Genomic DNA, 57,671 nt, shown 5'->3' with positions numbered 1-57,671 from the left:
CCAGTCAATATACAATAGCCTCATTTGCGACCCCTGCAGAATTTATTAAGGCGGTGCTGGCTGAGCGCCGGATAGAATTTTTGGGGGAAGGTAAAAGATGGGGCGATATTCACCGGTTGTCGCTTGACCCGCAGTTTAATAATGCGGTATTATCCGGCACTTCAGGCGCCACTACCGCTGGCATACCCGCCAAGGTATTGGCGTCGGGCATCACTGCTGCCAATTTCAAAACATTGTATAGTGGCAGCGCTGCCTATTCCAGTATTCCCAAAGCGCAAGCCGCTATAGGGAATACAGATTACCGCTTCTTATGGCCGTTGCCGGCTACGGAAATAACCAATTCATTAAACGGCATCGTTACACAAAATCCATCGTACTGATATTGATTACGAAATTTAAACACCATTCGATTATGAAATACTGGAGTACATTAGTGATCATCTGGTTGCTTTCAATAGCAAGCCAGGCGCAAACAACTACACTCAACCTGAGTGGGGAAGTGCTGAACGCGCAACCTGCCATGGTATACCTGCAAAAGTTCGATAACAAGATCTTTCATACAGTAGATTCGGCGCGTGTTAAAAAAGGGAAGTTCGAATTTCATACAGCTTTGCTGCTCCCTGAATTGTATGGGGTAAGCATTGACACCAACCGCGTTCCTCTTTATATATTTTTAGATAAGGAAAAAATTTCGGTACAACTTGATTCAGCAAAAGGCTACAGTACCTCATTGGTAAAGGGGTCGGTGCTGCAGGACCAGTTCAATGACTTTAAAAAGGAACCTGCTATAAATATAAGCGACTATATCAAAGCGCACCCTGCTTCTCTGGTTACGGCTTATATTTTATATCGCAACTATTCGTACAGGTTAACGCCTGCGCAAATTGAGGAAAACATCGCATTGCTCGACCCTTCTTTGCATAATACAGCATATGTAAATACACTGAAAGAACTGGTTCGTACATTAAACGGACTGGCGGTAGGAAAAAAAGCCCCCGATATTATTGGCAATAGCCCTGAGGGAACGCCGGTAAAGCTGTCGGCGCATTATCAGAAATATACCCTCATCGATTTCTGGGCATCCTGGTGTGCGCCCTGCCGGAAAGAAAATCCAAACGTGGTGGCTGCCTTTCAAAAGTATAAGGATAAAGGATTTAATGTATTTGGCGTATCGCTCGATAAAAGCAGGGACAGTTGGATAAAGGCCATTGAAAACGATCACCTCAATTGGTTACAGGTGTCTGAATTGAATTATTGGAACAGTGAGATCGCAAAAACTTTTGGTGTTCGCGCCATTCCATCGAATTTCCTGATCGATGAACATGGTATCATTGTGGCCAGGAACCTGCGGGGCGAGGAATTGCAAAAGAAGCTGGACGAATTGTTGAACCATTAATGATCGCTACTATTTTTTAGAAGATCGTATGAATTGTAATCGAATTGTTTTTTTTATCTGTATAACCATTGCCGGAAAAATAATGGCACAGGCTCCCAGGCAATTTCAGGGACAGGGGCCAATAAAAGGCGTATCAACAGAAGACCGCCCTGTGCAAAAGCAATGGAAGGGCCTGTTTTCATTTCCGGGAAGTGAGGTGTTTTTTGATAATGATTTTGAAGGCGGGCGGCTCAACGGCGTGGCCCGTATAAATGATTCTACTTTCTCGGCATTGATCACATCAGAGAATACACCGGTAAATGAAAGTCCGTGGTACGCATTTAAAGTATGGTCAAAGCGGCCACAGGCTATTACTATCGTACTCACCTATCAACAGGGCATTCGCCACCGGTATGCGCCCAGGCTCAGTAAGAATGGCCACGACTGGCTTTCTATTGAAGGGCCGGATGCAAAAAAGATCTTCGAAACTGATTCTTTGCCTGTCGAGTACCGGTTTCATTTAACCGTTAGCAGGGACACCACCTGGGTGGCGGCGCAGGAATTGTATACCTCCCGCCGGGTGAAGGAGTGGGTAAAAGTGATCAGCCGTAAACCCGGGGTTACGGTTACCGATATTGGCAGAACGCATGCCGGAAGGCCGGTCACTTTGTTGAAAATAGGAAACCCGGCTTCTAAAAACCGCATGCTGATCATAGGAAGACAGCACCCGCCTGAAGTGACCGGGCAACTGGCCATGCAGGCCTTTATAGAGAACCTGAACGGTGATGAGCCCCTGGCTAAAAAGTTCCGCGAACAATTCCTGATCTACCTGGTACCAATGATGAACCCCGATGGGGTCGACGAAGGCTTTTGGCGGCACAATGCCGGTGGGGTTGACCTTAACCGCGACTGGGCTGCTTTTAATCAACCGGAAACAAGAGCGGTGCGTGACTTCCTGCAGAAAGAACTGGGTGATAAAAATAATAAGTTATGGTTTGGGCTCGATTTTCATTCCACCTATGATGATATTTTTTACCTGGTCGATCCTAAATTAAATGGCGTATTGCCTGGTTTTATTCCGGCCTGGCTCGATCAGTTGCGTGAGCGTATACCTGGTTATACACCTAATGTTAAACCGCTTTACAGTGAAGGGCCAACCTATACTTCGTTCAGTTATTTGTTTAAGACCTACGGAACGGAAGCACTGGTGTATGAAATAGGTGATAAAACTTCCCGTGATTTTATTCAGCAAAAAAGCAAAGTGGCTGCCACTGCCTTAATGGAAATGTTACTACAGAAAGTTAATTGATAATATGAGAAACCGCCTATTCAGATTTGTATTGCTCCTGTTACTGGTTGGCAATATTGCCCATGCACAATCAATAAAAGCACCGGTTGCAGTAACCGATATGGTAAAGATCCGGAAGGCCGGCGATGTTGAAATAAGGCCTGATGCACAACAGGCAGTGTTTACAGTAAGCAGTATTGAGCCCGATTCAAACAGTACACTGGATTATAATTATCAAACGCATATCTGGCTGGTTAATTTGACCGGTAAAGGGGAGCCCCGTTTGATGGATTCGTCAAAAGAAAATGCAACAAGGCCTGCTTATAGCCCTTCGGGTGAACAAATTGCCTATACCAAAACTGTGAAGGGGCAGTCCCAGATATTTATATATACCCTGGCTACCGGTATAATACATCAATTGACGCATTTCAGGTATGGAGCTACCAATCCAAAGTGGAGCCCCGATGGCCGGCGGATTGTATTCACCAGTTCTATTCCGTTGCTGAGCTATATTAAGGATACGGTATTGAATCCACAAAAGCTGGTGCCAACCTGGAGCGGGGGCAAACCCGGTTTTACCGGTAACGGGTATATGCTGCCTCAAAAAGCCAAAGGCGATCCCGATGGAGAACTTGCAGAAATAAGAGCATATTTATTCAGGAACGAAACTGATAAAAAGGCGAAGGTTATTGACCATGTACAGTTTCAGGGCGAAACAGCAACTTCCAGCGAGATCAGGTTGTCGCATATCTTTATAGTCGACACAACAGCCGAAGCAATGCCAACAGCTGTATCCAAAGGATGCTATTCATTCTCGAATCCTTTTTTTGCCGGCAATGAAACGCTGATCGTGAACGCCAAAGTAAATGAGCGGCTGCATCCCGCTGAAACATTGGAGGAACAGGTGTATGTGCTGTCAACGGATGGTTCGCGTTCAACCCCGTTGTTGGCAAAACCGGCAATGGCATTTTCAGTTGCAGCGGTATCGCCTTCCGGCAAATGGCTGGTTTATCAGCAAAGTTTTCCCGGCACAGTGAATCAACCATCGTTACATATTATCGACTGGCAGCAACCCGCAGCAAAGGACAGGTTGGTAAACCTGGATCGGCCAACAGGCAATGTGCGGTTCGCGCCTGATGAACAATATATTTATTTTGTATCTGGCAACAATGGCGGGGCCAGTTTATATAAAGTAAGCACTGTAAAGGGAGAACCCTTAAAATTAACATCGGAAGAAGAAGGCATAACGGATTACGACATTTGTGCCAATCACCTTGTATATGCTAAAACAAGTGCAGTAAATCCCTCGGAGCTTTTTATTGCCGATACGATTGCAAAGAACGAAATTGCTGCCACCTCTTTAAATACCGCCTGGCTTGCCGGTAAGCTCATCAGCGTTCCGCAGAAAGTAATTTTTAAAAACAGCCAGGGAATGGAGGTAGAATGCTGGGTTATGAAACCGGTAAACTTCGAGCGGGGAAAGAAATTTCCGTTGCTGCTGGAAATGCATGGGGGGCCTGCTTCTATGTGGGGGCCCGGTGAGGAATCGATGTGGCACGAGTTCCAGTTTTTTTGCGGTAAAGGTATTGGGGTGGTGTATTGTAACCCGAGAGGGTCTACCGGTTATGGGGAGCGTTTTTTAAAAGCAAATATTAATGACTGGGGCCCCGGGCCGGCCAGTGATGTACTGATGGCGTTGAAAATGGCCGTGGCGCAGGGATGGGCAGATACATCAAATTTGTTAATCAGCGGCGGATCGTACGCAGGTTATTTAACTACCTGGATCATCAGTCATGACCATCGTTTCCGGGCTGCCAGCAGCCAACGGGGTGTGTATGATTTCAGCACCTTTTTCGGTGAAGCAAACGTTTGGAGAATGGTGCCCCGTTATTTTGGGGGATATCCATGGCAGGAGAAAGTGCAGCGGGTGCTGAGAGAACAATCGCCGGTTAACTATGTGACAAACATTCACACGCCATTACTTATTTTTCATGGCGAAAATGATCTTCGTACCGGCTTAACCCAGAGCGAAATGTTATACAAGAGCCTGAAGGTACTGGGCCGGCCAGTTGAATATGTGCAACAGCCCGGAGCCAGTCATGAGTTGGTACGCAGTGGCGATGTGCGCCAGCGTATTGATCAAATGCTGCGTACTTATGAATTTTTTAGGAGGTATATTGGCAATTGACAGGCTGCTATTACCGCAACCACCCTTGCCCTTTTAGGAAATTAAGCAAACGTTGATCATCGGCTGATAAAGGCGGCAACCAAAGGCTGGGTTGCTCCCGCGTCCACCAGGCGCCTTGCGCATTACCCGGTTTGGCAAAGCGGTAGCGGTACAGTACAGCCCGGATATACCGGGGTGGCTTGCCGGGAAATGGATTTTGGGCAAACAAACCGGTTGCCAGTGGATCGTTGTGCAGCAATTTGTACACGAGGTGTACCGTCCATGGATAATCATCTACAGTAGACATAGCCGCGAACCACATTTGCCAGTCGAGCCGTAACTGATAAGGCGCAATTTGCGGCGGACGCCGGTTAAGTAATACCGGGAGTCCTTTATAGATGTATGGCTCCCAATGTGCCTTATCGGTTGAATCGTTATCCATCGTTCCTTCAAATACAACATTAAAGCGTTCTGTTCCCACACTGCCGAAAGCGCCATAGGTATTCACCAGGTCAAATGGATCGAAGGAGGTGTTCATGATCTGTTTTGAAGACAACAGGTTAATGGCCGGCTGAATGCTGAGCAGGCCAATGATCACCGTTATTACAAGGGCGGTCGTGCGCATGGGCTTTGAATATTCAACGGTTTTGTCTGCAGCTTCGGCTTTACGTACAAGCCATTTGGGAAGCAGTTTTGCCCAGAAACCGTCATCGAAACAGGCGAGTGCCGGAACGATGGTTAGCCAGTTCAGAAAAGAAAGATTGCCACTGATAATAAGCGTTAACTGAAACAGGATGATCACCACACCGGCTATATGCCTTGCCAGGCGCGGCCAGAAGACGAACAGCGGGGCTACCAGTTCGGCCAGCCAGTTGAACCATACGCCGGTCCTCAATACGGAATGCGGCAGAAAATGGAACCAGCGGCTGAGCGGACCGGGAATGGGTTGGGTTTCGAAGTGATAATACAGTGCCGTACTGTTGCGCCAGATGGCATCACCCCGAAGCTTGATCAATCCGGCCCCCAGCATAAGCCGGCAGATCAGCCAGCGAAATAAAACTATAATGAGAAAAGGAGGCGCCCGGCGGGGAAAGGGGCGCATGTCGAGGAGCGGACAAAGAAAGATGGCCAGAAAACCGGTTTCACAAAGTTGTATTTCCCAGCCATAGCCATACCATTCCTGTCCTATATGAACCAGCGATAAATACAGCGCCCACAACAGCGCCATGATGATGGCATTGGCAAAGCCAGCCGCCACGAGGCACGATAAAATGAAACCGGTCCATGCGACTGTAAGCAAGGCGGTGTCGGAATGCCAGAACCAGAAAAGGGAGGGTAGTTTAATAAAGCTGGCGCCGGTTGAACCAAGCCATTGGTTCACTTTTTTTATGAATACCTCCATGGGAAGCAAGCCATGAGCGCCAATGAGGGGAAGCACCTGGTTGATGGCCACCAGGAAGGCGATGGCGTAAATGACACCCAGCAAACGAAGGATCATAAAACGGGTGAGCCAGTAACGGGGGGCCGCGCGTTCCTCAACGGGTGGTTGCCATGCAATGTCTGTTTCGTTGTTCATATACTATGGCTTACGGTGAACAAGGTACTTACTTTGCTGCAAACCGGGTGCCATAGGGGCTTATAAACGAACACCTGCCCCTGCAAGCACATAATCGTATACGGGGCTGGCTATTTTTAAATGTTCATAGCCCAGGTGGATGTTATATCTTTTTAAATGAAGCTTTCCGGTAACTTCAAATTGATTGACGGGTTTAGTATTAATAGCACCCCATTGTTTTGATATATATACACTAACCGGTTTTATCAAAAATGCTTCTCCATCTAACCCAAAAGAAAACCCACCTCTGTTAATATTATCAGCGATGTAACATAGGCCGGCTTTCCAGCCCACGTTGAATCTTTCAAATCTTAACCGGTCGTAACAAAAATAAGCGTTGAACAGGGAAAGGTTAGAATACGTGTGGTCAGTATTATGTTCTGTCAACCGATGGTATTGTCCCTGCAGGTAAAAATATTGAAAGGGGCGAATGTTACATTTGAAATAATTACCGATCAGGTTTTTGTTAGAATAAAGAAAATGATAATCCAGGTCGAAACGGAAATGGAGTTTTGAATTATAGACCGAATCGGTGCTTTCATAATTGCCCGACTGGTTGTTGTAATAGGGGTATTTTGTAAGGTTGCTGTGTAAGTGATCTTCCAGTTTATAAACGCCTATGGTTGAATACCAGGTAAGGTAGGCAAGGCCTGTGGCGACGCCCTGGAACATTATTTCACCAAATGATTTTTGTTCATCGCTTTTATATGAGTGAACTGATTGGTCTGATTGGCTACCCTTTACGGTTTTATTTCTTTTATTCAGCTCTTCTTTTGACTGGTCAATTTTTCCCTGGGCAGCGCTTTGGAGGGAGAATACAATCAGAAAAGTGATGGTTGTAAATAATCTCAGGAGGTGCATGAGACAAACATAAGATGAATTTTGCGGGGAAAAAAGGGTAGGGGCCAGTGATGAATGTTAAAGAAATTCGAATCATTGATAATTAATTTATGAAGCGGCAGCACCAGACGCTTCGATTGCATTCAATAATGTAAAAAGGCTCACTGAATCACTAAACGAAGGAGCTGTATGTGTATTATTTCTTATATCATAGGCGATGGCTTTATATAAGTTTGCCACATTGCGGGCCAGCAAACCTTCCGGTAAACCCGCCATCAATTCCCGGGGCGGATCCAGTTTTGTCATTGTTTTTTCATCGTGCCTGGCGCCCATAATAGTTAGTTGGGCAAATTGACCATGACCAAGGTTGCCGGTTACCTGGATATCGCCTTCTGTACCGTTTATTTCCCAAAGGAAGTTGGTGCCTTTTGACATGCCTGCCCGGTAATGGATGCTAAAAGCAGCGCCACTTTTTAGATCTCCAATTATCATTATTTGATCTTCGGCAGTTTTAGGTTTCACTTCACCTGTATCTTTAATTTTAACGGTGCTGAAATTGCTTATCATTTTTGCTTTAAGTGTATTGATGGGGCCCAGCACTTTCTGGAAGCCGGTAAGCGTATGCGCCAGAGGAATGTTGAGCATTGTTGCGCCTGCCGCTTTATCGTACATATAATAGAGGCTGGCCATTGTTTCATTTGACCAGAAGATACCAGAACCAATAAGCGAAGTAGAAAGTACCCTGCCGGGATAATTCTCTTTAATAAGCCGTTCGAGGTAAATTACCTCGGGCGCAAAAGGCATTTGTGTGCCCACAGCAGCTACGACATTGCATTTGGAAGCCAGTTCTGCCAACTCCATAGTTTCTTTTAAATTAACACCCAGTGGATGTTCACAATAAATGTGCTTTCCGGCATATAGCGCTTCTTTTACTAAATTAAGATGAGAAGATACTTTCACCGTTATAGTTACCAGATCAATTTCATTGGAATGAATCAATTCAACTGCACTTTTGAATGCTATTGGAATATTTAATGCATTCGCTGTTTTCAGGGCGCTTTCATAAGTAGAATTGGCTACACCTACGAGTTCAAAATCATCGGATAAATGTTTTAAGGCAGGAAAGTGAGATTTGGAAGCCCATTGGCTGTCGGGGTTCAGTCCAATAATTCCAACACGGATCTTTTTGTTAGTCATAATTGAGGTACGTTGTGTTTATTGAATTGCAAAGATTCGCATTCTGTACCAGGGCCTGTTTCGCTAATGGCTCAATTTACTTGTGTGTATGGCTCAGGACCGTGCTATCTGCCACCTGTGTGTTACGGGGTTGAGTGGTTTGTGGAAGTTGATCAGTCCATCCTGGTGGAAGATGAGGTGATGCGTGGGGGAAACGTGGGGGATTTTATAATTCTTCAGACTTCATTTACTGAAATCTGCAATTTTTTCTTCAATTGTCATGCTTATCTTTTGCGGGTTTTGTTATAATAATAATAATGTAATTAAAAGTAAAATTTTGAAGTGTCTACCTAATCCCCCTCTAATAAAATCAAGAGAATTATAATATGCCCCAATCGAGGCTTTTAAATCAAGAATTAAAGGAATAAGGGAACGATCGATTTCCAGATTTTTGTGACATCTAACTAGATCGTACTTTTCAGAGTTAATAATTTCAACTGCTTGCTCATGGATTCGATGATTTTTTTGCAATAATCCTCCTGAACCTCTATACATACCCCAACTTGCCAAATAGGAAGCCAAAGAAAGAGCAAGACTATCTTTATTAGTCTCTCTTGATTCAGAAAAAGAATTGAAGCAAAAGTCCCATGACCAATATCTATGAAATGGATCATCTACCATTAAGTTTAAATATCTGTGGATGACGTTTGGATCAAACTTAAAACTCATTATGGAGGTTTTACAACTTTCAACGTTTATTCATGCCTTTTAAATGGGCCAGCAATTTCTTTTCTCTTTTTTTAATAAAATCTATAAACTGTACGACTATCTGATCTTCCAGACTTTCTTTAAATTCAGATGAATTTTGAATATTTAATATTAATGTGTGATTGCCGAAATTAATAGGGGCGCCTTCGAGTTTAAGAAATTCTACCTCATACCAATGTTTGGGAGCTTCTCCAAATTCGGCAGTATAACTATTGGAAGTGGGGCCAGGATTGAATACCCCCATAAATAAATTTCCACTATAATTGCCAGTACCATTGAAGGATTCAATTCCGAAGCATAGCTGGTCGTTTGAGAAGGCTTTATGCCATACCCATATTTGGGCATATCTTTCATCAATTCGATCACCTACTTCTGCAGTTAAACCAGGAGGCAGATTGGCCTTTAGTTTTTCAAGAACAGCGTGCCTTACAGCGTCTGATATACTTTGTCTGGCTTTAATTATTGTACTACATACCAATGCGGCGGCTTCATAGTTGTTTTTTATCAATTCGATTAGCTCGTTTTCATGCTGATTGTCTGGAGAACTAGTCATTTTCCTTATTAGTATTATGTATTGTTTAATGGATTCTCTTAACATAGGGGCGTCTGCAGCTTCTTTTAGACAAAGCGCTAACCAATTTTTTATTTCGTTATTATAAGAAATTGGATAAAAGTCATGTCCTAACTGCAGATTACCCTTGCTTTCTATAGAAGGTTCTTTTCCATCGAGGCTTAAATAAAAGACTTTATTGTTTCCCTTGTTGTAATTACAGTAACGTTCTATTTGACCTGGCTGATCGCCGGCATAGATCTTGTTCTCGATCGTAATAGTCTTATTATTTTTGTCCTTAATAAGGATGTCCAACCGTCCGCCGCTTTTTTCAATATCATTTCTTTCTCCTATATAGTGTTCGGTAATTACTTTGGCTTCTCCTACGGATAAATGATTTGGGCAGTTGACTATTTCAAGGAATAATTTAAGAAATATGTCACCTTTTAAATGGGTACCAGATGGGTTGAGTAATTCTGCTAAGAAAGTTGAATGTGTGCTATTTTCACTTCGTTCAATACGTAAAACTGAAAAAATATTGAATTGCTCTCCTTTTAGGCGCTCTAGCTCCTTTTGATGAGCAATTATTCGTTTTACAAATGAGAATAAGTTTGAAATTTCTAAAGGTTTAACCATAAGGAAACGATAAAAATATATCTTAAGTGATGGATAGATGCTAGTTTACTTTACAGCCATTGCACTAACTACCCGCATCTCAAAGTTTTTTGTGTTTTCAGGAGGGTATACCTTCAACTCAAAAGATGTTGCTTCATTGGGTGGAAAGTATTTATATACTCTGGAATCTGTTGTTGCCAGCTCTGTATTGGTCTCTGTTAAGAAGGTTATCTGTACAACAGCATCTTTAAGAGTAGCTACTGATGCCTTACTTCTGATAAGGCCTTTGATAATATAGCCGTCAGTGGCATATTGGGAGTGATGGAAGAAATCAGGCTTTTGTGTTTGTATTTTATTCTCCTGCATATTGCCTGTTATCGACAACATACCTGCCGGGTCAGCGGCTTCTGATTCCAACAACTCATGCCTTAATTCTGCCGCCGTTTTGATGGGAGGCCCTGCGACTGTATCTGCAACAGTTTGTACCTGGGCTGTATTAGCAGTTGAAGCAGATGGAATATTGTTACAGGAAATGAATAGAATGCAACCAGTAAGAGCTGGTAAAATTGTTGATAAGGGGTTCATGGGTTGGTTTTAGGTGAATTAGTATACGATTGATATTTACCTTTTATTATAATTTTCGGGTCGATAAATTTAGTTATAAGTAAAAACCCTGATTAGCTAACTGGTTGTTCTTGTTAAAACAATAAAAACTTTACCGATGGCCATCACCCAGAATTCTTAATCTACATCAAGCCTATTTCTTGACGCAAGTCATTGGTGCACATTCTTCTTTGTCGGAGTTTTACATTCTCAAACCAGTTATGTAATCGAATAGCACTGGATCAAAAAACAATTTACATTATTAAACTACCATCAAATGAAACAGATACGCGTACAATCAATGCTGATTGCCCTGGGGCTAATTCTTTCTCTAGGTATTTTTCAAAGTTGTCAGCAATCCACTCCTTCAACAGCAGGTTCGTCAGAGAATATTGACAGCTTGAAAAAAATAGCGATGCAATTGGTCGCATCGAACGACACTATTGCAAGTCACCTCAAAACCTTTGATGAGCTGGATTTTGATGTGTTCAGTAATCAAAAATGGGACAGGCTGAAGGAAAGTCATGCGCAGAATATAAAGGTGTTCTGGCCCGATGGTCGCATGGTAGAAGGTATAGCTCAACACATTGAAGACCTGAAAAAACTTTTTGTACATGCGCCAGACACCCGCATTAAAGAGCATCCTATCAAATTTGGTTCTGGTAAGTATACGCTTGTTACCGGTGTGTTTGAAGGTACATTCACTAAACCAATGCCAATTGGAAATGGAAAGTACATTCAACCGACTGGCAAGGCTTTCAAAATGCCAATGGCAACAGTTGGTATTTGGGAAAATGGCGTTATGATAGAAGAACATCTTTTCTGGGATAACCAAACTTATGCAAAGCAAATTGGTTTGCAATAAATAAATGCGGTGAAGGTGGTAATATAGGTCGATGTAGGAACGGAAGGCTTTTTCTCTGATTTGAAAATTTTCAAAGAATAAAAACAACCAGCTCCCTGCAGAAGAGCCGGTTGTTTTTCTATACAGCTTCCCGAACCTGCTGCGCCTTCGCGTAGCTTCAGTCGCTTGCGCTAAAGCTTCAGCGACGGAGCACGAAGCAAGGTCGGTGTTAACTGCCTTTCGTAGTGATCCTTCCTACTGAATCACTTTCGAAACAAGCACTGAATGTACTGTTTGCTTGCCCTTGCCGATGGCAATCACACGGAACCAGTATTTGGCGATAGACTTCAGGTTAGTGAAAGTGTTTTCGCTTTCAACAATGGTTTCGCTCGTCCATTCGCTATCAGAAGTGATGGGGTCGGGCGTACACTGGTGAATGTATGCCTTCGCCCCGGCCACTTTTTTGATGCGGGTAATGGCTTGTCCGGGCGGACCGATCTCAACTTCCAGTTTTTCGATTTGACCAAGATTTTGTGATGCAGCCTTGATCCCGGCGATATCGAACCCGCTGCTCAACAGCATGGTTCTATCACCGTTACTGGTCGTTGTAATGTAGCCGGCCAGGTCGTCCAATATCCCGATCAATTCAGCTTTTCTGTCGTTCTTGGCTGATGACAGGGTCATGTCGTTACGGCCGGATACGGATTTCGCCGCCTGGAAGTCAAGAAAAGCCTTCTCCAAAACTGATAACTCAGGTGTTGGCTTAGGGAAATAGGCATTCTCCTTAAGGCTTTCCTTTATCCGGTTAGTTAATACAAGCAAATAGGTATCACTACCTTTTCTATACGAACTTTTGATTTTGAGTTTCATATAAAAGCGTTTTAAAAATTAAAAAATAAAGATTCCAATTAAGCTACTCATCAGGCTTAATCACTTCATTGGCCAATGAAAGTGCAGTACAAATGAAGGCTGAGCTTCACCTGAAGTTGTTGGATCCATCGTACTTATTACAAAAGGAAGTCACCTTGCGTCCATCGCATCCCTGTTTCCCCGACTGGGGTGAGCAGATGCAATGGTTGCCGATTGCAAGCTGCTAGCTGTTTTGTGGAGCGATAACGAAAATGAACTTTGTCAATTGCAAGTACACATCTGTTCGGTTATACATCTTGTTCATTTGTTCAATACAAATATACATACCCCTGAAATCTGTTTTTAAAAAATGGGGCGGGCTTCGGGAAAACATGGGACGGGCTTCGGGAAAACCTGGGACGAATGAACTTCGTTAAGAAATTTTGCTTTTACTTTCGCTCAAAAAACTGACCATGGTCATGGCATTTACTACGCTTATCCGTCCCTGATTGGTTGATAAGTCAAATATAATTTAGAAAACAGATTGAAAAACCTAGTAACCCTAGTACTAGCCCTGCTACCACATTGATTCTCAGGGAGAAGAATTTTTAAAATAGGGTTTTTAAGCATGTTAAATTGGTATCCAATTTAACACACTTGATTAAGATCAATTTCGGTTGTAAATTCCTGTTTCATATATCAATAAGGGAGCTGGAATATGATACAAAACATGGCCTTTCCATTCTGTATATAAGTATCGCCAATTGATAAAAGACCTCCGGCAATTCGTATCTTGAAATCCCCGCGTAGTTTTTGATTCCTCCAATTCGATTTTTTGATAATTCCTGTCGGTGGCACCTTCTACCAAATCGGAATTTGATCTCTCCAACTGGGAATTTCAAATTTCCAGTCAAATTAAAGTCTTCGCAAGTTGGGATTGGGTAATCCCCAACGGGAAATAGCGATCACCCGATGGAATTAAGTCATCACCCGATGGGAAAGGTGGTGCCCCCTGTTGGGAGAAGGCTATCACCTGATGGGTGGAGGGTACCTTCTGATGGGTGAAGGCTAGTTCCAAGTTGGTGGAAGCTGTTACCTGACAGGAGGAAGCTATTTCCTAATTGGTGTAGGCTAATTCCAAATTGGTGGAGGCTGTTACCTAAAGGGAGGAAGCTAATTCCTAATTGGTGTAGGCTAATTCCAAATTGGTGGAAGCTGTTACCTAACGGCAGGAAGTTAATTCCGAATGGAACGTAGTTAATTCCCAACGGGAGGAAGCTAATTCCGAATGAGTGAAGGCTAATTCCAACGTGGTGGAAACTTTTACCTAACAGGAGGAAGCTAATTTCTAGTGGGAGAAGGGCTATTGCCCGATGGGGGAGGCAATCTGCCATTAGGAAGAGGCTATTTCGTGATAAGAGAAAGCGTACTGCCGAATGCGCGATAAAACTATTGAAAAATCAAAATGGTTCCCAGTATTCAAGATTGTACTTAATACGCTATCAATTCCACCCGCTTGTCCGTCAATTTATCAGGATAATACTGGGAACCAGATTTATTAGATTGCCTGTTATTACAGGCTTTTCAATTTACATCTTAACGAATTTTAAATATACAGCCTCCCCATTCTTTTTACGTAAAACTGCCACATATATTCCTTTGCTTAACTGTGCAGCCCAAACAACTATTTTCGTTTGATTTTGTATATTCTGAACAAACGTCTGTACCCCCTCAACATTTCGAATTTCCAGCGTTTGCCATTGGTCACTTAATGAAAGCGTATCTATCGTCAACGAAGTCGTTACGGGGTTTGGGTACAAATGAATGCCATAATTAGCAGCCGGTACCGGATTAATGGCTGTTGGCATATTTACCGTAAATGTAATCGGCGTACTGATTATCATTGCCGGACTGGCACAGGAAGCATTGCTTGTTACTTTAACACGTACTTTATTGCCTGTTGCAGTCGGCGTATAAGTCAATGTACTTGTGGTTGCACCTGAAATATCCAACCAGGTATGAGCGGTCGTACTATCCTGCCATTGATATACTGGCGAAGTGCCCCCATTAGTAACATTGGCGAGTATACTAACGGCTTGTCCAGAGTTTACATTATTGTTTCCGCTGGTGGTTACTGATGGTATTGAAGAATTATTGACAACAATATTAAATGCGGTACCAGGAATGGCATCTGTCAAACATCTGAATTGGTAACCGGTCCAGGTAGCAGGTACATTACTTAATTGTAATACAAAAGCATGTGTTCCATTCAGATTACTATTATCATTGACATTGGCAAACCCTGAACCAGAATCCATTTGCCATTGGTAAACAGTACCGGCAGTTGTTGCCGCCAAGGAAATGCCATTATTGTTGCAGAATTGAATCAAACTGCTTCCGGAACTACCTGTATTACCTAAAATGACAACCATTTTGTCGGTCACATCATTTGTTGAGGTAATTTCCGGGTTTTGATCTCCATTTAAATCACATACTATTGCGTTGTAAAACCAGCTTCCAACCGGGTAATTTGACTTTTGTACAAATGATATGTTTCCGGGTGTAGACAGGTTTTTGAATATAGAGATTGAATCTCCTTTGGCAACAATAATATCAGGCTTGCCATCTCCATCAATATCGCCTACAGCAGGAGAAACCCTATAACTATTTAGAAAATCAGTTCTTTGAAAAGAGAAGTTTGTGTCTATGGAAATGTTTCTTAACACTGACCATCCGTTTGTTGTTGATATGATCACATCTGTCTTGCCATCCCCATCCATATCGCCTGTCGAAAGGAGATTTCGAAAATTTCCGCTTATTATATCCTTTAATGGCGCAAAAGCTATGGTACTATTATTACTTATATTTCTCAACACAGCAAGAGAAGGAGGTTTACCATTAAACACATCATACTCCATAATAATCTCAGGTTTGTCATCACCATTAAGATCACAGGATACAGGTATGGGCATAGCATGGAGAGAACGAATAGACGGTCCACCTCTGAAAGAAATGCTTCCTCCCTGGGTTGTATTTTTTAAAAAATCGATACTGGCGTTTGCGGAGTTCATTGAATAAATGTCGGGCTTGCCATCCTTATTCATATCACAAATATTTATATGATACAGATTTGAGCCAATTCCAATACTTGTAGTGGTATCAAACGCTATATTCCCGGCAGAACTATTGTTTCTTAATATTCTCAACGAATTTAAAACATCCTGAACAACCGCTATCTCAGGCCGTCCATCCCCATCAAGATCACCTACGGTAGCTATACTGCAAAAATCAAGAAAGGCATAATTGATCTTTTTAGAAAAAGAAATATTGCCATTGGTAGTGGTATTTCTTAATATAACTATGCCTTTAGAAGTCGTTCTCACAATATCAGGTTTTCCATCCCCATCCAGGTCTTTGATAAAGACAGAATTTGAACCCTTTGAGGATGTTATCAAAGAATCAGGTATTTTGGTAAATGAACCAGGCGTAATATCACTTAACGTTGGTGGTGTAACGGAAAATTGCTGACTCGTAGCAGCCGTCAGATTATAGGTGGTTACCGTAATATAATCGTAAGTAGCGCCAACTGGCACTATTACCTCCAGGTTGGTTGTTGTTGCTTTTGTAACAACTGCTTTTACTGCACCAAAATAAACGATATTACCGTTGACGTCAGGTTTAAAATTAGTGCCTGTAATGCTGACGATTGCGCCTGCAGGCGCCGCAACAGGTGTAAATGAGGTAATCGTGGGGGCAGGCGAAGGAATAAAGGTAAAGTTGTTTCCACTACCAGTTCCGCCAGGAGTGGTGACAGATACTGTCCCTGAATTACCCTCTCCAATAATTGCTTTAATTATCGTACTGGAAATTACTTTAAATGAAGTAGCCAGGGCTCCGCCAAACTTTACCGCCTGTACACTATCAAAATTCATTCCGGTAATAGTAACTTCTGTTCCTGCTGTACCTGTAGCAGGGCTGACTGACGAAACAACAGGCAACGGATAAAATATAAACGTTCCTTTAGTTACTGTTCCATATGGTGTAGTAACCACTATATCGCCCGTAGCACCTGCCCCAACAGTAACTGTTATTTTTGAGTGGAGATTATTAGCAAATATCGACTGAATAGGTACTCCCCCAATAGTTATGGAAGTGGCATACTCAACAGAGGTACCATTTATAGTTACCCTGGTCCCTGTGCCGCCTATTGTGGGGGAAAATGAATCAAACGCTAATGGCGCTACATATGTAAAAACTCCTATTGATCTTCCGGTACCAAATGGGGAGGTAACGGTAATTACACCCGAGACGCCTATAAATAGCGTAGCTGTTATGCTGGTATCTCCATTGACTATAAATGAAGCTGCGGGAACCCCGCCAAAATTAACGGCTGTTGCACCCGCAAAATAATTTCCTTTAATAGTCACCACGGTGCCGGTAGGCCCCACTGTTGGGGTAAAATCTGTAATGGCAGGGGGATAACCAAAAATAAACCCAGGCAGGGAAGCTGTACCTCCGGGTGCTATTACCGATATACTTCCTGAGCCGCCTGTAGCCAGCACAGCGGTAATGGTACCGTCTGAAACAACTGTAAAAGACGCCGCCGGTATTCCACCGAAGCTTACTGCTGTAGCCCCGGTAAAATTTGAGCCAGTAATGGTGACCGTGGCGCCGGTACTTCCTAAAGCAGGAGTGAAAGCACTGATTACTGGTGCTGGAATAAAAGTAAAGCCGCTGGTATCAACCGTTCCATAAGGGGTAGTAACCGAGACCTTACCAGTGGCGCCATTACCAACTACTGCATTTATATTTGTTGAAGAAATAACTGTAAAGGAACTCGCAGGCATACCCCCAAAACTGACACTGGTTGCACCCGTGAGGTTTGTCCCTGTAATGGTTACCGTTTTTCCTTTTGGTGCTATAGCCGGTTTAAATGAAGTGATAGTGGGTATAGGTGGTGGAGGGGGAACATTAAAATATATTGTTGATATAGCAGTATCGCTGTGCGAGCCGTCCGTTACCACCAGTTTAATACTGTCATAGCTTTTATTGATTTTATGGTTATAGCTTGCATGATAACTTGTGCTTATTAACGTATCATTCTTATACCATAAATACTGGTGATTTGGCTTTGAGTAGTTAACCAGTTTCACAATGCCAGTTAGGGAGAGGTTGGTGGTATCAATGCTGAAAAATGCCTTAGGTAAAGGAATGCCCCCTCCATTGGTGGTTATCTCGAGAAAACCATGGCCGCCACCTGCCCAAAACTGGTTATTATTCCAAAAATGCAGATCATTATGACCATAACCCAGGTATTCATAACTATTATCCCGCGGTAAAGGCTCCCACACCTTACCTGAATCTGTTGTTTTATAAATACGAAATGACTCACCCGTGGCATAACCGGTGCTATCGTTGATAAACTTCATTTTCAATGCATAAACAGAAGTATTGCCATTTTTCAATTGCCAACTTGTTCCTCCATTGGATGTATAATATATACTTCCATAATTCATATTCAGCCAGCCTTTACCAGAGGAGATAAAATGAGCATAAGTAATGGTGCCTGCCGGTACCGTTAACTGCTGCCAGGTTGTTCCACCATTGGTGGTTTTCATGAATTTATTGGTGAAATATGTGCTGAAGGCGAAAACAGTATTGTCATCAACCGCTTCCACCACATCATAAAAACTGTTGGGACTATTCAATGTGACAAACCAGTTTTTTCCCCTGTCTACAGTTTTAATGATCCGGTCAGCTTCAACCGCATAACCAACGTCTCTGTTAGTAGGAAAAATCATATCCTTAACACTTCCCTCCAGGCTCTTTTGCGTGTTTAGCTGGGATTGATAAATTAGCCTGAAGGAATTACCCTGATCCGTGGAATATAGAATAGCTGGTACAGCTCCATAGTCTCCGAAAACTATAAGTGTATCTTTATTAAATGCTTTAACGCCGCTAACCCCAAACCCGAAAGTGAGGTTAACACTATAGCTGCCAAAGTCAACATTACTGTATGTAATATACTTTCTTGTAAAAGTCCTTCCACTATCTGTCGTGAAGCCAATCCATGAGGTAAACCCAACATAACCTTCAGCCGGAGAATAAAAACTGATCTTTTTCACTTCATTATCATCACGGACATCTACATATAACTGCCGCATTTGGGCGTACCCATTAGTTTTAAAAAACTGCAGCAGTAATAAAATGACTATAACAGCCAAAAACCGAAGAAAACGTAATGATTTATTAAACCAGCAATGGACTGTTGGTATAGATACCACCATGATCTTGAAAGTTTTATTGAGTAAAAAGTGGTATTTCTATTGGAGAGTGGATAACTTTTGGGGTGACGCTTAAACGTTGATTACCGTATTCCTTAAAGCGGCTACGTAATTGCGTCGCAAATATATATAAGTCAGTTTTTATGTTTGCTAAATCTTTTTTTAAATTATAGATTTTGCTCATTTTTTTTCCGCCTGCCACCACTGAACCTCGTATGAGCATGGCATTGGTGATTAGCTGATTAATGCCCTGTAATCCTTCTCCCCATCCCCCAAATTCCCTATTTTCACCTCTTAAATCGTTTCCTTATGTACCCACTCACCAGGTGTATAGCTTTTATCGCCCTCCTGATCACTGTGCCCGTTACCTGCCTGTTCGCTCAGCAAAAAGCAGCCGATGCTGACATTGAAGCCATCCGCTCCGCATATAAAGAAATAAATAGCCAATCACTCACAAAAGAGCATTACACGAATGAAGCTGCAGGCTGCGCCGAAGATGGGGTAGTGGACTATTTCCTCGATAAACAACAGATCGTGAAAATAAAAGAATCGGGTAGCATAGGTGATGGTAGCTGGACTACCGAATATTATTACCGCAATGGCGATCTTATTTTTATATACGAAACATTGACCGGCGGCCCCGCAAATGGAAAAGTTGAAAAGTCGGAGTATAGGGTATATGTAAAAAGCAGTAGGGTGATCCGGTTTATGAACAACCAACAGATCATCCCCGCCGATAGCAAAGCCGGTGAGTTAACGGAGACGGCGCTCAAATTGTTTAAAGCGCACACTACAAAAAAGTTTGCAGAAGTACTGTGTAATTGATGTTCCTCGTACCTTGCACCTGTTTATGACCCAACGAAAGATCATTCATATCGATATGGATGCATTCTATGCTTCGGTTGAACAACGCGATAACCCCGAACTAAAGGGAAAACCCATCGCCGTTGGCGGCCTGCCCGATAGCCGCGGCGTAGTGGCCACAGCCAGTTACGAAGCCCGCAAATTCGGCGTTCGTTCGGCTATGCCTTCCAAACGGGCCATTCAGCTTTGTCCTGACCTCATCTTTATTTTTCCGCGCTTTGCCGTGTATAAATCCGTTTCGCAACAGGTACGGGAAATTTTTCACCGCCACACCGATCTCATTGAACCTTTATCATTAGATGAAGCTTATCTTGATGTTACGGAAAATAAACAACAGATCGGCTCTGCAATCGGTATCGCCATGCAAATAAAAGCAGCCATCCGCGATGAGCTGCAATTGACCGCCTCCGCCGGTGTATCAATCAATAAATTCGTGGCCAAGATCGCCAGCGATATGAACAAACCCGACGGTCTTACCTTTATTGCGCCCGACAAAGTGGAAGCGTTTATGGAAAGCCTGCCGGTCAATAAATTTCACGGCGTTGGTAAAGTAACCGCCGAAAAAATGAACATGCTGAAGCTATTCACCGGCGCCGATCTCAAACGCCTTTCTGAAGTGGAACTGGTGCGGTTGTTTGGCAAAAATGGTAGCTTCTATTATAAAATTGTTCGTGGTATCGACGACCGCCCCGTTGAACCCAACCGCGAAACAAAATCGATCAGCGCTGAAGATACTTTCCTGAACGACCTCAGCAACCCGACAGAAATGAAAGAACAGCTCGATCGCCTGGCTGCCATTGTTGCCAACCGCCTGCAGCAATACGATCTCAAAGGAAAAACCATTACCCTCAAAATAAGATACAGCGATTTCAAACAACTTACCCGCAGCCAAACCCTGCCTGCTGCTTTTTGCGACCCCGAAACCATTGCCGCCACCGCCCTGCAACTCCTGTTAAAAACCGATATCCTGGAAGCAAAAGTGCGGTTGCTGGGAATTGGCGTCTCTAATTTTGTTGATGAGAACAACCCTGCCGGCGATGCGCAGCTGAAATTGTTCTAACCAACGCATCCAATACGCTTTTGATGTAATTTACACTTCCATGAACCGCCTTTTACACATTCAACCAGTCACACTCAACGACGTTCCCGCCATCACCCAGGTGGTAAACAGCGCCTACCAGGGTGAACCGGGTAGCAAAAGCTGGACCTCAGAAAGCCACCTGGTGGCCGGTCAACGCACTACCGAAGACCTTGTTCGCAACTTACTGCAACAGCCCGCCAATACTATGTTCAAATGCATGGATGAACAGCAAAACATTGTTGGCTGTATGCTGCTCGAGAAAAAGCCGCACACTTTATACCTCGGTATGTTGTCGGTTAATCCGAACGAGCAGGCTTCGGGTATTGGTAAGCTGTTGTTAGAACATGCAGAAAATACTGCCCGCGAACTTCACTATACTTCCCTCACCATAACCGTTATCGACCGCCGGCATGAACTAATTGACTGGTACAAACGGAAAGGGTTTGTGCCTACCGGAAAAGTGGAACCCTTCTCCAATGCATCTTCCAAAGCCCTGGCCGATTTTTCGTTTGTGGAGTTGCAGAAAGTATTGCGACCCCTATAGCCAGGATGACGGATCAAAAATCCAACTAAGAAGTGATGGAAATGGTAAGCGGCATACAAATAGAAACGCTTATTCCCGGCCATTACTTTATTGCAGCATCCCTTCTTCATATAGTAAAAGCGTCCCGAAGCGTCGGGACGCTTTTCTTTTCTATTGTACAGCCACCCGCATGGCTGTTACTGGAACTAAAATGGTTTCTGGGGATGTCGGCGCCAGGTCGCGAATGATCTGGCTGTCGTTTTCAAACAATTGCAGCACCCAGTTGGGCGGCGTTTTAATTGTGCTCGAAAAACCGGCCGATCGTACAATTTCTTCCAGCGTCTCCGGTTTGTCTTTTCGCCAGAACAGGCTCTTGGTTACGCCAATAGCTTTTATTTCATTTTGCTGTATAAACGTATGCACATGATAAAACCAACGGTTATCCCAACCTGCAATTTCCACCTGCATGGTAACCCTGGTACCGCGTTTGATGGGTTTGCGGTGGATCATTTTTTGGGAACCGAGGGAGGGCGCCAGCTTCCTGCTTAATACGGCTTTAAACAAACCGGTGCGGGCAAACTGTTCCCACCGGCTATAATCCATATACAAAAAATATTTATAAGCAGCCATTACCCGCAGTGCATCACAGTCAAAAGTTTTTACCCTGAATTCTTTAATTAGCGGCTTGTTAACATCCAACCTCTTTTTAAGATAGCGCATCAGCACTACTCTAATTACGTTGTACCAGTAAAATAGCATAAGATAATAGTTTATAGGATGATCCAATAGGGAATAATAAAAGGCGGGGTTAAATAACGCAAAGAAGGCGGTACTGTAAATTTGAACTATTACCTGCAACTATTCCCTAGTAAAAGTTGGATTTTTTGATGCCTTTGATTGGCGGAGAGGTACTGGCGCGAAGAACTATTTTTAAATTCCTTTCAATACTATTAATTCATTTTCTTTTGTAGGAAAGGAGAACCGGATGCCTGAAAGCTGCCCGGATTTTTTCCCATTGCGGATGAGCTGTACCGCTTTACCCGGCCAGGGGTTTTCCATAACGCAGGCGCGGCCTTTTTCGCTCAGAATGGTTACAAATTCAATGCGTTTATTTTGCAGGCGGCTGCTGATCAAAAAAGCGCCATAAGCCCGCAGTTTACTGAAGCTGGCATTTTTTGAATGGTTCCAGTTGGGGAAAATGCGCACCACGCCTTCATAACTTTGCAGCAGCATTTCATTAATGGTCATGGGTACAGCCGATAAGGTTTCAATACCGCCGCCACCTTGCGTGATCCATCCATTGGGGAATGATTGTACGGCAATGCGGTCTTTGAGTTGCTGCAGAATTTCATCCGCATCGTAACCCACCCGTACAGCGCCGGGAAAACAGGTTTCAATGCCATTGTTCAATGTATTACCCCATTCGCCTATGTGTTGCATCTTGTCTTTCCAATGCGCTACATCACTTAGCAGTATATTATTGAATGCACTATCTGTTATAGGTCCGCAAACGCCGCCGGGGAGTAGCAGCCCGTGTATAGATACTCTTGCCAGGCCCATTGGTTTGTTTAACCACTCAGCCGGGCTTCGCTCTACCGGCCGCAGGCTCTGTCTGCCCCCGGTTTCTCCAACGGGGAAAGGGCTCAGGCGCGTAACAATATCCTGCCATTTTTCCTGCCTGGAAATATCCTGTTTCAAAAAGGTGCTTACTTCAATGATGCCTTTGAATAACATTTTTACCAATCCTAGCGAAAGGGTGGAATTAAAATCGCCCAGCAGTTGCCGCCATTGGCCATTATTGCGCAGGTTGGGCATTACTTCGCCATAATGGTCCATATAAATAACATACCGGCCGTTCTCCAGCTTGAGGTAATCTTCCCAAAAATCGGCGCAGGCTACCAGGTAGGGATAAATGCGCCAGGCATATACAGCATCGTACGTGCTGTAAAAACGCATCAACATATTGCCGGCTCCAAACACCGCGTTAATTTTCTGCCCAAGGAATTTGTAACCGCTGTCGATCGTATTGTCCCTGGTTCCGTACCGCTGTAACATTTCCTCCGGCGTAAGCGGCCAGCGCGTGGTGCACAAACCTTTGGGGCCAATACCCACCGGATAATAAATGCCTTTTACCTGCAACAGTTCCATTGCATGTACTTTCCCTTTCTCCATATAATCGAGTAACGGTTGGTCGTAATTGTCGGTAAGATCAAGATGGTTAGAAGAATATGCTGCCCAGTACGGCGCCTGGTAATTGTAATTAAGATGATAATCGCCTCCCCAGGCTGTAGAATCTTTTGTAATAAACGGGCCCCAGATGCCGGGCGCCAATTTATTGCCGCGCGATGCGCAGGCAAATAAATACTGCGAGGTATAATAGTATTTTTCTATGACGGAATCGTTTACCTGCACGCTTGATCGGTCCCAAAAATTCCGCCACCATTGCTGATGCGCCGCATACATTTTTTCTATAACTGCGGGTGTTAATGCTTTTGCTTCTGTAATGGCGGCTTCCTTCCAGTTGGTACGGTCGTTACTGGTATAAATGGTAACAGCGATGATCGTTTTTTTGCCGGGCGCCAGGGTTATTGTTTTATTGGTTGAACCGTTGTTTCCCAATACCCGCATGGCCAATGCCACATGACATGGCCATTCGAGCAACGGCGTATTTTCAAATGAACGGGTAACCCAGGTAACCTTTTCCGTTGTACCTGCTGTGTTGATAGCTGTATTACCTTTCGCCGCCCATAACACGGGTTGCAGCGTGCAGGTTTTATTGGCGGTTATTTCAATAACTACCGTGTTGTGGGTGGCTGCTACCCAGCTGTCAATAGTTACCTGTTGAGCTTCTTTTTTAAAACTGGCATGAATAACCCCTTTACCGGGTAACTGTTCTGCATAATAATCAGCGCCCTTTAATGCGGGTATAGTAAGCCTGAGCCCGCCGGGTAATGCAATGCCGCCACCGGGATAAACAGGATACGCCCGCCAGAAATCATTCTTTCCAAAATAGTATTGCAACTCGCCGGGTTCGCCGCCAAACGTTAGGCCAATATCTCCATTGCCAGTGAGGGGTGCGTCCGGTGTTTTGGGGGTGGGTACATTGGCCGGGGGCGCGGTAAAAATAGTTGTATACCGGCCGGCGTAAATGGGCTGGGCAATTGTTCCGCGGGCAATAAATAACAGGACAATACAAAACAGCAGCTGACCGGTTCCTTTCAAGGTAATTGTTTGTTCTAAAGTACACACAATAATCCGTTGCGGTATTATTGTGTATCGGCAAAACAGTAAGCTGGGTTAACCTTAGTCTTTGTATTGATGTACAAGCGCTTTTGCCGCCGCCAGCGGATGGGGCAGGGGAGTAACAGGTGATATTTTTCCCTTTTTTATCCATTCTTCTTCCCAGGCTGCGCGGTTGATCTTTGTATCGCTGAACGTCATTTTTATGCGGGGAATATAATAATCCCTGATCAGTCCGCTCCACATGCGGGCAGCATAATCTGATTGCGCACCGCCCCAGGTAGTGATGAGCCGTTTGGCATTCGATTCATAGTAATCCTTTTCAGCTTCGGTAGTGCCGGAGCGCCGGGCATAATCAATCCATACCTGCAGGCGGTGCAACGGATGGCTTTCAAGCAGGCGGTCCATTTCAGTGAGGATCTGTACCGCTTTATCCAATGCTGCTTTTTTAGTGGACTGGTCACCGGTAGAATCGGCCTGCAGCGCCTGTTTATAAAATTGATCGGCGCGCAGCCCTAAATAAATGGCGGCCATTTCAATGGCGTCATAACGGTACAAGTCACTTGTTTTTAATGAATCGCTGCAATCGAGGAAATTCTCCACTGCTCTGAAAAAATCTGCATCTGCATTCACGCTTCCTTTTCGGCGCATATCGGGCAAAACGGTTTGCCAAACAAAACGTGGATAGGGGGAGAAACTGTTATAACAGGAACGTAATAATTGCTGTCCGGCCAATACCATTTTACCAGGCACGGCGCCATAGCGGGCTTCGAACCAGGTATGCAACCAACTGTCAAGGGCAACCGGTTCGCGCTTCCAACCCATATCGGCCAGCAATTCAAACACGGCTTCATTGTTTTCGATGCCTTCAGGCGCAAAGCCAAACCCCGCCATGGTTTTACTGTAGGGCGAGTGCAGGGCTTCGGTAGAACCGGACGCATACAACGGCATGACCCCGGTGTAAGGCGTTTTGCCGCCAAAATTGGGCACAAAGCTGTAGATCCATTGTTTGCCGTAAAAGCCTTCATGCGTTTTCCATACTGGATCAATGTGCCATACGTAGGGCGGATATTCATTGCCAAGATCGAGAATGAGCATTTTAGTATCAGGCACTTTCGATAACAATGCCTGCAGCGATGGTTTATCCCAAAAGGCATGCTGGTAACCAAAGGTCCAGCCCTGGGTAACCCAAACCGCATTGGGCTCGGCAGCGCGAATGCTCTGGTACACCGATTCGCCATAGCGGGCCAGGAACTGGTATTTTTCTTCAGGATCTTTTGATACCGGTACATCCATTTCATTGAATGCATCGGAGAGCCAGAATTCGTTCTTCCCAAATTCTTTTTCCCATTCTTCTATAAATAATTTCCCGATGGTATTGAACCATTCATTGCCGGGCGCCAGTACGAATGCATTGTACGCTGCGGGGAAACCGCCCCATTTCAGCGCATTCATTGGTACCTCCGGATGCAATTGCTTGAATGCTTCGGGCACAAAACCCGCAAAGGCGGGCGTAATGGGGTGCATGCCGAGGGCGCGCATGCGATCGATGATCTTGTGTTGCAGGGCAAGTTGTTGGGTATGCCAGTTGGCAGGAATAGGCCCGTCCCATTTGTTAAGGTTCCCCATGCGATGCCAGGGCAGGTGGGCCGGCCCGGTAAAAAAATCAGCAGTTTGTTCCCCGGTGAGGCCCAGTTTTAGCCATACCCGCTGGGCAATGGCTTCACTGGCTACCACGGCCAGCGGCATATTCATCCCGTGCAGGGCCATCCAGTCGAGCTCTTTTTCCCAGCGGTTCCAGTCCCAATAAGGCGTGGTATACCCAAAGGTCACTACGTTCAAATAATACCGGTAGGGGTACGGGCTGCCGCCACGCAATGCGGTACAGGCCGGCCACATGGCTGCCCTATTGAGGTGTTTGCCGCTCCAGGTGGTCATGGCGTGGCAATATTCTTTTAAATAGGTATTAAAGCCATAACAGAGCGCCACAGCGCTGGTGCCCTTAATGGTGAGCTGGCCGTTTTGGGCGGTCACCACAAAGCTATCCAACCCATTCAGGGATTTGAATGGCTCCAAACGAATGGCGGCCGCCTTGCTGCCAATGGTGCGTTGCAGCACCTGGCGGGCATCGGTTATGAAATTATTTTGTGAAACATTTTTTACTGCTGGCCGGCTTTGTGTATAAGCTACGATAGTAGCGGTTAAAAAAAGCGGTAAAAAAGCAAATTTAGGTGTAGTCATATTGGCAAATGATTATTGTAATTACAAACCGTGTACCAGGCTGCAAGTAATTCTTCACCGTTAGCAAGGGGCGAGTCCAAAGCCTTTATAGCAGCACTGGTTTTGAACGCAATCGTTTGCTCTTTTCAGGGCAAACCCCTCCACCGCTTTATTCTATATTTGCCGCATGAAGAAAACGATTGTATTGATGGTGCTCGGGTTGTTTGCATTTGCCCCGGCCGTTCTTAGTCAAAAAAATATCGACCCCAAAGAAATTCGTGAGAAGATGCAGTGGTTTGCCGATGCAAAGCTGGGCATCTTTATTCATGCCGGCATTTATGCGGTTAATGGCATTGATGAAAGCTGGAGCTTTCACAACAGGAAGATCAGCTATGCCGATTACATGAAGCAGTTGCAGGGCTTTACGTTAAAAAAATACGATCCTGCTTATTGGGCCGCCCTCATCCAGGAAAGTGGCGCGCGCTATGCCGTTATTACTACCAAACACCACGATGGCGTGGCTATGTACGATACCCGCCTCAGCGATCTCAGCATTGTAAAGAAAACACCGGCGAAACGGGATATGATAAAACCCTTCTTTGAGGAATTACGTAAACGCAATATCAAATGCGGCGCCTACTATTCGCTCATTGACTGGAGCGATGCCAATTATCCCGGTTTTTTGAACGACAGTGGCCGGTACCTGGTGGCGAAAGATTATGATCGCTGGAACCGCTTCCGGAATTTTTTCCAGGGGCAGATAAAAGAGATCAACACACTCTTCACCCCCGACCTGTGGTGGTTTGATGGTGATTGGGAACACAGTGCCGAAGAATGGGAAGCGCAGAAAGTAAGGAGTATCATTTTATCGGGTAACCCCAAAGCTATAATCAACGGACGGTTACAAGGCTATGGTGATTATGAAACCCCTGAACAGAATTTTCCCGTAAGCCGGCCCGCCTTTAACTGGTGGGAATTGTGCATGACCAGTAACGACAACTGGGGTTTTCATCATGACAACAACTGGAAAACACCGTATGAGCTCATCACCATTTTTGTAGATGCTGTTGCCAATGGCGGCAATCTCCTCCTTGATATGGGACCCAAAGAAGACGGTACCATTCCCGAAGAGCAGATTAATATATTGAAGGAATTAGGCGCCTGGAACAAAAAAAATGGGGAAGCCATTTTCAATACAATAGGCGGATTGCCACATGGCCATTTTTACGGGCCATCCACCCTGTCAAAAGATTCCACCACCCTGTACCTTTTCCTGCATGGGAAAGTGAATGGACCGGTAATGATAAAAGGGCTTAGAAACAAAGTGGAAGAAATTACCGTGGTAGGCAATGGCACAAAATTGCAATCGAAAGTGGTGGGCAAGATCTCCTGGAGTCCCATACCCGGACTGGTTTATATTGACGTACCTGAGTCGGTTGCTGATAAATATGTAACAGTATTAAAAGTAAAGCTCGATAAGCCGGTTAGTTTATACGGCGGGCATGGTGGGTTAAATTAAAAAAATCATCCGCTTAACAGCGATACCATAATAGTTGGATCTCGTATAGTAATATTTAGTATACGAAATCCAACTATTTCTATTTTATTCCGGGGATAAAGAGAATACCTTGCGCCGCAACTGTTAAAATCCTACCCCCGTACTATGAAAACTGTAGTAACCAAACTCCGTGCATTGCATTGTGTAATGGCACCGCTGCTCATTTGTATTTATCTAACACGGCCTGAGATTCTTTTCGCTCAAAATATTCTGGATAGAACCGGTAACCCCACCGCCACACCGCTTGTTGCATTCAGCCTGCGGCAGTTGAGCTCGGCCTATACAGGCAATGCCATCCAGGTACGGCGCAGCAGTGATAATTCCTCAATGGATATTGGTTTTACCGCGGCCGGCGACCTCGATACGGTGAAGCTGAAGAACTTTGTGGGCAGCGGTGATGGGTATGTGACAACCTGGTACGACCAAAGTGGTAATGGTTTGGATGCGACCCAACCCAACCTGGCTCTTCAGCCAACGGTCATGGTTGGCGGTACTATAAAATTGAATGATAACACGCCGCAGGTGATCAGGATCGTTCCCAATCCGGTTGAGAATGAGGCGGTAATTGGCTGTATCGTTCCCGTTAGCGGCCCGGTTGAAGTGCAGCTGCGCGACATGACGGGTATTATGATGATACACCGCACATTTACCGCGAAGAAAGGCGAAAATGTGTTAAGGCTCACAAACCTTAACGGGGTGCCGCGGGGTACGTATATAATGCGGTTGGTGCAGGGTGAGGCAGTGGGTATCGGGAAGGTGATTAAGCAATAAGTCTGTAAGCAAATGGCTTACCGGTATAACCAAATCCGCATAAGCGCAATCAATTGTTCCATATTTACCGGTTTGGAAATATAATCTGAAAAGCCGGCCTCCGGGGCCCGGCCCCTACACCTGGTCTATGCGGATCCACTGCATACCTGCCGCTACAGCGGCCTGTACACCCGGATTGCCGTCTTCAAAAACGAGGCACCGGGAGGGGTCAACACGTAGCTGTTTGGCTGCATATAAAAAAGGATCGGGGTGAGGTTTGCCCCGGGAAGTTTCACCGGCGCATACCAATACCTCCACCAGCGAAGTAATGCCGAGTTGCTGCAGTGTTCTGGAAACCGAAACGCGGCCGCCACCCGATACTACCCCAATGCGCACCTTGCCGGCATGCGCTTTCAGATGGGCCACTACAAAGTCGATGGGTTTTGTATCCTGAATAAAAGCATCTTCGTACAACGTATTCTTTAACTGCGCATACTCTTCCGGTTTAAAAGGAACGCCATAGCGTTTCCTGATCTCTTCGGCAACCTGTATAATGGGCCAGCCGGCCAGTTCATCAATGATGGCATCATTCAGTTCGAACCCATAAATAAGCGCTGCCGCGCGGTAACTGGCCTTATGCCCTTCCATGTTATCGGCCAGGGTACCGTCACAATCATACAGGAACGCATCAAAATCGCCATTGCTCAACCTGGTTAGTTCCTTTTGTTTTTCCTTTACAATTAAAGCACGGTTCATACCGGTCACTTAAATAATTTTAGATAAATAAGAATCAAAGAACCTCGAAAACCATCCGGGCCCCGAAACGCCCCGCTGTACCAGCCATATGCCTGTAAGGGCGCAACAAATACCCGCCTCTACATCCAGCACATAATGATGGCTGGTATAAACCGCCGAACACCAGATGCCGGCCGCGATGCCGGCAAAAAGTACACTGGCATACCGGTACCCTCCCTTTATGCTATAAAACAATACGATCACCGGGTAGGCGGAGTGTAAGGAAGGCATGGCCGCAAAAACATTCGAACCTTTGGCATACAACGATTGGAACACGGGAATGCCCACCAGTTCATCGAACCGTTTCAGTCCGGCCGTATTGCCGGGGGTACCCGCAATAAAATTAAATTGATGCTCCTGAACATACCAGGGCGGGGCCGCGGGATAAATATAATACACCACAAACCCGATCATATTCACCACAAAAAATGCGATGGCAAATCGCAGGAACAAAGGCCGGTTCCTGAAAAATAAATAAGCGGCAAACAGCAAAGGCACCGGTACCCAGCACAAATAAAAAAGTCCGCTTAACCAGTCACCGGCTGTAAAGTGATGTTGCCGCAAATATTCATTGGGGGTAACCACGCCTGTTGCCGTGTGAATGCCGAACAACAACTTTTCGGCATGGTATAATTCGCCAATATGCACCGGCCTGAACGTATAATTGGGAAAAGCCTTCATGTAATCGAAAATGATCCAGTACACGATGAAGATCGAAAAACCGGTAATGAACTTGCGGGTAATAGGGGATGCATAATACAACCCATTAAAGATCGCGATCAATACCAGCTGATCGGTTTTGAAACCTACCAGCCATACCGATAACAACAGGTATACTATTGAAATAAGCGTGGTGACCAATACCGTGCGGGATGCCAATGAAACAGCAGGTGCAGAATTAAGCATACTAGTTTTTCTTTTTGGGAAATCCTGATTGAAAAATAACATCCCACAGGGAAGAACTTACACCGTATCCCTTCGTAGGGTCATCATAATGATGAAGCATGTGATGCTGTTTTATCCGTTTCATTAACCGGCTTTTGAAATTATAATGGTGCATGGCATAATGCATCATATCATATACCAGGTAGCCGGCAACAAAACCGGCAAAGAAGGGATACAGGAAGGTTTTATTGGTGAACACCAGCGAAAACAAAAAATAAAAACCGATGGCTATGGGAATACTGGCCGAAGGCGGCATCACCAGCCGCATGGCATCCTTCGGGTAATCATGATGTACGCCATGGAAGATAAAATGGATGCGCTTGCCCCATTCGGAAGCCGGTTCAAAATGGAAAACAAAGCGATGCAGGATGTACTCGGTAATTGTCCATACCACTACACCCGCAGCCAGCAGTAAAAAATAATAAGCGATGGAAATGTTGTTATCAAATGCCAGCCAGGTCATTACTGCAATAACGGGAATATAAATAAAAAGCGGTACAGAGAAATGTACCTTCGACAGGGCTTCCATCCAGTTGCTCCTGAACATGCGCACCGAGCCGGTTGAATTGGAGACATACAGTTTCTTCATCACGAAAAAATTAAATAAGCACTTAGGTTGAATACAATAATTAGGGCCTAAAATTTCAGTTGCCAGTTGCCGGTTACCTGTTGCCAGTTACCTGTTGCCGGGAGGCCTGTGTTTTGCATTTCCTGGTAACCAGTACCCGGTAACCGGTTACCTATTTCTCTTTGATCTCATTGGCCAGTACCTTCTTGCGTTCGGCAACCGGCTTATTGGTGGCGGGGTTTATGCCGCTCACCTCGAAATACTCGATATCGGGCGACCACATGCTACCGCCGGTGATCTTCACGAAAATACTTTTCAGGATCATCTGCGATCCGTTAATGGGCGCAAACAGCCTGTATTTATTATCGGGTCCTTTTTTCAGGTACATGGAATAGCCTGCGTAAGAGACCAGCCGTATGCGGTAGCTGCTGTCGGCCAGTCGTTTTGTCTTTACACCATAGGCAAATACCCGCTGGATCCAGCTCAGCTCGGCCCGTTGGCCTTTCTCGGCATACCTGATCCAGAAAACATGCACGGGATTGTCTTCGTCGAGTTTTCCTTTTTTATAATTCAACTCATATACGATCGTATTGGTATTGGAGGTGCGTTGCAAATAAAACAACTGGTTGGCATTGCCTGCCGGTACGGGAAACCCTTCCTGCGCCGCTACACATAAAGACAACAGGCTGCACAGCGCCACCAGGAAAATACTTCGTCTCATACGTTATTGTCAAGCGCTTTTTTAGCGTCAATCAATCTTTTAACAGCGGTAATATTCGTTAACACGGCCATTACCGTTATAGGTATGGTAAAAACCGACATGGTTTCAAATACATGGAAAGGAATGCCGGGAACCGATAATTTATAATCGCCGCCAATAAGCGAAGCGGTAATGCCGCAGGCAATGGCCGACAGGGCCGTTAATACCACTCTTTCGGGCCGCTGCATTAACCCGCCCTTGTTTTGAATACCCAGTCCTTCACTGCGGGCGCGTGTATAGCTCACCATCATGGAACCTATAAGGGCAATGAATGCAAACAACGAGCTCAGGAAATAATGATGCGCCACCAGGTAATAACAAATACCGAGGAACATAAACAATTCGCTGTAGCGGTCAAGCACCGAATCGTACAAAGCGCCAAAGCGGGAGCTCATATTACCAATGCGCGCCACCTGGCCGTCGAGCATATCGAACAGGCCGGCAAAGAGAATGAGTGCGCCTGCCCAGCCAACATACCTAAGGTCGCCCCGGTTGCCTTCCTCAGCACCCACAATAAACACAATGGCTACGCCAATGTTCAACACCAGGCCGGTGGTGGTTATAAAATTCGGTGTAACGCCTGCTTTTACCAACCCGCGCACCGCCGGGTCAATTACACTGTAAATATTTTTTTGCAAACGGTCACGTATAGCGATCTGGCTCATAACAAAATTGTTTAATTAAAATTCAAACCTTGCCCTGAAGCGAATGCCCCAGTTGGGTACATCGGGATTATCGAGGTAAGTAAGCCGTTTTATGAGGTCAACCCGCAATAATTTGAATATATTACTGATGCCTACGCTGGCTTCCATATAGGGTTTGCCGGCCAGCGAAAAAGTAGTGGTTTGGCCTTTTTCATCGGTAGGGAATAAGAACGTTTCCTTATTATAGGCAGGATCGTTTTCCCGGCGTACGCCACCATACACCATTTTGAAGCCGGCCACCTCACGCAGCTTCAGTTTTTTGATGAGGGGTAGTTTGTTAAAAATAAATCCGTTGAAATAATAATCTGTGCTTACCGATGCATAATGGTCGCTTACAAATTCCATGAAGTTCATCATGTTGAAAGAATTGAGCTGGTATGCATAGGTTTGGTTGGCCCTGTGAATGGTCAGCAACGGGTAGGGCACCTGACCAAAAATATAACCACCTTCGGTAACCACATCGGCATAGCCGAATTGCGAAAAATAGAACCGCTTGAAAATGTTCATGGTCAGTTGCTGGTAATTATAATCCCCGTTCACCAATCCTTTAATGCCGGCGATATAGCGCAGGCGGAAAATAGGATACTTGTTGTTGATAGGAATGCGGTACACCTTCCCCTGGTAAAACTGCTCATGGGGCGCCCAGCGTATTTCGGCCGACAACTCGGTAGTGGTAATTTCAGGTATGGTGGAGGTACCGGTAGCAATAGGTTTTTCATATATGATGCTGCCGGCAGGTTGTTGTTTCCAGTTCTTGAAACCGAAAGTATAGCTGATGTTCTTGCCAAATTCCCGCACATACTCGGCCGTGAAAATATCGTTGTACAGCCACTTGTTGTTATTGCCGCGTTTGAACGAGAGCAGGAAGTTATCTTCCTGTACAAACTGCAATTCCTGTCCCGGTATTTTGGTGTCGTGCTGATAGCTTACCTTCAAATAATTCAGGGGGAAAGAATAGATCGATTTCGCGTTGAATGAATAAGCGGCAGATAAAAAATACTTCCACCGGTCATCTTTAAAACCGTAAGCGGCATAGGTTTCAAAATATAATCGTTTGCTGAACTTCGGGGTGGTACGGCCGCCAAACCGCAACCTGAAGCCTTCCACCGGATTAAAACTGTAAAAGGCATTCACGGGCCCGATCTCGAACGGCCCTGCCGACTTATAGCCTGCCAGCAAAAAAGTGGCCCAGTCCATCATGCGCCGGTACGACTTCATGTTCTTAAGACTGTCCATATTGGTATACGCCTTCTCTTCCGTAGCAGAGAGGGCGGTGTGCCGGTTAGCCGTCCAGAAACTATCGGCCCCGGATGCTGCGGCATCAACGTACACTTCGGGCCTGCCTTCATACACCGAATCGGGTGCGGGTTGGTTGATGACATAATTCTTATAAGAAACTGTTCGCTCACCAACGAGACCGCCCGAGGCTTTTTTCGACAAAGCAAATTCGGACAATATATTGCTCATCACTACATGGTAGCGGCCATCGGCGCCCCGCTCGAAATCCTGTTTAATACGCAGCTCTTTTGTCCAGTTAATGTTGGCATGTTTGGCAAGGCCCATCTGGATCTTTTGAACAGCATAGTTGCCATCGAGCGTTACGTACATGGAACCCCTGAACAAAAGGTCGTTTACATTGCGGGGCGCAAAGGTGAGTTTTACCAGTTTGATGCCATCCAGCTCAACGGTATCGCCCAGGTAAAACCGGTAAAAGGTAGGAGCGAGGTCTGAGATCGGGCTAAGCAGCTGGTTCGAAAGCAACATCAGATTGGGCTCATAAATATCGATGGGCGTATACATGCTATTCAGGTAACGCGTAATGCCATCGTTGTCGACAAACTCGCCCAGGTTCACCTTCTTCTTTGCCAGCACATATGTTTTTTCTTTTGAAGGGCTCTTTCTGAAAAATTTATTGGAGATGGTTTCTTCAATGTATACCGGCACCAGGGCTTTCCCTTCTATCTTGGAGGTATCCTGGTTCTCTACCAGGAAGCGGTAGTTCTTCAACAGCCGGTTATGCATCAGCTTTTCAGGCTTATTGGTCAACGACAATTCCATTTTCTCGTACTGCTGGTATTGCACATAATCAAAAGCCTTCATGCGGTTATGCTCCCGGTTGTCGACCACTTTTCTGATAAGGTCTACTGCCGGGTTATCGCGGTTGCTGTATTTAGTTCGTTTTCTGGAGTTAACCGTTACAGAAGCCATTTCGGCCACTTCCATGCTGGCGTCAAAGTCCTGGGTAACGCCCACCTCAATTTTCTTTCTCAATACCCTGTACCCATTGAAACTAAATTCCAGCGTGGTGTTTTTGGGGTTAGTGGTGGAAATAGAATAACTACCGTCTTCACCACTCACCACGCCTTTGCTGCCTTTGAAATATACGCTTACAAAAGCAAGCGGTGCATGCGTTTGGGCATCTCTTACAAATCCTTTGATCACCGTTTGCGCCTGCGCGCAAACAGCAAAGCAGGTAATAAAAAGGAGTAAGGTGAAACTTTTCTTACTAAAGATCAAACTAATCATCATCTACCAATTATTGCTGAACACGAAATTCTTTTGCAGGGGATAATTGTACAGGAAAGCAACCAGCAGCGATGTCATTATTTTTGCCAGGGTGTAATGCAACCCGGCCTTACCGGCCAATACATATACACCACCCGTATTCAATAATAAATTACCGCCCCATACCAGCGCATATTTCCAAAGTTGCCTTACTGCTTTTTCATCGCCTGCCCTGAAAACCCAATGCCTGCCTATCAAAAAATTTATAATACCGCCTGTTACCGTACCGGCCGCCGCAGCTATCACCACATTTGTTTTGCACCCCTGAACCAGCAGCACGGTCAGTAAAAGATCACTTAGTGAAGCTGCCAGCGATGCCATATTGGCTTTCAGAAAAGTGATCATCGAAATACAAGAATTTTGAGATTTTGGGATTTTGAGATTTAGGGAATTCGCAATCTATTGAGCTGCTTAGCAAAAGCAAATCTCAAAATCTCTAAATCCCTAAATCAGAAATACCCGCCCATAGCCATAAGATCAAATGGGCATAAATACCTGCCAGTACATCATCGGCCATTACACCCATGCCGCGCGGCAATAATTCTGCCCGGCGAATACCCAATGGTTTTACTATATCAAAAAAGCGGAACAGCATACAGCCTGTAATAATATACACGCCCTTATTGGGTAAAAAGGCGAGGGTTATCATCATTCCTGCCACTTCATCTATTACAATCCTGTTGCTGTCGTGTTCCCATACGGTTTCCATTTTAGTGGCGCTCCAGGTTCCGGCTGCCAGTATCACTGCCAGCAACAATGCCTGGGTGGCATACCCCATGGGAAAAAAATACCAGGCTATGCAAAGAACAACTGCGGCGGCTGTGCCTCCACCCTTCACGAGAAAGCCAATACCGCCTGCAGTCGCTATGAAGCTGGCAATCGCTCTCATATAATTGCTTCCGTTGCTTTGGCCCGGTTTACGGCCGGCGCCTGCGGTGTTTGTTCCTGCATCATCCCAAGCAAGGTTTGCTTCAGCGTATTCAGTTGTTTGAATATATCATTCTCTGCAGGTTCTCCGGCTTGCGTTTGGGGTGATTTCAAATAGAACGACAACCAGTCCTGTACACCGTACATGCCTGCACGTTGGGCCAGGTCGGCAAAAAGCGCCAGGTCCAATACAATGGGCGCTGCCAGAATAGAGTCGCGGCAAAGGAAATTGATCTTGATCTGCATGGGGTAATTGAGCCAGCCGAAGATGTCGATATTGTCCCAGCTCTCCTTATTATCTCCATGTGGCGGATAATAATTAATGCGGATCTTGTGATACAATTCGCCATACAGATCGGGGTGCAGGTCGGGACGCAGAATATCTTCCAGTACGCCCAGTTTTGAAACTTCCTTCGTTTTAAAGTTCTCTTCATCATCGAGCACAAGGCCATCGCGGTTACCGAGGATGTTGGTGCTGAACCAGCCGTTCACACCCAGTGAGCGGGCCGCCAGGCCGGGCGCTACGATCGTTTTCATCAGCGTTTGCCCGGTTTTAAAATCCTTGCCGCCAATAGGCGTCTTTGTTTTACGGGCCAGTTGCACAATGGCGGGAATATCGGTCGTAAGGTTAGGGGCGCCATTGATAAAAGGAACGCCAATGCTCACTGCTGCATATGCATACACCATACTGGGGGCAATAGCTGCATCATTATTTTTTAACCCTGCTTCAAAAGAAGCGATGGTTTCATGTACGGCCGATTGCTCGAGGTACTTCTCGGTAGAACCGGTCCATACGATCACTACGCGGCTTACATTGTTTTCTTTTTTGAACGTTTCAATATCCCTGATCAGTTCCTGGGCCGCCTCCCATTTGGTAGCAGATTGCTTAATGAATGTACCATCCAGGTTCTTCACATAATCTCTGTCGAACACCGCCTTCATGGGCTTTATAGTTTCCAGCTCGGGCCTGATGGCATTCAGCAAATGCTGGTCAAGTACCCGCGCATGGCTGGCTGCCTGGTATACGTTATCTTCATAAATATCCCAACCACCAAAAACCACCTCGTCGAGTGATGCCAGGGGCACAAAATCCTTAATAAGCGGATAACGGTCGCCTTTTCCTTCGCCCAGCTCAATATGACCGGTTTGTGTAAGCGATCCAATTGGTTTAGACAATCCCTTCCTGCTGGCAATAACTCCTGCGATCATAGTAGAGGCTACAGCGCCCAGGCCAGGAAGCAGGATACCTAATTTTCCTTCTGCCGGCAACATTTGTTCTTTCATAAACCTTAATTTTTCTTATATAATTATAACCACTTGTTTAAACGGTACCATTGTAATGTTTCCCAAAGTCCCTGCTTCAGGTAATACTGCGGTGAATAACCCAAATGCGTTTTTGCGTTTTCAATACTGCATTGCCAGTTGACCGCTGTTAATTCAGCCAGCTTCTCCCTGTTCAACACCGGCGTTTTTCCGCGCGGGCTCGTTTTTTCCAGGGCAAAGGCAAGCCCTTTGACCAATGGGTATGGCAAGTGAAATCGTATTGTTTTTTTGTTCAGTATTTGTTTGGAAAGACCGGCGAGCTCATACTGGCCATAGCCCTCGCCATCAGAAATATTGAACGTCCTGTGCAACAGACCGGTGAACAACGAATTAATGGCCACCGCTGCGAAGTCTTTCACATACACGAAGCTTAACTGTTGTTGAACCCGGCCGATATATGGTTCTATACCGCGATGAATGGAACGCAGCATAATAAAAATATCCCGCTCACGTGGACCATACACCGCCGTGGGCCGTAGTACCACTAACGGAAGCGATGGCAGCGCTTTTAATTTTTGCTCGGCCAGCAGCTTGCTTCTGCCGTAAGCGGTTACCGGGGCCGGTGTGGTATCTTCCGTGATCAACGCATTGCGGTCATTCAGCGGCCCTACAGCAGCCAGGCTGCTTACAAATACAAATTTTCTCAAACGGGTGCCGAGGCCTTTTACGGCAGCGCTGGCCAGGGTAAAAGCATAATCGGCATTGACCCTGTCGTACAATTGCTGTGAACCTGCCCGTGTAGCGCCGGCGGCATGAACGATATAAGTAATACCGGCGTCGGCCAACTGTTTCGCCAGCAGTTCCTCATTGCTGTAATCCAGTTCGCAAAACCGGATATCATAATCTTCGAGGTGATCGATATCACTGCCTGGCCTCACCGCTGCATACACATCGAGCCTTTTGCGCAGCGCCGCTTCAATTAAATGGAAGCCTATAAAGCCGCTGGCGCCGGTTATCAATACCTTTTCTCTCATAACGGTTTTTCATAAATGCGGTACCGCTTGTATACCTTTCCGTTAATGCTTTCAATACCTTTATTCATCATTTCATTGTGCTCCAGTATCCAGGATGCTTCTGCCCGCTGCATTTTGCGTGCGCCTACCCGCCTGATAATAGCGGCATAAAAGCAGGCTTCAATACCCAGCTTTCTGTATTCTTTATTCACTCCCAGGGCCAGCACCCGGATGCTGTTGATCTTTTTCATATTGAACAACAGCTTGAAGATGCCGGTGGGCAATAATCTTCCCCGCCGCACTTTGATCAGGATCTGGTTAATGTCGGGAATGGCCAGGGCAAAACCTATCTGTTTGCCGTTGTGTTCAGCGATGAGGCAAAACTGTTCATCCAGCACCATCTTCAGGTCTTTTGCCAGGTAATTGAACTCCTTATCGGTCATAGGAACAAATCCCATGTTCTTATCCCAGGCGGCATTGTATACTTCGCGTACATTTTTGGCTTCATTCTCAAGGTCTTTCTTGCTTACGGGCCTGATAGTAATATTCTTCTGGCGAAGCCTGCTTAGCAATCGTTCTTCCAGCAACAACGGCCGGTCGCCAACTTCTTCCTTGCTAATATCCCAGGCCAGCAGGTCTACTTTTTTCTTAAGGCTCATGGCTTCCATCAAAGAAGTATAATAAGGTTTATTATACGTCATCATGGCAAGCGGTGGTTTATCGAACCCATCGATGAGCATACCGCAGGGATCGTTGGTGGTGGGGTTCACCGGGCCAATGATGGTAGTGGCGCCTTGTTCCAACAGCCATTGTTCTGCTGCGCTGAACAAACTATCAGCTACGTGCAGATCATTGATGCATTCGAAAAAACCAAAGAAACCATCGGTCGTATTATTAAAACGGTTGTGATTATTATTCAGGATGGCAGCGATCCTTCCACGAATGACATTGTCCTTATAATAAAGGAATAACTGCACCTTCGAATGTTCATGAAAAGGATGCTTGCCCGGGGTCAGCAGATCGCGCTGGGCAATAAAAAGTTCAGGTACATAATTGCTGTCTCCCTCATACAGGTCATGCGGGAAATCAATGAAAGCCTTTAATTGCTTCTTTGTATTGGCGGTTACTATACCGGTCATGCGCTTTCTTTTTTCAGTTTCAGTTCAATGCCCAGCATCAGGGCTGTTTCTTTCATTTTTTCCACCGCTTCTTCGATCTGACTGAAAGAATGCGTGGCCATCAGCGAAAGCCTTATCAGCGATGATTCTGAAGGAACTGCGGGCGATACCACGGGGTTTACAAAAACGCCTTTGTCCTGCAATGCCTTGGTAAACAAAAATGTTTTATGATTGTCGCCGATGCGTACGGGAATGATAGGACTTTCGGTGTCGCCGGTATGGAAGCCCTGTTCCTGCAACAACCCCATCATATAGTTGGTGTTATCCCACAGTTTGTGTATGCGTTGCGGCTCCTGTTCAATAATATCCAGGGCCGCTATTACACTGGCAGTGGAAGCGGGCGTCATGCTGGCGCTGAAGATCAGCGACCTGGCTTTGTGCTTCAGGTAATCGATTACTCCGCTGTCGCCGGCCACAAAGCCGCCCAGTGAAGCAAGCGATTTGCTGAAAGTGCCCATGATCAGGTCGGTTTCACTGGTGAGGTTGAAGTGCGAAGCAGTGCCGGCGCCGTTTGCACCAATGACACCCAGGGCATGTGCATCATCGACCATTACGGCAGCGCCATACTTTTCTGCAAGCGCTGTGATCTCAGGCAGGCGGGCGATATCGCCTTCCATACTGAAAATGCCGTCCGTAACAATGAGTTTGAATGCATTTGCAGGAAGCAACTGCAGGCGATGCTCAAGGTCCTGCATATCGTTATGGCGATACTTGATGACCCGGGAAAATGATAACCTGCTGCCATCTATAATAGAGGCATGGTCGTACTCATCGAGCAACAGCACATCGGCACGGCCCGACAGGGCAGAGAGCACGCCGAGGTTGGCCTGAAAACCTGTACTGAAAAGAACAGCATCTTCCTTGCCGGTATAAGCGGCCAGCCTCTGTTCCAGTTCAACATGCAGGTCAAGCGTTCCATTTAAAAACCTTGACCCTGCACAACCGCTGCCATATTTTTCAATAGCTGCACTGGCTGCTGCTGCAATCTTTGGATGATTTGTAAGACCGAGATAGGAGTTGGAACCAAACATTAACACTCGCTTCCCATTGAGTATTACTTCAGTTTCCTGTCCTGATTCAATTACGCGGAAATAAGGATATACATCTTGCGCTCTGATCAGGTCCGCGTCTTTAAACAATGAAATTTTTTGCTGTAGTATATGTCGCATTAAATAACTTTCCAATCTTTATAGAATCCAATCTTCGTATGCAAAGTTGAAAAGAGCGTCACACAACAACAATGTCAGAAAGTCTCCGGGATATGTCTAAAATTCCCAACCTGCATTATTTAAAAAATAAATTTTCCTTCGGTGAACAAAAGCCTGTTCACGCTTGTATTGCGTCAATATAACGATTGCAAGATCCATGCATAATGTTTGTGTATGCGCCTGCATGGGTATGTCTAAAAGGGATGTATAAAATTCTACTTAAACGCTTTTTCTATAGTCAGAAGGCGTAATTCCGGTATAGCGTTTAAAAAATTTGCTGAAGAAGAACTGGTCGCTGAAGTAAAGCAGATCTGCTACCTGTGCAATGGTCAATGAGGGATCGCGCAGTAAATTCTTGGCTTCCACGATCACGAGGTCATCAATATATTTGCCGGCTGTTTTACCGGTGAGCTTCTTTACTGTTTGCGTAAGGTATTTGGGGGTTACATACAATCTGTTGGCATAAAATAACAGGTTGCGTTCGGTTTTAACGTGTTTCGATAGTAAGGCAAGGAACCGCCATAAGATCTCCTCTTTGTGATCATGTACCGTCTTTTTCTGATTTGAATATTTGTGGTAAAGACCGGCCAGCTCAAACTGGAATACATTAAAGAAGTGACGGATAACCTCGGCGGCAAAGGGATGGTGTTCCTGGGAGAAATTTTTTTCGCGCAACAGGGTGATCACATTCAGGAACCGGGCAGTGTCTTCGGGCGTCAGCCTGATATGTGTACTGCGGCTATTGAACAGGTATTCGAACAGATCGATGTGCCTTTGTGAAAGGCCGGTATCGAGCATAAAGTCGGGCGTAAATGCCACACAGGCTGCTTTACAGTTAGCGTGTGTATCATCAAACTGGCGCACTACGTGCGGCGGAATGATCAGGATGCTGTTCTCATGCACTACCTGCTCTTCACCATTCAATTGGATTGTGAGCGAGCCATGCATGACCAGCGCAATCCAGTACGAATCGGACCTGAATGGGTAGTGAAGGATTTCTTTTTTACGTTCCGGTTTGCTAAACAATACCCGCAGGCCGTCCATGTGCCAGGAATGATCGTTAAATTCATTCATGTCCTTCATAGTCATGGTAGGCAGGTATACAGTAGTAGTCTTCATAGACTATTTTTTTATCATAGCAGTAATAGATCACCTGTTTCCGCTTCCAAATTTAATAGGGAAGAAGAGTCTGGTTTTAATTAACCAGGAAGTAACATGGGAGATTGATTGATTGTTCGACGAATTTGGTAAAAAAGTTTTTTTTCGGAAAGGAGGGTACATTGGTTTCCTTTCTTCGTTTCCGGAGTTTCTATGAGTTTGTCGCTGCCTATAATATAGGTCAACGAATCCCGGGGGATTGTGTTTTTCATAATATGATTTTTATAATTGCTAAAGTATAATTTGCTTCCGCGGAAGGGCAGGGGAAATCGGGGTAATTAAAGGAGGTTTTCACCTTTTTGGGGTGGGGGAAAAGGGGGGTAACTTACCTGTAAGGGAGGTTCAGTTCACTTAACCGAAGAAGTTTTATGCCCGGCGAATTGTTGATGATCAATGCGCCCAGGTTGAACCAGGACTTACATTCATTAAGCACCCCTGCATCAGCACTGCATATTAACCCGTTATTGTCGATTAAATATTTATCAGGATCATTTTCCAGCCTGATCTCCCAGGGAAAATGGTGTTTACCGGCTATTTCATAGCAGGTGGCTTTTAGTTTACCGCTGTTGCTTACAGGCGCATCAAATACCCAGATCACTTTATGCAATTGCAATTGTTGAAGCGTTGTTCCTATAATGAGCAACGCCTCTTCGGTATTTGCTACTGTTCTGTAATTACCATGAACCGAGGAAATATCGCGGTAACAACCATCCAGGCCTTCAAATACAAAACCACCAGATAATGCTGTTTCCACCAGGATCAGGATATTAAAGCCATCGAGGAAGATGGTTTGATTCTTCATTGCAGCAGGTTGCAGCTCTTTTACTTTTCGTTTCCTGATCTCCTCTTCAGAACAAGCCATTCCCTGTAACGCCTGGAGTTGGCGTTTAACCAGTTGATACCTGTTGCCTGCCAGTGCCAGGGATGCTTTGAGCGGATAGTTCCTGTTGAGCAGGTAATACATATCTTGCAGCGCCTGCAATATTTTGTGCTGTTCCTGTTGCTGACCGAACAATAAATTATCAGTTATAGTATTTTCTTTGGTGTTCCGTGGTTCATTCATTTTTGATAAACCTATTTTTTAATTCATTTTACCCCCAATTGCTTCAAATAGTCTTTAGCCGCAAGGAATTGGATCTTATGTCCGCTCTTGCGGGTTTGTAAGATCTTCTTTTCTACGAGTTCATTAAGGTCATTTCTTGCAGTTTGATTACTTACATTAAACCGGTTCTCCATTTGTTGAACACTAAATACGGATGTGCCATCCTGAATAATATCCTGGATGATGGCTATCTGTCGGTCATTGAAAGCTGTATTCCGCAGCATAGCGATCACCTGGTGTTTTTCTGATCTTTTTCTCTCTATGTATTTTTTCAGGTCGTCCAATGCCCGGTGTATGCAATGTAAATTATAGATCGCAAAATAAGTAAGGTCATTGCTGTCAAATTCAGTGTGTAAATAAGCTTTTGCATACTGCGATTTTGAAGACAATATGATCCGTGAAACAGACAGGTATTCAATCAGCCAGTAGTCCTTTTTAAGAAGGTGCCAGTAAAAGATCGTGCGTGCAGTTCTTCCGTTCCCGTCTACGAATGGGTGAATGTAGCCTATCAGGAAATGTAAAATGATGGCTTTATAGATTGGATGGATAAAAAAAGGAGTTTTATCCTTATCGTTGGCAAAATGGCAAAACCGCTCCATGAGTGTATCCAATTGCTCAAAGGAGGGAGGCGAATGTAAGATATCACCTGTTTGTGTATCCACCACTTTAATTTCGTTGTCCTGACGGAAAGCGCCTGATTCACTTTCATTAGACAATGTTTTCTCTGTAAGAATGCGGTGTAATTGCCGGAGGTTTGATAGGGTTAAATTTTCCTGGGCATGTTCAACGATCCATTTCATTGCCAGGTAATTATTCAGGATCATTTGTTCGGAATGATTTTGCGGCTTCCGGTTATTTTCCAACATTTCTTTTGCCACTTTCCTGGAAGTGGCCGCTCCTTCCAGTTGGCTGGAGGCAATTGCTTCCTCCATCAACGAACTGATTAAGTACCGGTCTCTTTCCTGTGATGGAATTATATTATCACGCTGTAATGGACCCACCAAATTCAGATCAAATTCGTGTAAATATTGCTGTATGATAGCAGGTACTCTTATTTCAAAAGATAACCCGTCAGTTCCAAATGGCTTTAATACGTTATGCGAAAGACGGTTTGCTTTTACTGCATACCACAACTTTTTGCTGTCATATTTCCAGTCCTGCGCAATGTATTTCCACTTATCCCAATAATAATACTCGTTCTGAATGAGATCATGAAAGGCTTGAAATTTGCCTTTTTCAACAAGATCATCCAGGATTTCTCTGTAATCAAATTTACCGGTATAAGGAGGTCTTTGCGGAACCTTCATAGAAACTCCTAATTTTTACGAAATTAGGAGTTTTTAGGAGTTTAATTGATAAAAGCTATCCATTTGAATGGGTGTAAATAATACATGGTTGGCGTATTTGTTTGATTATCAGTATTGTTTCCGGCTGTTTTCCTCATCGGCCCAGCCGGGGTATATTTGGGTTCGAAGCATTATTTAGGTATCTTTCTTGTCAAAAAATGAGATCAGGCCGCCGAAATGCTACGAATTTGGCATCCCGACTTACATTACTTCTGGGTATCTGCTTTTCACAATTTATTTCAAATGCACAATTGGATAATAGTGTCGCTGTAAAAAATGCAGTGGCGCCGCGGGCAAGGGTGATCATTGACAATGATTTTGGCGGTGATCCGGATGGATTGTTTCAATTGGTGCATCAGGTTTTATCTCCATCGGTTGAAGTAAAGGCAATTATTGGATCACATCTTTATAAAGGCGGTTTTTATAATTCACCTGGCACAGCCGCTTATGCTTGTGAACAGGCGAAGGAAGTATTAAAAACATTGGGATTAAAAGATGCGCCGCCCGTATACAATGGAGCTGAGACTGGATTGACCGATTTAAAAACCCCTGTTTCGTCAGAAGGGGCCAATGCAATAGTGCGTGAAGCAATGCGCGATGATACCAAAATGCCACTGTATGTAGTTTGTGGTGCTGGGCTTACCAATATTGCCAGCGCCTACTTAATGGAACCGAAGATTGCAGAAAAAATAAAACTGATCTGGATTGGTGGTCCGGAGTATGGTGGGTTGGCGATACCGCCGCCCCATTATCAAAACATAGAATATAATCTGGGTATAGATGTCAAAGCCGGACAGGTTATTTTCAATATATCGAACATTTCATTTTGGCAGGTGCCCCGCAATGCATACCGGCAGGCCCTGGTTTCCTATTATGAATTGTTGCATAGGGTGGGGGACAAAGGAGAAACCGGAAAATTACTGGTAGAAAGAATTGAAAGGATCCTGATACAATCGAACCGCACATTAGGAGAGGCTTATGTGCTGGGCGATAGCCCACTGGTACTATTAACCGCGTTACAGTCTGGTTGGGAAGCTGATCCTTCCTCCTGCAAATATGTAATTGTTCAGGCGCCGAAGATCAATGATGCCGGGCAGTACATGACTAACCATGAAGGACGCAATATCAGGGTTTATACCGATCTCGACATCCGGTTGATGCTGGAAGATTTCTATGCGAAGATGGCATTTCTGCATTTGGGTAAATGAGCGCAATCTTATATTTTTTTACTAGGTTTGGGTTAGTCTTAATAGTGAGTTTTATTATATGAAACGCTCTTTATTCAGGTAAATCTAAAATGAACATATTGAATGAATAAATATACCGTAACAATCCTACTTTGTTGGTGGCATCTGGGCGCATTTTCTCAAAGCGCCGCGGTTACTAAATATATAACCGAAATAACCAGTATCATAAAAAATAATAGTATTGTAGCCAGGCAAATTGACTGGGCCAAATACGAGAAGGACGTAACTGATCTTTCCATGAATATAACTACTATTGATAGTTGCAAACCGGTATTAAATTATATTGTAAAAACGTTAAGGACAAACGGCGATAAGCATAGTTTCTTTATTGATAAACCGGGAGTAGAAAAATTAAACACCGGTTCAGTTCAGCCAAAACCGGTCCATGCACAGCTTTTTGATGAACATACAGGATACATTAAAATCCCTGCATTCATGTCTTTTAACGAACAAATGAATAATGCTTACAGAGATACCATTCAGCAACTCATAAAAAAACTGGATTTGGAGAACGATATCACTGCGTGGATCGTAGACCTGAGAGGCAATACAGGAGGCAATATGTGGCCTATGCTGGCCGGTTTGAATGCCTTGATAAAGGATGGCGTAGCAGGTTATTGGGTATCTTCAAAAAAGAAAAAATTAAAATGGTACTCGTACGGGCGGGGCATGATGGGGACGGGAAAGTTCTACAAGATAAAAAAGCTGGCATCGCCCATAGCTGTGCTCATTGATTCTTTTACAGCAAGTAGCGGTGAAATGACAGCTATCTCGTTTCTCGGCTTACCGAATGTAAAAACTTTCGGCCAGCCTTCTGCGGGTTACACAACAGCTAATTTTACATTTACTCTTTCTAATGGAACAATCTTGCAATTGGCCACATCTTATGCTGCTGACAGAAAAAAGAAGGTGTATAAGGATAAAATTATTCCCAATGTATTAGTAAAAGACGATACAATCACTGCCGATGATACCCTGGAAATGGCAAAAAAATGGGCGAAAGCGGATCCAGATAAATAATCACTTATTCGGTATAGGCAATTGAATATTTGAGAAAATTGAATATAAGACAAGGATCATGTATTGAAGATAGAAATTTCCATAGGGTACGCAAAAAAATAAAGTAGCATCCGCCAGCTGGCAGATGCTATTGGGTATATTGGAATTTGGGATCGGAAATTGCTAACGCCAGATCGTAACGCCATCGGAAGCTTCAGCGGTTGTTTCGCCTTTTGCTATAATGGGGATCACCCGTTTGTCGGCCCCTTTATCTAAATTATATTTATTGAAGTCTGCAGGAATAATGGCCATATGCCAGTATCGTCCCCATTGGTTGGTTATCGTGTAATCGTACCCGATCAGCAGGTATTTTGAATCGGGCGAGAATATGGGCCACACTTCAATGGCATTGCTTTCGGTGATCTGTGTGAGGTTGCTGCCATCAGCATTCATCATCCATAAGTGGTTGCCGCCATTCAATGCTATTTTGCTTCCATCGGGACTAACATTGAATTGCCCCCAATCGGCGAAATTGAGCGTCTTTACCAGTGTAGCCTTTGTGAATTCCTTGTTGGTGCGGTACAAACTGTTTCCCTGGTTGAACAGCAGCGTATTGTCGGGCATCCATACCACCCGGCCTTTCAATGGCTGTCCCTGGAACGACATAAGATTGAAAAGGATATTTCCCTGTAAATCCAGTACCATAATGCCATCATCGTCTGTAGGCATTGCCAGGATCAGTTTTTTATCGTAAGACAATCTTGGACTGGTGTGATTGGCATAACCGGTATTTTTTTTGAATTTCGATACAACGGTATTATCCTTAATATTTATGATCGTGTAGATCTCCGCATCATAATCGTCCGGATCGTCTCTTGATTCTAACACCAGGGTATTATCCTGGCTTACATCCCAGCCATTGCGACGGGTATCATACTGCATAAACTGTCCTTTTACCCCTGTTTTCAGATCTATTTTCAGCTCGCCTTCCGTAGCCCAGCTGTAATAAAGAATGCCTGAACCCAGTTGCGTGCCGCCGGTACCTGCGCCGCCTGGGGTTGTTCCGTTATTATCAGCTGTTTTCTCATTTTTGGTACAGCCTGAAAATATCAATACCAGGGCCAGCCAGCATAAATGCCTTTTCATGTTATTAAATGATTAATGGTTGAAATAGAGAATTGCTTCTACAAAAATCCGCCGGGCGGCATCGCAAGACAATACTCCCAAAGGAGTAATTTTAATGGTTGAGGTTGTAAGATGCCTGCCATCATTCGTTTTCTCCCTATTTTTAGAATGTGATTCAAATATTTGTCTATTGAACAAATTATCAACAAACAGGATCAGGGTAATTGGGTATTGTCTGTTGCTGCTGTGCATGAGCGTACGGGCAGCGGCACAACATGTGGTAGATGACCGCAAATTTCCCGACAGCCTGCAACGGGTATTCGAACAATCAAATACGCTGAAAGATAAACTGGAGGCGCTTTTTGGGCTTTCTGATTATTACAGTACCCGGGATACTGGCAGAGCCCTTGGCTATGCGCGGAAAAGCATCAGCCTGAGCAAACAGGATGCCTACCTGTTTGCCATTGCACATTTCTATTTAGCCGGCGTGTACTTCGAGTTTGATGCCAACCGCAGTCAGCAGGAGTATTTGTATGCAGAAAAATTATTACGCCCGTTCCCGCAAAAAGAAGCGCTGATCTACCGGGCAAGGGCCTGGAATAATTATGGGGCCATTGAACAACGGCATGATAATGCGCGTGCGTACCTCGATATTCTGATCAATAAAGCATTGCCATTGGCACAACAGGCCGGCGATAGTACCAGAATGGCTTTGAATTATCATAATATAGGGTTGGTGCTGTTGAATATGGGCGAGAATCAACGGGCCCTTCAATATTTCTCCCGCGCTATTGTCATTATGGAAGCAGGCAACAGCGTATATGCTGACGTGGCCGATGCGTACGTATTGAGTGCCCGGGCAACCATACTGGATGGCAGGCCCGAACAGGCGCTTCCTTTTTTGAAAAAAGCAAAAAAGATCCTGGAGCCGAATCCTGATTCTTATTTCTGGCCGTTGTATTATTCGGTGGAGGGCTCTTATTACCGGTACACCAACGCCTATACGCAGGCGCATCAAAGCCTTGAACGGGGACTGGCGCTGGCCGGGCAAATGAACGATGTATTCGAGAAACGCACTTTGTTGTATGAGCAGTTCAGTGTATACAAGGCAGAAAAGAATTATGCGGCAGCTAAAAATGTCTTGCTGCAGGGATTAAGTCTGGAAGAAAGCTTTCCGCTTTCCCGGGATAGAAGGCAAATGCTGCTCGATATGGCAGAAACTGAAAAACAAACCGGGAATGCTGAAAGCGCTTATTGCTGGTTGATGCAGTATGCCGAATTATCAGACTCCATCTATGAAAAGCAAACAAAAACCGAAATGGCTGCGCTGGAAGCCCGTTTCAGAACGGCTGAGAAAGAAAAACAGATAGGGGATCTGGAACATGAAAAAAAGATCAGTGCCCGGGACCGGAAATACCAGCTGCTATTGTTGCTGGCCGTGATTGCCGTGTTGAGCCTTGTTGCCATTCTCGCCATTATGCAATTGCAGCACCGTAAGAAACTGGCCGCAAAGCGGGAAGGAGAGCACCGGAATGAACTGGAAAAAATAGAAAAAGAAAAGCAATTATCGAATTATTCGGCGCTCATGGAAGGGCAGGAGCAGGAGCGCAGGCGCCTGGCGCGCGACCTGCACGATGGATTGGGGTGCAGCCTGGCTGCCATCAAGCTGGGGCTGTCGCGCATTCCGGCCGAAAGCGCAGCGCAGGAATTATCTCTGCAACAGGTAACCGGCCAATTGGATGCTGCTGTTAGTGAATTGCGCTGGATCTCGCGCAATATGATGCCCGAATCGCTGCTCACGCTGGGGTTGTCCGATGCGCTTAAAGATCTGTGCAGCTCTGTAATGAGCCCACAGCTGCGTTTGGTATACAATGCGTATAATATCGATCCGGCATTGCCGCTTTCCACGCAAACCATGATCTATAGAATGATCCAGGAGATCATCAGCAATGCGGTGAAGCATGCCAACGCCTCCGTTCTTCTTTTGCAATGCAGTCAGGAAGAAGATAGCTTTTTCATTACCGTGGAGGACAATGGCAAAGGCTTTGATGCCAGCCGGCATCATTCGCAGGGGATCGGACTGAAAAATATCCGTAACCGGGTAGACTATTTCAACGGCAATCTGACTATTGAATCATCACCCGAAGGAACCATTATAAATATCGAGCTACATGTTGCCCAACAATCATAAGATCAGTATTGCCATTGTAGATGATCATCCCATTGTGATCCAGGGATTCAGGTCGTTGCTGGAGAATAACCCGTTGTATGAAATTGCCGGGTGTTTTACTACCGGCCAGGGGTTTATGACCTTTCTGCAACAGCAGCGGGTAGATATAGTATTGCTTGATATCACCCTGCCCGATGGCAATGGCGTTCATTTTTGCAGAGAAATAGATGAGTTGTATCCGGAGATCATCATTGTTGCGCTTAGCAACCTGAATGAACGAAGCATTATTTCACAAATGTTCAGCAATGGGGCCAAAGGCTATTTGCTTAAAAATTTGTCGGCCAAAGAATTGTTGGATGCATTGAACACCGTGCTCGAAGGCAAAACAGTAATGAGCCTGGAAGTGAAGGAGATCTTGCAGCAACCTGACCTTAACACTTTACAGCCGGTGCCGGAGCTTACCAAGAGAGAAAAACAAATTTTGCAGTTGCTGGCCGAAGGACAAAAGTCGGCCGCTATTGCGGAAGCATTGTTTATTAGTCCGCTCACCGTTAAAACACACCGTGCCACGCTGCTGCACAAATTTCAGGTGAACAATATTGTTACCCTCATTAACCGGGCCAGGGAAACGGGGTTGATATAATCAAGAGATCAGGATCATTCGCCGATATGAGCGTGATCAGCTTGCACCGCTTGTATCAATTGTACTTTTGACCAGAAACACAGGAAACTTTAAAAAGTTTCATAGTGCGCAAACAAATTACAATTGTATCACGTTATTGAAGAGAATTAATCCCCTGGTTATATGAAGAAAATAATCATCGCCACTGATTATTCGGCCGAAGCTGAAAATGCAGCTGATTTTGCTGCAGCAGTGGCAAAAGAACAAGGCCACGAACTGATCCTTTTTAATTACAGCGAAATTTCCATTCATGTTTTAAATGCCCGGGTAAGCGGCAGCGCCATTGACGAAATGCTGGAAATATACCACGACAATGTAAACAAAGCAGCCCAGGCGCTCAGCAAAAAGTATAACGTAAAAGTGACCCCTTTTTTGGCCTCAGGTAATTTTTACGAAAGCCTGGTCGCCTGCATCAATCAATTTGAAGCTGCTGCGGTGGTCATGGGTATGGCTAACAGATCTGTTGAACAGGATCTGTTGGGCAACACTACCACAGCTACTATTCACAAGCTGCAATTTCCCATACTCGCTATTCCCATTACAACAAAATACCAGGGCATTCACAAAATATTGTTTGCCTGTGATATGGAAAAAGGGGTAGAGGACAAGGTGCTGGAAAACATACATGAAATAGCAACGGCATTCGGCGCAACGGTGGAAGTGCTGTATGTAAATGATAAAATTGAAGAATTGCTGCAGATAGAAGAAGCAGAACATGTTGCTATTGACAAATCCCTGTCCGGCATTAATTATTATTATAAGAACATCTTAAGCCGCAAGGTCATAAACGCAATACAGGATGAAATAAACGAAGCCGGTGCCGACCTGCTCATTATGGCGCCGTATAAATATGGTTTCTGGGATTCAATAGTGCACCGGAGCAAAACCAGGATGATGGCTTCGGGCAACAACGTGCCGCTGCTGTCATTACCTTCCTGATAAATTTTTGTCGTTGTTTTTTTAGGTAATAGAAAGAAGGCCCTAACGTAGTAGTCGGGGCCTTTGTAGTTTCCATTAACCCAGTTTAACCGACGTCATGGTCAACGAACCACCAACTGCCTTGTCATTAAAAAAGCTTATGTTGTCATTAGCGTCTTTAACGCCTAATGTATATATCAATGGCAAATAGTGCTCCGGTGTAGGAATGGCCAACAGGGCCTCTTTTCCTAATTCGCTGTAATTGATAAGGGGTTTGTGGTTGCCATCCTGGATCAGCGATTTGAATTTGTTGTTGATATTTATTGCCCAGTCAAAACCATATTCGGGATCATTCAATTTATCCCAGGCCACCATTCTCAGGTTGTGTACCATATTGCCACTGCCAATGATCAATACGCCTTTTTTTCGCAGGGAATACAGTTCCTTGGCGAGGTCATAATGGTATTGTGCTCCTTTGGTATAATCGATGCTCAACTGCAGAACGGGAATTTTGGCATCGGGGTACATATGCCGCACGATGGTCCAGGTACCGTGGTCTAAACCCCAGTCATGGTCCAGTTCAACATGGGCCGAGTGAAGCAGTTCGGCTGTTTCCTTTGCCAATGCCGGATTGCCCGGCGCGGGGTATTGCACTTCGAACAATTCTTTGGGAAAACCACCAAAGTCATGGATGGTTTGGGGGAAATCCATGGCGGTGATCTTTGTGCCTTTGGTAAACCAGTGCGCCGATACCACTAACACGGCTGCGGGGGTAGGGATCTCTTTTGCAAGCTGCGTCCACCGGCGGCTGAATTCCGTATCTTCAATTCCATTCATCGGCGAACCATGGCCAACAAACAATACAGGCATTAACTGCCCCTGTTCGGGTAAACCATCGGTAAAACTCCTGAATGCTGATAATGTAGTCATACCTATTGCTCCTTTTATAATTGATTGTATGAAATTTTTTCTTTCCATTCGGGTTGCTTTCTAATTATGTAAGATCTTCCAACCGGCCAGCCAGTTGTAATTGTGCTTCATGGTTAGCTGGATCAATAACAACATCATATGCTCCAATGTTCTGCTCGCCGGTAATTCACCTGCTACTATTGCGTTAAAACCGGCTGTCTTTACCAGTTCTGTTACGGTGTCCACAGCTTCTGCATCATTGCCTGCAATAAATGAATCAACCTGTTTTCCATCAATGACCGGATTTGCGAAATCGGCTGCAAAAATGGTATTGAAAGCTTTTACCACTTTTGAATTGGGTAACAGTTTCTGCAATTCTTCCGCAGCGCTGGTATCGGTTGGGGTAACCATTTTCTTATACGTTTCATTCAATGGGTTCGCAATACTGATCACGATCTTTTGGTTGGCAACATCCCTGATCTGCGCGGCAATTTCTTTTTCCGCCCCATAAGGAACGGCCAGTATAATGATGTCGGCTTCCCAGGAGGCGTTCACCTTGCATTCAATGGACTCTACATCCGCTGAAGTATGGCTGTTTTTTATATCGTGCGCCAGCTGTTGGCTCTTGTCCTGATTATGGGAAAAAAGCAGTAACCGGTTCTTTCCTTTTGAAAGCGATCTGGCGATGGCGGCACCCATATTGCCAGTTGCGCCTATTATTGCTATAGTTTGTTTTGCACTCATAGTGGCGATCTTTTTGATGACACAAAACTACTATTACGACAGGCCTCGCTCCAATGCTTCCGGACAAGAAATACCATTGCTTTTGGTCAGGTAAAAGCATTGATTTTTGTCAACGTTTTTCGGCGGGTTATTTTTTATTGCTGATCCGGGTGCGCACCCGGCTTAATGTTTCGGGCGACAGGCCCATAAAAGAAGCGATCATATGTTGGGGCACCCGTTGAAAGATGGTGGGATACATTTCTGAAAAGGCGATGTACCGTTCTTCGATCGGCAGGCTGATCATGTTGGTCATTCGTCTTTGAAGCATGATGTAGGCATCGGTCAGCAACAGGCGGATATACGTTTCGTATTTCGGCAATTTTTGCAACAGTTCTTCATGGGCGCTCTTGCTGAGCAATACCAGCTCGCAATCTTCGAGGGCATCGATGTTCAGGGTGGCTGGCGCCGCATTCATAAAACTGTAGAGATCGCCGATCGTATAGCCTTCGAAGGCAAAAGCAGTGATGTATTCATTGCCTTTTTCATCGAGCACATAAGCTCTGAGCGCCCCTTTTTCAACAAAGCAAATGCTTTTGCCGGTGTCGCCTTCCTGCAGCAGGTATTGCTTTTTACGCAGCTTTTTGGGCGTAAGCAATTGTTTTATGAGCATTTCTTCCTCAGAAGTAAGGGCCACTCTTTCATTGAATTTGCGGAAGAACAGATCGTACATGACTGTAAATAAATAAGATAACAGCAAAGTAACTATAAAAAGCCGGACCAGATGAATTTATGGCGCTCAAAATGTGAACGGGGAGCTCACTAGCTTAATTTTTTCAGATCGCCACAGCTAATTTCCACCTTATCATTAACAGCAGGTCTTTCTTCGGCAACGGGCAGGCTTACCAGCCGGTTTTCAATTAAAACAACCGCATGGCCGTTTTTATCAATGGAGATTATGTTCCCCGTTATTTTTGAGGCCTCCCCGCCGTTCTGGAAAAAAAGGGCAGGCGTTGTTTGTTGCCGGAACCGGCCCTGCTCAAGATGGATAACAATATCAGAAAGTTTGATGATCTCCCGGGGGTTATGGCTTACCAGAATGGTGGTTAATGCATAGCGTTGGTGTATTTCTTTTAATGTGTCCTGCAGTTGTTCCCGCATCAGGTTATCAATGGCCGACAAAGGTTCGTCTAATAACAGGATCGGGGGCTTTTTTGCAATGGCCCTGGCCAGCGCCACCCGTTGCTGTTGCCCGCCGGAGAGTGTCTGTATTTTTCTGGTGGCGAGATTGGTTAACCCGGTAACTTCCAGTAATTCATCTACAATATTCCGGGGCTCGTTTTTGTCAAGTGCAAACAAAATGTTCTCCCGCACATTCATATTGGGAAACAAGGCATAATCCTGGAATACAAAGCCGATCTTTCTTTGCTGCGGTGCAAGGTCCCGCTCACGGGAAGCATCATACCAAACGGCATTGTTTACATTTATAAAACCGTTGTCGGGCTTCATAAAGCCGGCCAGCATACGCAAGATAGAAGTTTTGCCGGCGCCCGAAGCCCCATACAGGCTGACGAATTTTCCTTTTTCAACCTGGGCGTTTACCTGTAATTGCATTTCGCCTTCGGCGGTATGTAACGTTTTTTGCAAAGAGAAACTGATCATAACGCATTGCTGGGTTTTCCCGGTTAATAAAATTTAGCCTGCTGCATTTTGCGGTTAAATGTATAAAGTATCAATAAAATGACAAATGACAAGGCCAGCAAGATCCCTGCATACACATTTGCATTGTAATAATGATATGCATCAACTTCATCATAAATAGCAATGGAGGCCGTACGGGTTTTGCCGGGCATATTACCACCGATCATCAACACCACGCCAAACTCGCCAACGGTATGTGCAAACGTCAATACGATGGCTGTGAGTAAGGAAGGTTTGATATTTGGCAGTAATACTTTCATCAGCGTTTGCCATTTGGTTTTTCCCAAAGAATACGACGCTTCCTTTAAACTTGGCGATAAGGAAGAAAGGCCCGAGTGAATGGGATGTACCATAAAGGGAAGACTGTAAATGACCGATGCTATCAGTAAACCGGAGAATGAGAATACCAGCCGTATGTTAAACCATTCTTCCAACCACTTGCCAAAAGCATTGCCCGGACTGAATGCAAGCAATAAATAAAACCCGATGACGGTAGGTGGCAAAACCAGTGGCATACTAACGATGGCCTGAACAATTACTTTGAAAATGTTTTTATCGCCGGTTAGCCAGTTCGCCAGCGGAACTGCTATTATGAATAAAATGAGCGTAGTGCTCAGGGCCAGCTTTAATGTAAGCCACAAGGGTGCTAACTCTATCATTTTACAATATACCCAAATTTGTTATAAATGGCTTTTGCCTTTGTAGAATAGAGGAAGTTATAAAATTTTCTGGCTGCTGCCTCATTGCTTTGCTTTGCATGTTTTAACAACACTGCCGATTGTTCAATAGGGGGGTAGTCACTGGCATTTAATTCCACCCATTTGCCTTTGCCTTTCATTTCAGTTGATATAACGACCGATTTTGCGGTAAAGCCAATGTCGGCGTTTTGGGTGGCAATGAACTGACTTGTTTGCGAAATGCTTTCACCGGTTACCAGTTTGGCGGATACTTTATCATACAGTGCGTATTTCTTTAAAATAAACTCCGCAGCACTGCCATAAGGCGCCGTTTGGGGATTGGCAATGGCTATGCTTTTTATAGTTGATCCCAATAAAAGTTTCAGGTCCTTTGCCGGTTGAATGGCTGGCTTTACACTCCATAAAACCAGCAGGCCCTGTGCATATACTTTAGGCGGCTCGAGCGTTAAATGATTATCGGCCAGTTTTTGAGGATATTCTTTATCGGCGGATATAAAAATATCGAAGGGGGCCCCATGTTGTATCTGTTGCGTGAGTTTGCCAGATGCGCCCACTACCACATCGATTGTCGTTTTGTCGGTTTTGTTAAATTCCGCCTTCAGCTCCTGCATGGTGTACTGCATATTGGCAGCAACGGCAACCGTTAATTTTGTTTGGGCAGCTAATTGCAGCGTAACGACCGCCAGTAAAATGGAGAAATATAATTTTTTCATCAACTACTCCCAATTTACTGACGAAGTTAGCTATTTGGCGCTAAACAATTGTGCCCTTTATTAAACCGTAGTAATAATGCTTCTAAGCGCTTTATATTTTACCCGGAACCTGAAAAAACGGATCGATGATCGGATAAATTTTTTCATGGAATCGCTTTTAATGAGTGGTTGTATTACTGGTGTTTGTATTGCATTTGAGTGTAGACAGATCGAGCCGTAACTGATCTATCATTTGAACATAAGAAAACATCCAGAGCAGTAAAAAAAAGGATATCCGCAAATGCCTGTGGCAATTGCAGGTAACAACTGGTGTCATATTTAAGGCGATTTAGGGTTAAATATTCCACAGGTATTGAGCTGGATCTTTTTGCAGAGGCTATTGGATGATATATGTAATAGTAATATTAAGTTTTGTTATTTTCTATTATGGCCGGCAAACTGTTTATTAAATAGGTAGTACTCCTTAATGTTGTATGAAAATCTGTTTACTGAATTATTTTGTTATGGCCATCTTCTTTTTTACATAATTGTTCATAATAAACTGTATTTCTTCAATCCGGAATGGTTTGGATATAAAATGGTTCATTCCTGCTTTCAGGCAGAGTTCTTTGTCTTCTTTCATGGCATCAGCTGTTAGTGCAATAATGGGAACGTCGCTAAAGGGTTGGGGTAAACGGCGAATTTTCTGGGTGGCTAAATAGCCGTCGATCTCAGGCATGTTCACATCCATAAACACCAACGCAGGATCGTGTTGTATCACCAGGTCAATTGCTTCCCTGCCATTCGCGGCTTCTATTACCTCAACGCCCATTTTTGACAGTACTTCTGAAATAAGCGCCATGTTCAACGGGTTATCTTCTGCCACCAGTATTTTTATTCCCTGAAATAATTTTTCCTGCGTGGTTACCGGCTCTGGTTGTACTGCCTGCGAATAAGGGTTTTCAAAAAGGGACGATAGCAGGTTATTGAGTTCGCCTAATTTTACCGGTTTGGAAAGGAGTTTATCTATACCAATATCTTCAGCTTCCTGTTGGAAAATTGTTCTTT

General features: G+C 44.8%; 50 protein-coding genes (2 of these 50 only partly in view). 15 read left to right on the top strand and 35 right to left on the bottom strand.

Annotated elements, in window-relative coordinates:
• The 4 genes from A3860_RS39915 to A3860_RS39900 form a co-directional block, all read left to right on the top strand.
• On the top strand, positions 1–380 hold the end of the coding sequence (locus tag A3860_RS39915; RefSeq protein WP_081156180.1) for a RagB/SusD family nutrient uptake outer membrane protein. The gene continues 1,285 nt to the left of window position 1, outside the view; the window shows 380 of its 1,665 coding nt (coding positions 1,286–1,665); its start codon lies beyond the left edge, outside the window; it ends in the stop codon at positions 378–380.
• 32 nt (positions 381–412) lie between these two features.
• Positions 413–1,396: a TlpA disulfide reductase family protein gene (locus A3860_RS39910; RefSeq protein ID WP_081156179.1), complete on the top strand. Its 984-nt coding sequence runs from the start codon at positions 413–415 to the stop codon at positions 1,394–1,396.
• A gap of 82 nt (positions 1,397–1,478) precedes the next feature.
• Positions 1,479–2,684: a M14 family metallopeptidase gene (locus A3860_RS39905; RefSeq protein WP_216823622.1), complete on the top strand. Its 1,206-nt coding sequence runs from the start codon at positions 1,479–1,481 to the stop codon at positions 2,682–2,684.
• A 4-nt stretch (positions 2,685–2,688) separates the two neighbouring features.
• Positions 2,689–4,851, top strand: coding sequence for a S9 family peptidase (locus A3860_RS39900; RefSeq protein ID WP_081156177.1), 2,163 nt, complete (start codon positions 2,689–2,691; stop codon positions 4,849–4,851).
• A 10-nt stretch (positions 4,852–4,861) separates the two neighbouring features.
• Here A3860_RS39900 and A3860_RS39895 read toward each other — a convergent pair whose 3' ends face one another.
• The 6 genes from A3860_RS39895 to A3860_RS39870 form a co-directional block, all read right to left on the bottom strand.
• The gene (locus A3860_RS39895; RefSeq protein ID WP_081156176.1) at positions 4,862–6,406 is read right to left on the bottom strand and encodes a lipase maturation factor family protein; all 1,545 of its coding nucleotides are present in this window, start codon (positions 6,404–6,406) and stop codon (positions 4,862–4,864) included.
• Positions 6,407–6,466: 60 nt separating this feature from the next.
• Positions 6,467–7,306, bottom strand: a complete 840-nt coding sequence (locus A3860_RS39890; protein WP_081156175.1) for a hypothetical protein — start codon at positions 7,304–7,306, stop codon at positions 6,467–6,469.
• Between the two features lie 87 nt (positions 7,307–7,393).
• A complete protein-coding gene (locus tag A3860_RS39885; RefSeq protein ID WP_081156174.1) occupies positions 7,394–8,482 on the bottom strand; it encodes a Gfo/Idh/MocA family protein in 1,089 nt (362 codons plus the stop codon).
• Positions 8,483–8,764: 282 nt separating this feature from the next.
• A complete protein-coding gene (locus A3860_RS40845) occupies positions 8,765–9,190 on the bottom strand; it encodes a hypothetical protein (RefSeq protein WP_143774491.1) in 426 nt (141 codons plus the stop codon).
• A gap of 19 nt (positions 9,191–9,209) precedes the next feature.
• Complete coding sequence (locus A3860_RS39875; RefSeq protein ID WP_081156172.1) at positions 9,210–10,415, bottom strand: PDDEXK-like family protein; 1,206 nt, start codon at positions 10,413–10,415, stop codon at positions 9,210–9,212.
• A 45-nt stretch (positions 10,416–10,460) separates the two neighbouring features.
• A complete protein-coding gene (locus A3860_RS39870) occupies positions 10,461–10,979 on the bottom strand; it encodes a hypothetical protein (RefSeq protein ID WP_081156171.1) in 519 nt (172 codons plus the stop codon).
• A 295-nt stretch (positions 10,980–11,274) separates the two neighbouring features.
• Between A3860_RS39870 and A3860_RS39865 the strand changes: the two genes are divergently transcribed.
• Positions 11,275–11,862, top strand: coding sequence for a nuclear transport factor 2 family protein (locus A3860_RS39865; RefSeq protein ID WP_081156170.1), 588 nt, complete (start codon positions 11,275–11,277; stop codon positions 11,860–11,862).
• A 234-nt stretch (positions 11,863–12,096) separates the two neighbouring features.
• Here A3860_RS39865 and A3860_RS39860 read toward each other — a convergent pair whose 3' ends face one another.
• From A3860_RS39860 to A3860_RS40840, 3 genes are all read right to left on the bottom strand, one after another.
• Positions 12,097–12,711: a hypothetical protein gene (locus A3860_RS39860; protein WP_081156169.1), complete on the bottom strand. Its 615-nt coding sequence runs from the start codon at positions 12,709–12,711 to the stop codon at positions 12,097–12,099.
• 1,568 nt (positions 12,712–14,279) lie between these two features.
• On the bottom strand, positions 14,280–18,854 hold the full coding sequence (locus A3860_RS39855; RefSeq protein WP_158085504.1) for an IPT/TIG domain-containing protein: 4,575 nt from the start codon (positions 18,852–18,854) through the stop codon (positions 14,280–14,282).
• Between the two features lie 136 nt (positions 18,855–18,990).
• Positions 18,991–19,197, bottom strand: coding sequence for a hypothetical protein (locus tag A3860_RS40840; protein WP_143774490.1), 207 nt, complete (start codon positions 19,195–19,197; stop codon positions 18,991–18,993).
• Between the two features lie 86 nt (positions 19,198–19,283).
• Between A3860_RS40840 and A3860_RS39850 the strand changes: the two genes are divergently transcribed.
• From A3860_RS39850 to A3860_RS39840, 3 genes are read left to right on the top strand one after another with little or no spacing between them, the layout of a single operon-like run.
• Positions 19,284–19,799, top strand: a complete 516-nt coding sequence (locus A3860_RS39850; protein WP_081156167.1) for a hypothetical protein — start codon at positions 19,284–19,286, stop codon at positions 19,797–19,799.
• Complete coding sequence (gene dinB / locus A3860_RS39845; protein WP_245843729.1) at positions 19,777–20,898, top strand: DNA polymerase IV; 1,122 nt, start codon at positions 19,777–19,779, stop codon at positions 20,896–20,898. Before A3860_RS39850 ends, dinB begins: the two co-directional genes overlap by 23 nt.
• Before the next feature lie 40 nt (positions 20,899–20,938).
• On the top strand, positions 20,939–21,463 hold the full coding sequence (locus tag A3860_RS39840; protein WP_081156165.1) for a GNAT family N-acetyltransferase: 525 nt from the start codon (positions 20,939–20,941) through the stop codon (positions 21,461–21,463).
• 150 nt (positions 21,464–21,613) lie between these two features.
• On the opposite strand, the gene A3860_RS39835 is transcribed toward A3860_RS39840, so the two are convergent.
• The 3 genes from A3860_RS39835 to A3860_RS39825 form a co-directional block, all read right to left on the bottom strand.
• Positions 21,614–22,201, bottom strand: a complete 588-nt coding sequence (locus A3860_RS39835) for an acyl-CoA thioesterase (RefSeq protein ID WP_143774489.1) — start codon at positions 22,199–22,201, stop codon at positions 21,614–21,616.
• Positions 22,202–22,372: 171 nt separating this feature from the next.
• Positions 22,373–24,664 (bottom strand): glycosyl hydrolase family 95 catalytic domain-containing protein, encoded by a 2,292-nt coding sequence (locus tag A3860_RS39830; RefSeq protein ID WP_245843728.1) that lies wholly within the window; start codon positions 24,662–24,664, stop codon positions 22,373–22,375.
• Positions 24,665–24,745: 81 nt separating this feature from the next.
• Complete coding sequence (locus A3860_RS39825) at positions 24,746–26,923, bottom strand: alpha-N-acetylglucosaminidase (protein WP_081156163.1); 2,178 nt, start codon at positions 26,921–26,923, stop codon at positions 24,746–24,748.
• 166 nt (positions 26,924–27,089) lie between these two features.
• Between A3860_RS39825 and A3860_RS39820 the strand changes: the two genes are divergently transcribed.
• Complete coding sequence (locus A3860_RS39820) at positions 27,090–28,421, top strand: alpha-L-fucosidase (protein ID WP_081156162.1); 1,332 nt, start codon at positions 27,090–27,092, stop codon at positions 28,419–28,421.
• A gap of 144 nt (positions 28,422–28,565) precedes the next feature.
• Entirely contained in the window at positions 28,566–29,231 is a 666-nt protein-coding gene (locus A3860_RS39815; RefSeq protein ID WP_081156161.1) for a T9SS type A sorting domain-containing protein, read from the top strand.
• A 114-nt stretch (positions 29,232–29,345) separates the two neighbouring features.
• Here the strand turns inward: A3860_RS39815 and A3860_RS39810 are convergent, their stop codons facing one another.
• The 15 genes from A3860_RS39810 to A3860_RS39740 all read right to left on the bottom strand — a co-directional run bounded on the left by A3860_RS39810 (position 29,346) and on the right by A3860_RS39740 (position 44,703).
• Positions 29,346–29,966, bottom strand: a complete 621-nt coding sequence (locus A3860_RS39810) for an HAD family hydrolase (RefSeq protein ID WP_081156282.1) — start codon at positions 29,964–29,966, stop codon at positions 29,346–29,348.
• Between the two features lie 9 nt (positions 29,967–29,975).
• On the bottom strand, positions 29,976–30,911 hold the full coding sequence (locus A3860_RS39805; RefSeq protein ID WP_081156160.1) for a phosphatase PAP2 family protein: 936 nt from the start codon (positions 30,909–30,911) through the stop codon (positions 29,976–29,978).
• 1 nt (position 30,912) lies between these two features.
• Positions 30,913–31,539: a sterol desaturase family protein gene (locus A3860_RS39800; protein ID WP_081156159.1), complete on the bottom strand. Its 627-nt coding sequence runs from the start codon at positions 31,537–31,539 to the stop codon at positions 30,913–30,915.
• Positions 31,540–31,690: 151 nt separating this feature from the next.
• Positions 31,691–32,239: a DUF4833 domain-containing protein gene (locus A3860_RS39795; protein ID WP_081156158.1), complete on the bottom strand. Its 549-nt coding sequence runs from the start codon at positions 32,237–32,239 to the stop codon at positions 31,691–31,693.
• Positions 32,236–32,943, bottom strand: a complete 708-nt coding sequence (locus A3860_RS39790) for a CDP-alcohol phosphatidyltransferase family protein (protein ID WP_081156157.1) — start codon at positions 32,941–32,943, stop codon at positions 32,236–32,238. The genes A3860_RS39795 and A3860_RS39790 overlap by 4 nt, the downstream gene beginning before the upstream one ends.
• A 15-nt stretch (positions 32,944–32,958) precedes the next feature.
• Entirely contained in the window at positions 32,959–35,511 is a 2,553-nt protein-coding gene (locus A3860_RS39785) for a DUF5686 and carboxypeptidase-like regulatory domain-containing protein (protein ID WP_245843727.1), read from the bottom strand.
• Positions 35,512–35,892 carry a GtrA family protein gene (locus tag A3860_RS39780; RefSeq protein WP_081156156.1) on the bottom strand — a complete coding sequence of 127 codons (381 nt, stop codon included), beginning with the start codon at positions 35,890–35,892 and terminating at the stop codon, positions 35,512–35,514.
• Between the two features lie 91 nt (positions 35,893–35,983).
• Complete coding sequence (locus A3860_RS39775) at positions 35,984–36,436, bottom strand: phosphatidylglycerophosphatase A family protein (RefSeq protein WP_081156155.1); 453 nt, start codon at positions 36,434–36,436, stop codon at positions 35,984–35,986.
• Positions 36,433–37,758 carry an inositol-3-phosphate synthase gene (locus tag A3860_RS39770; RefSeq protein ID WP_081156154.1) on the bottom strand — a complete coding sequence of 442 codons (1,326 nt, stop codon included), beginning with the start codon at positions 37,756–37,758 and terminating at the stop codon, positions 36,433–36,435. The genes A3860_RS39775 and A3860_RS39770 overlap by 4 nt, the downstream gene beginning before the upstream one ends.
• Before the next feature lie 23 nt (positions 37,759–37,781).
• Entirely contained in the window at positions 37,782–38,771 is a 990-nt protein-coding gene (locus A3860_RS39765) for an NAD-dependent epimerase/dehydratase family protein (RefSeq protein WP_081156153.1), read from the bottom strand.
• Positions 38,768–39,889 (bottom strand): GNAT family N-acetyltransferase, encoded by a 1,122-nt coding sequence (locus tag A3860_RS39760; protein ID WP_081156152.1) that lies wholly within the window; start codon positions 39,887–39,889, stop codon positions 38,768–38,770. The genes A3860_RS39765 and A3860_RS39760 overlap by 4 nt, the downstream gene beginning before the upstream one ends.
• Positions 39,886–41,097: a serine palmitoyltransferase gene (gene spt / locus A3860_RS39755; protein ID WP_081156151.1), complete on the bottom strand. Its 1,212-nt coding sequence runs from the start codon at positions 41,095–41,097 to the stop codon at positions 39,886–39,888. Before spt ends, A3860_RS39760 begins: the two co-directional genes overlap by 4 nt.
• Positions 41,098–41,355: 258 nt before the next feature.
• The gene (locus A3860_RS39750; RefSeq protein ID WP_081156150.1) at positions 41,356–42,255 is read right to left on the bottom strand and encodes an AraC family transcriptional regulator; all 900 of its coding nucleotides are present in this window, start codon (positions 42,253–42,255) and stop codon (positions 41,356–41,358) included.
• Positions 42,256–42,619: 364 nt separating this feature from the next.
• Positions 42,620–43,357, bottom strand: coding sequence for a DUF434 domain-containing protein (locus A3860_RS39745; RefSeq protein WP_081156149.1), 738 nt, complete (start codon positions 43,355–43,357; stop codon positions 42,620–42,622).
• Between the two features lie 23 nt (positions 43,358–43,380).
• Positions 43,381–44,703, bottom strand: coding sequence for a Fic family protein (locus A3860_RS39740; protein WP_081156148.1), 1,323 nt, complete (start codon positions 44,701–44,703; stop codon positions 43,381–43,383).
• 290 nt (positions 44,704–44,993) lie between these two features.
• Here A3860_RS39740 and A3860_RS39735 point away from each other — a divergent pair, with 290 nt between their 5' ends.
• Both A3860_RS39735 and A3860_RS39730 read left to right on the top strand, forming a co-directional pair.
• Positions 44,994–45,950: a nucleoside hydrolase gene (locus A3860_RS39735; protein WP_216823621.1), complete on the top strand. Its 957-nt coding sequence runs from the start codon at positions 44,994–44,996 to the stop codon at positions 45,948–45,950.
• Positions 45,951–46,052: 102 nt separating this feature from the next.
• Entirely contained in the window at positions 46,053–47,009 is a 957-nt protein-coding gene (locus A3860_RS39730; protein WP_081156146.1) for a S41 family peptidase, read from the top strand.
• A gap of 162 nt (positions 47,010–47,171) precedes the next feature.
• Here A3860_RS39730 and A3860_RS39725 read toward each other — a convergent pair whose 3' ends face one another.
• Entirely contained in the window at positions 47,172–48,134 is a 963-nt protein-coding gene (locus tag A3860_RS39725; RefSeq protein ID WP_081156145.1) for a TolB family protein, read from the bottom strand.
• Positions 48,135–48,303: 169 nt separating this feature from the next.
• Between A3860_RS39725 and A3860_RS39720 the strand changes: the two genes are divergently transcribed.
• The 3 genes from A3860_RS39720 to A3860_RS39710 all read left to right on the top strand — a co-directional run bounded on the left by A3860_RS39720 (position 48,304) and on the right by A3860_RS39710 (position 51,904).
• Complete coding sequence (locus tag A3860_RS39720) at positions 48,304–50,304, top strand: tetratricopeptide repeat-containing sensor histidine kinase (protein ID WP_143774487.1); 2,001 nt, start codon at positions 48,304–48,306, stop codon at positions 50,302–50,304.
• The gene (locus A3860_RS39715) at positions 50,285–50,926 is read left to right on the top strand and encodes a response regulator (RefSeq protein ID WP_081156143.1); all 642 of its coding nucleotides are present in this window, start codon (positions 50,285–50,287) and stop codon (positions 50,924–50,926) included. Before A3860_RS39720 ends, A3860_RS39715 begins: the two co-directional genes overlap by 20 nt.
• Positions 50,927–51,088: 162 nt before the next feature.
• Entirely contained in the window at positions 51,089–51,904 is an 816-nt protein-coding gene (locus A3860_RS39710; protein ID WP_081156142.1) for a universal stress protein, read from the top strand.
• Positions 51,905–51,979: 75 nt separating this feature from the next.
• Here A3860_RS39710 and ygiD read toward each other — a convergent pair whose 3' ends face one another.
• From ygiD to A3860_RS39675, 7 genes are all read right to left on the bottom strand, one after another.
• Positions 51,980–52,813 (bottom strand): 4,5-DOPA-extradiol-dioxygenase, encoded by an 834-nt coding sequence (gene ygiD, locus A3860_RS39705; RefSeq protein WP_081156141.1) that lies wholly within the window; start codon positions 52,811–52,813, stop codon positions 51,980–51,982.
• Between the two features lie 60 nt (positions 52,814–52,873).
• Positions 52,874–53,545: an NADPH-dependent F420 reductase gene (locus tag A3860_RS39700; RefSeq protein WP_262497361.1), complete on the bottom strand. Its 672-nt coding sequence runs from the start codon at positions 53,543–53,545 to the stop codon at positions 52,874–52,876.
• Between the two features lie 118 nt (positions 53,546–53,663).
• Positions 53,664–54,245 carry a Crp/Fnr family transcriptional regulator gene (locus A3860_RS39695; RefSeq protein ID WP_081156280.1) on the bottom strand — a complete coding sequence of 194 codons (582 nt, stop codon included), beginning with the start codon at positions 54,243–54,245 and terminating at the stop codon, positions 53,664–53,666.
• 89 nt (positions 54,246–54,334) lie between these two features.
• Complete coding sequence (locus A3860_RS39690) at positions 54,335–55,174, bottom strand: ABC transporter ATP-binding protein (protein ID WP_081156139.1); 840 nt, start codon at positions 55,172–55,174, stop codon at positions 54,335–54,337.
• A 23-nt stretch (positions 55,175–55,197) separates the two neighbouring features.
• Positions 55,198–55,872 (bottom strand): molybdate ABC transporter permease subunit, encoded by a 675-nt coding sequence (gene modB / locus A3860_RS39685; RefSeq protein ID WP_081156138.1) that lies wholly within the window; start codon positions 55,870–55,872, stop codon positions 55,198–55,200.
• Entirely contained in the window at positions 55,869–56,624 is a 756-nt protein-coding gene (gene modA / locus A3860_RS39680) for a molybdate ABC transporter substrate-binding protein (protein ID WP_081156137.1), read from the bottom strand. Before modA ends, modB begins: the two co-directional genes overlap by 4 nt.
• A 493-nt stretch (positions 56,625–57,117) precedes the next feature.
• Positions 57,118–57,671: the 3' end of a response regulator gene (locus A3860_RS39675; protein WP_081156136.1), read on the bottom strand. Its footprint extends 2,530 nt past the window's final position; only the last 554 of its 3,084 coding nucleotides appear in the window; its start codon lies off the right edge, out of view; the stop codon is at positions 57,118–57,120.

It is taken from the genome of Niastella vici (assembly GCF_002077945.1).
Taxonomy (GTDB): Bacteria; Bacteroidota; Bacteroidia; order Chitinophagales; family Chitinophagaceae; genus Niastella; species Niastella vici.
The sequence above is the reverse complement of the archived record's forward strand: the minus strand, read 5'-3'. Positions and strand labels throughout refer to the sequence as shown.

Excerpts from the sequence above, each read along its gene's own strand:
- A3860_RS39805 (WP_081156160.1), bottom strand. The coding sequence starts at position 30,911 with ATGCTTAATTCTGCACCTGCTGTTTCATTGGCATCCCGCACGGTATTG.
- A3860_RS40840 (WP_143774490.1), bottom strand. The coding sequence starts at position 19,197 with ATGCTCATACGAGGTTCAGTGGTGGCAGGCGGAAAAAAAATGAGCAAA.
- A3860_RS40845 (WP_143774491.1), bottom strand. The coding sequence starts at position 9,190 with ATGAGTTTTAAGTTTGATCCAAACGTCATCCACAGATATTTAAACTTA.
- A3860_RS39885 (WP_081156174.1), bottom strand. The coding sequence starts at position 8,482 with ATGACTAACAAAAAGATCCGTGTTGGAATTATTGGACTGAACCCCGAC.
- A3860_RS39895 (WP_081156176.1), bottom strand. The coding sequence starts at position 6,406 with ATGAACAACGAAACAGACATTGCATGGCAACCACCCGTTGAGGAACGC.
- spt (WP_081156151.1), bottom strand. The coding sequence starts at position 41,097 with ATGCGACATATACTACAGCAAAAAATTTCATTGTTTAAAGACGCGGAC.
- A3860_RS39790 (WP_081156157.1), bottom strand. The coding sequence starts at position 32,943 with ATGAGCCAGATCGCTATACGTGACCGTTTGCAAAAAAATATTTACAGT.
- ygiD (WP_081156141.1), bottom strand. The coding sequence starts at position 52,813 with ATGACTACATTATCAGCATTCAGGAGTTTTACCGATGGTTTACCCGAA.
- A3860_RS39745 (WP_081156149.1), bottom strand. The coding sequence starts at position 43,357 with ATGAATGAACCACGGAACACCAAAGAAAATACTATAACTGATAATTTA.
- A3860_RS39855 (WP_158085504.1), bottom strand. The coding sequence starts at position 18,854 with ATGCGGCAGTTATATGTAGATGTCCGTGATGATAATGAAGTGAAAAAG.
- A3860_RS39865 (WP_081156170.1), top strand. The coding sequence starts at position 11,275 with ATGAAACAGATACGCGTACAATCAATGCTGATTGCCCTGGGGCTAATT.
- modB (WP_081156138.1), bottom strand. The coding sequence starts at position 55,872 with ATGATAGAGTTAGCACCCTTGTGGCTTACATTAAAGCTGGCCCTGAGC.
- A3860_RS39910 (WP_081156179.1), top strand. The coding sequence starts at position 413 with ATGAAATACTGGAGTACATTAGTGATCATCTGGTTGCTTTCAATAGCA.
- A3860_RS39725 (WP_081156145.1), bottom strand. The coding sequence starts at position 48,134 with ATGAAAAGGCATTTATGCTGGCTGGCCCTGGTATTGATATTTTCAGGC.
- modA (WP_081156137.1), bottom strand. The coding sequence starts at position 56,624 with ATGAAAAAATTATATTTCTCCATTTTACTGGCGGTCGTTACGCTGCAA.
- A3860_RS39815 (WP_081156161.1), top strand. The coding sequence starts at position 28,566 with ATGAAAACTGTAGTAACCAAACTCCGTGCATTGCATTGTGTAATGGCA.
- A3860_RS39810 (WP_081156282.1), bottom strand. The coding sequence starts at position 29,966 with ATGAACCGTGCTTTAATTGTAAAGGAAAAACAAAAGGAACTAACCAGG.
- A3860_RS39775 (WP_081156155.1), bottom strand. The coding sequence starts at position 36,436 with ATGAGAGCGATTGCCAGCTTCATAGCGACTGCAGGCGGTATTGGCTTT.
- A3860_RS39765 (WP_081156153.1), bottom strand. The coding sequence starts at position 38,771 with ATGAGAGAAAAGGTATTGATAACCGGCGCCAGCGGCTTTATAGGCTTC.
- A3860_RS39820 (WP_081156162.1), top strand. The coding sequence starts at position 27,090 with ATGAAGAAAACGATTGTATTGATGGTGCTCGGGTTGTTTGCATTTGCC.
- A3860_RS39850 (WP_081156167.1), top strand. The coding sequence starts at position 19,284 with ATGTACCCACTCACCAGGTGTATAGCTTTTATCGCCCTCCTGATCACT.
- A3860_RS39890 (WP_081156175.1), bottom strand. The coding sequence starts at position 7,306 with ATGCACCTCCTGAGATTATTTACAACCATCACTTTTCTGATTGTATTC.
- A3860_RS39860 (WP_081156169.1), bottom strand. The coding sequence starts at position 12,711 with ATGAAACTCAAAATCAAAAGTTCGTATAGAAAAGGTAGTGATACCTAT.
- A3860_RS39715 (WP_081156143.1), top strand. The coding sequence starts at position 50,285 with ATGTTGCCCAACAATCATAAGATCAGTATTGCCATTGTAGATGATCAT.
- A3860_RS39900 (WP_081156177.1), top strand. The coding sequence starts at position 2,689 with ATGAGAAACCGCCTATTCAGATTTGTATTGCTCCTGTTACTGGTTGGC.
- A3860_RS39835 (WP_143774489.1), bottom strand. The coding sequence starts at position 22,201 with ATGCTATTTTACTGGTACAACGTAATTAGAGTAGTGCTGATGCGCTAT.
- A3860_RS39710 (WP_081156142.1), top strand. The coding sequence starts at position 51,089 with ATGAAGAAAATAATCATCGCCACTGATTATTCGGCCGAAGCTGAAAAT.
- A3860_RS39695 (WP_081156280.1), bottom strand. The coding sequence starts at position 54,245 with ATGTACGATCTGTTCTTCCGCAAATTCAATGAAAGAGTGGCCCTTACT.
- A3860_RS39780 (WP_081156156.1), bottom strand. The coding sequence starts at position 35,892 with ATGATCACTTTTCTGAAAGCCAATATGGCATCGCTGGCAGCTTCACTA.
- A3860_RS39770 (WP_081156154.1), bottom strand. The coding sequence starts at position 37,758 with ATGAAAGAACAAATGTTGCCGGCAGAAGGAAAATTAGGTATCCTGCTT.
- A3860_RS39730 (WP_081156146.1), top strand. The coding sequence starts at position 46,053 with ATGAATAAATATACCGTAACAATCCTACTTTGTTGGTGGCATCTGGGC.
- A3860_RS39750 (WP_081156150.1), bottom strand. The coding sequence starts at position 42,255 with ATGAAGACTACTACTGTATACCTGCCTACCATGACTATGAAGGACATG.
- A3860_RS39740 (WP_081156148.1), bottom strand. The coding sequence starts at position 44,703 with ATGAAGGTTCCGCAAAGACCTCCTTATACCGGTAAATTTGATTACAGA.
- A3860_RS39840 (WP_081156165.1), top strand. The coding sequence starts at position 20,939 with ATGAACCGCCTTTTACACATTCAACCAGTCACACTCAACGACGTTCCC.
- A3860_RS39690 (WP_081156139.1), bottom strand. The coding sequence starts at position 55,174 with ATGATCAGTTTCTCTTTGCAAAAAACGTTACATACCGCCGAAGGCGAA.
- A3860_RS39825 (WP_081156163.1), bottom strand. The coding sequence starts at position 26,923 with ATGACTACACCTAAATTTGCTTTTTTACCGCTTTTTTTAACCGCTACT.
- A3860_RS39800 (WP_081156159.1), bottom strand. The coding sequence starts at position 31,539 with ATGAAGAAACTGTATGTCTCCAATTCAACCGGCTCGGTGCGCATGTTC.
- A3860_RS39795 (WP_081156158.1), bottom strand. The coding sequence starts at position 32,239 with ATGAGACGAAGTATTTTCCTGGTGGCGCTGTGCAGCCTGTTGTCTTTA.
- A3860_RS39785 (WP_245843727.1), bottom strand. The coding sequence starts at position 35,511 with ATGATGATTAGTTTGATCTTTAGTAAGAAAAGTTTCACCTTACTCCTT.
- A3860_RS39875 (WP_081156172.1), bottom strand. The coding sequence starts at position 10,415 with ATGGTTAAACCTTTAGAAATTTCAAACTTATTCTCATTTGTAAAACGA.
- A3860_RS39760 (WP_081156152.1), bottom strand. The coding sequence starts at position 39,889 with ATGACCGGTATAGTAACCGCCAATACAAAGAAGCAATTAAAGGCTTTC.
- A3860_RS39905 (WP_216823622.1), top strand. The coding sequence starts at position 1,479 with ATGGCACAGGCTCCCAGGCAATTTCAGGGACAGGGGCCAATAAAAGGC.
- A3860_RS39870 (WP_081156171.1), bottom strand. The coding sequence starts at position 10,979 with ATGAACCCCTTATCAACAATTTTACCAGCTCTTACTGGTTGCATTCTA.